Annotated in this window: 66 protein-coding genes and 1 tRNA gene (2 of these 67 running past the window's edge); 45 read left to right on the top strand and 22 right to left on the bottom strand. The window is 61.7% G+C overall.

The features are described 5' to 3' along the window. The 25 genes from rplD to rplQ form a co-directional block, all read left to right on the top strand. Positions 1 to 605: the 3' portion of a 50S ribosomal protein L4 gene (gene rplD, locus ACXYMS_RS13215; protein WP_458906946.1), read on the top strand. 16 nt of this gene lie to the left of the window's left edge; the window shows 605 of its 621 coding nt (coding positions 17-621); its start codon lies beyond the left edge, outside the window; it ends in the stop codon at positions 603 to 605. Further along, on the top strand, positions 602 to 895 hold the full coding sequence (locus tag ACXYMS_RS13210) for a 50S ribosomal protein L23 (RefSeq protein WP_458906944.1): 294 nt from the start codon (positions 602 to 604) through the stop codon (positions 893 to 895). The genes rplD and ACXYMS_RS13210 overlap by 4 nt, the downstream gene beginning before the upstream one ends. An 18-nt stretch (positions 896 to 913) precedes the next feature. Continuing rightward, on the top strand, positions 914 to 1753 hold the full coding sequence (gene rplB, locus ACXYMS_RS13205) for a 50S ribosomal protein L2 (protein ID WP_458906942.1): 840 nt from the start codon (positions 914 to 916) through the stop codon (positions 1751 to 1753). Between the two features lie 3 nt (positions 1754 to 1756). Beyond that, on the top strand, positions 1757 to 2035 hold the full coding sequence (rpsS, locus tag ACXYMS_RS13200; protein WP_458906941.1) for a 30S ribosomal protein S19: 279 nt from the start codon (positions 1757 to 1759) through the stop codon (positions 2033 to 2035). A gap of 1 nt (position 2036) precedes the next feature. Beyond that, on the top strand, positions 2037 to 2417 hold the full coding sequence (rplV, locus tag ACXYMS_RS13195) for a 50S ribosomal protein L22 (RefSeq protein ID WP_035102626.1): 381 nt from the start codon (positions 2037 to 2039) through the stop codon (positions 2415 to 2417). Then, complete coding sequence (rpsC, locus tag ACXYMS_RS13190) at positions 2417 to 3154, top strand: 30S ribosomal protein S3 (protein ID WP_458906940.1); 738 nt, start codon at positions 2417 to 2419, stop codon at positions 3152 to 3154. The genes rplV and rpsC overlap by 1 nt, the downstream gene beginning before the upstream one ends. Positions 3155 to 3168: 14 nt before the next feature. Next, positions 3169 to 3582 carry a 50S ribosomal protein L16 gene (rplP, locus tag ACXYMS_RS13185; RefSeq protein ID WP_046104453.1) on the top strand — a complete coding sequence of 138 codons (414 nt, stop codon included), beginning with the start codon at positions 3169 to 3171 and terminating at the stop codon, positions 3580 to 3582. Positions 3583 to 3593: 11 nt separating this feature from the next. Then, entirely contained in the window at positions 3594 to 3788 is a 195-nt protein-coding gene (gene rpmC / locus ACXYMS_RS13180; RefSeq protein ID WP_104894180.1) for a 50S ribosomal protein L29, read from the top strand. 12 nt (positions 3789 to 3800) lie between these two features. Continuing rightward, positions 3801 to 4046 carry a 30S ribosomal protein S17 gene (rpsQ, locus tag ACXYMS_RS13175; protein ID WP_458906938.1) on the top strand — a complete coding sequence of 82 codons (246 nt, stop codon included), beginning with the start codon at positions 3801 to 3803 and terminating at the stop codon, positions 4044 to 4046. A 63-nt stretch (positions 4047 to 4109) separates the two neighbouring features. Then, positions 4110 to 4478, top strand: a complete 369-nt coding sequence (gene rplN, locus ACXYMS_RS13170) for a 50S ribosomal protein L14 (RefSeq protein WP_086469610.1) — start codon at positions 4110 to 4112, stop codon at positions 4476 to 4478. Next, positions 4478 to 4789 carry a 50S ribosomal protein L24 gene (gene rplX / locus ACXYMS_RS13165; protein WP_458906935.1) on the top strand — a complete coding sequence of 104 codons (312 nt, stop codon included), beginning with the start codon at positions 4478 to 4480 and terminating at the stop codon, positions 4787 to 4789. Before rplN ends, rplX begins: the two co-directional genes overlap by 1 nt. After that, positions 4782 to 5339 carry a 50S ribosomal protein L5 gene (gene rplE, locus ACXYMS_RS13160; protein WP_458906934.1) on the top strand — a complete coding sequence of 186 codons (558 nt, stop codon included), beginning with the start codon at positions 4782 to 4784 and terminating at the stop codon, positions 5337 to 5339. Before rplX ends, rplE begins: the two co-directional genes overlap by 8 nt. Positions 5340 to 5371: 32 nt before the next feature. After that, positions 5372 to 5677, top strand: coding sequence for a 30S ribosomal protein S14 (rpsN, locus tag ACXYMS_RS13155; RefSeq protein ID WP_458906932.1), 306 nt, complete (start codon positions 5372 to 5374; stop codon positions 5675 to 5677). A gap of 13 nt (positions 5678 to 5690) precedes the next feature. After that, the gene (rpsH, locus tag ACXYMS_RS13150; RefSeq protein ID WP_056308241.1) at positions 5691 to 6089 is read left to right on the top strand and encodes a 30S ribosomal protein S8; all 399 of its coding nucleotides are present in this window, start codon (positions 5691 to 5693) and stop codon (positions 6087 to 6089) included. A gap of 47 nt (positions 6090 to 6136) precedes the next feature. Further along, on the top strand, positions 6137 to 6670 hold the full coding sequence (gene rplF / locus ACXYMS_RS13145) for a 50S ribosomal protein L6 (protein WP_458906929.1): 534 nt from the start codon (positions 6137 to 6139) through the stop codon (positions 6668 to 6670). A gap of 12 nt (positions 6671 to 6682) precedes the next feature. Then, positions 6683 to 7045, top strand: a complete 363-nt coding sequence (gene rplR, locus ACXYMS_RS13140) for a 50S ribosomal protein L18 (RefSeq protein ID WP_254672694.1) — start codon at positions 6683 to 6685, stop codon at positions 7043 to 7045. Between the two features lie 20 nt (positions 7046 to 7065). Continuing rightward, positions 7066 to 7599, top strand: coding sequence for a 30S ribosomal protein S5 (rpsE, locus tag ACXYMS_RS13135; RefSeq protein ID WP_254672695.1), 534 nt, complete (start codon positions 7066 to 7068; stop codon positions 7597 to 7599). Positions 7600 to 7619: 20 nt separating this feature from the next. Beyond that, complete coding sequence (gene rpmD, locus ACXYMS_RS13130) at positions 7620 to 7808, top strand: 50S ribosomal protein L30 (RefSeq protein WP_458906927.1); 189 nt, start codon at positions 7620 to 7622, stop codon at positions 7806 to 7808. Between the two features lie 15 nt (positions 7809 to 7823). Further along, complete coding sequence (gene rplO, locus ACXYMS_RS13125) at positions 7824 to 8324, top strand: 50S ribosomal protein L15 (RefSeq protein WP_458906926.1); 501 nt, start codon at positions 7824 to 7826, stop codon at positions 8322 to 8324. 134 nt (positions 8325 to 8458) lie between these two features. Further along, on the top strand, positions 8459 to 9799 hold the full coding sequence (gene secY / locus ACXYMS_RS13120; RefSeq protein ID WP_458906925.1) for a preprotein translocase subunit SecY: 1341 nt from the start codon (positions 8459 to 8461) through the stop codon (positions 9797 to 9799). After that, the gene (locus tag ACXYMS_RS13115) at positions 9796 to 10359 is read left to right on the top strand and encodes an adenylate kinase (RefSeq protein ID WP_458906923.1); all 564 of its coding nucleotides are present in this window, start codon (positions 9796 to 9798) and stop codon (positions 10357 to 10359) included. The genes secY and ACXYMS_RS13115 overlap by 4 nt, the downstream gene beginning before the upstream one ends. Before the next feature lie 173 nt (positions 10360 to 10532). Beyond that, positions 10533 to 10901, top strand: a complete 369-nt coding sequence (rpsM, locus tag ACXYMS_RS13110) for a 30S ribosomal protein S13 (protein ID WP_061906820.1) — start codon at positions 10533 to 10535, stop codon at positions 10899 to 10901. A gap of 153 nt (positions 10902 to 11054) precedes the next feature. Beyond that, complete coding sequence (rpsK, locus tag ACXYMS_RS13105; protein WP_046104437.1) at positions 11055 to 11447, top strand: 30S ribosomal protein S11; 393 nt, start codon at positions 11055 to 11057, stop codon at positions 11445 to 11447. Positions 11448 to 11542: 95 nt separating this feature from the next. Continuing rightward, on the top strand, positions 11543 to 12568 hold the full coding sequence (locus tag ACXYMS_RS13100) for a DNA-directed RNA polymerase subunit alpha (RefSeq protein ID WP_458907021.1): 1026 nt from the start codon (positions 11543 to 11545) through the stop codon (positions 12566 to 12568). A 32-nt stretch (positions 12569 to 12600) separates the two neighbouring features. After that, entirely contained in the window at positions 12601 to 13029 is a 429-nt protein-coding gene (rplQ, locus tag ACXYMS_RS13095) for a 50S ribosomal protein L17 (protein WP_458906920.1), read from the top strand. Positions 13030 to 13129: 100 nt separating this feature from the next. Here the strand turns inward: rplQ and ACXYMS_RS13090 are convergent, their stop codons facing one another. Both ACXYMS_RS13090 and ACXYMS_RS13085 read right to left on the bottom strand, forming a co-directional pair. Then, positions 13130 to 13429 (bottom strand): hypothetical protein, encoded by a 300-nt coding sequence (locus tag ACXYMS_RS13090; protein WP_458906919.1) that lies wholly within the window; start codon positions 13427 to 13429, stop codon positions 13130 to 13132. 298 nt (positions 13430 to 13727) lie between these two features. Then, complete coding sequence (locus tag ACXYMS_RS13085) at positions 13728 to 14909, bottom strand: type III PLP-dependent enzyme domain-containing protein (RefSeq protein ID WP_458906917.1); 1182 nt, start codon at positions 14907 to 14909, stop codon at positions 13728 to 13730. Between the two features lie 201 nt (positions 14910 to 15110). Between ACXYMS_RS13085 and ACXYMS_RS13080 the strand changes: the two genes are divergently transcribed. The 6 genes from ACXYMS_RS13080 to ACXYMS_RS13055 all read left to right on the top strand — a co-directional run bounded on the left by ACXYMS_RS13080 (position 15111) and on the right by ACXYMS_RS13055 (position 20823). Next, complete coding sequence (locus tag ACXYMS_RS13080) at positions 15111 to 16580, top strand: Do family serine endopeptidase (protein ID WP_458906915.1); 1470 nt, start codon at positions 15111 to 15113, stop codon at positions 16578 to 16580. Between the two features lie 106 nt (positions 16581 to 16686). Then, positions 16687 to 18009 (top strand): replication-associated recombination protein A, encoded by a 1323-nt coding sequence (locus ACXYMS_RS13075; RefSeq protein ID WP_458906914.1) that lies wholly within the window; start codon positions 16687 to 16689, stop codon positions 18007 to 18009. A gap of 4 nt (positions 18010 to 18013) precedes the next feature. Further along, a complete protein-coding gene (gene crcB / locus ACXYMS_RS13070; protein ID WP_458906912.1) occupies positions 18014 to 18397 on the top strand; it encodes a fluoride efflux transporter CrcB in 384 nt (127 codons plus the stop codon). Next, entirely contained in the window at positions 18394 to 19383 is a 990-nt protein-coding gene (locus ACXYMS_RS13065) for an RluA family pseudouridine synthase (RefSeq protein WP_458906911.1), read from the top strand. The genes crcB and ACXYMS_RS13065 overlap by 4 nt, the downstream gene beginning before the upstream one ends. An 8-nt stretch (positions 19384 to 19391) precedes the next feature. Beyond that, the gene (locus ACXYMS_RS13060) at positions 19392 to 20045 is read left to right on the top strand and encodes an HAD-IA family hydrolase (protein ID WP_458906909.1); all 654 of its coding nucleotides are present in this window, start codon (positions 19392 to 19394) and stop codon (positions 20043 to 20045) included. 1 nt (position 20046) lies between these two features. Beyond that, the gene (locus ACXYMS_RS13055; protein WP_458906908.1) at positions 20047 to 20823 is read left to right on the top strand and encodes an ATP12 family chaperone protein; all 777 of its coding nucleotides are present in this window, start codon (positions 20047 to 20049) and stop codon (positions 20821 to 20823) included. A gap of 28 nt (positions 20824 to 20851) precedes the next feature. Here the strand turns inward: ACXYMS_RS13055 and folK are convergent, their stop codons facing one another. Genes folK through folP form a run of 3 tightly spaced genes read right to left on the bottom strand, consistent with a single transcriptional unit; the run spans position 20852 to position 22531 of the window. Next, on the bottom strand, positions 20852 to 21286 hold the full coding sequence (gene folK / locus ACXYMS_RS13050) for a 2-amino-4-hydroxy-6-hydroxymethyldihydropteridine diphosphokinase (protein ID WP_458906907.1): 435 nt from the start codon (positions 21284 to 21286) through the stop codon (positions 20852 to 20854). Next, a complete protein-coding gene (gene folB / locus ACXYMS_RS13045; protein WP_458906905.1) occupies positions 21286 to 21669 on the bottom strand; it encodes a dihydroneopterin aldolase in 384 nt (127 codons plus the stop codon). The genes folK and folB overlap by 1 nt, the downstream gene beginning before the upstream one ends. Positions 21670 to 21679: 10 nt before the next feature. Further along, positions 21680 to 22531 carry a dihydropteroate synthase gene (gene folP, locus ACXYMS_RS13040; protein ID WP_458906903.1) on the bottom strand — a complete coding sequence of 284 codons (852 nt, stop codon included), beginning with the start codon at positions 22529 to 22531 and terminating at the stop codon, positions 21680 to 21682. Between the two features lie 124 nt (positions 22532 to 22655). Between folP and ACXYMS_RS13035 the strand changes: the two genes are divergently transcribed. Next, entirely contained in the window at positions 22656 to 23093 is a 438-nt protein-coding gene (locus ACXYMS_RS13035) for a DUF1801 domain-containing protein (RefSeq protein WP_458907020.1), read from the top strand. Here the strand turns inward: ACXYMS_RS13035 and cysW are convergent. The 5 genes from cysW to ACXYMS_RS13010 form a co-directional block, all read right to left on the bottom strand. Further along, complete coding sequence (gene cysW / locus ACXYMS_RS13030; RefSeq protein WP_458906901.1) at positions 23059 to 23880, bottom strand: sulfate ABC transporter permease subunit CysW; 822 nt, start codon at positions 23878 to 23880, stop codon at positions 23059 to 23061. The two genes, ACXYMS_RS13035 and cysW, sit on opposite strands and share 35 nt — an antisense overlap. Positions 23881 to 23935: 55 nt before the next feature. Next, complete coding sequence (cysT, locus tag ACXYMS_RS13025) at positions 23936 to 24772, bottom strand: sulfate ABC transporter permease subunit CysT (RefSeq protein WP_458906899.1); 837 nt, start codon at positions 24770 to 24772, stop codon at positions 23936 to 23938. Between the two features lie 71 nt (positions 24773 to 24843). After that, on the bottom strand, positions 24844 to 25842 hold the full coding sequence (gene cysP, locus ACXYMS_RS13020; RefSeq protein WP_458906897.1) for a thiosulfate ABC transporter substrate-binding protein CysP: 999 nt from the start codon (positions 25840 to 25842) through the stop codon (positions 24844 to 24846). Positions 25843 to 26043: 201 nt separating this feature from the next. After that, positions 26044 to 26295, bottom strand: coding sequence for a GlsB/YeaQ/YmgE family stress response membrane protein (locus ACXYMS_RS13015; protein ID WP_458906895.1), 252 nt, complete (start codon positions 26293 to 26295; stop codon positions 26044 to 26046). Between the two features lie 82 nt (positions 26296 to 26377). Then, the gene (locus tag ACXYMS_RS13010; protein WP_458906893.1) at positions 26378 to 28147 is read right to left on the bottom strand and encodes an SLC13 family permease; all 1770 of its coding nucleotides are present in this window, start codon (positions 28145 to 28147) and stop codon (positions 26378 to 26380) included. A 131-nt stretch (positions 28148 to 28278) separates the two neighbouring features. Between ACXYMS_RS13010 and ACXYMS_RS13005 the strand changes: the two genes are divergently transcribed. Then, positions 28279 to 29193, top strand: coding sequence for a phosphotriesterase family protein (locus ACXYMS_RS13005; RefSeq protein WP_458906891.1), 915 nt, complete (start codon positions 28279 to 28281; stop codon positions 29191 to 29193). Positions 29194 to 29197: 4 nt separating this feature from the next. Here ACXYMS_RS13005 and ACXYMS_RS13000 read toward each other — a convergent pair whose 3' ends face one another. The 4 genes from ACXYMS_RS13000 to lipB all read right to left on the bottom strand — a co-directional run bounded on the left by ACXYMS_RS13000 (position 29198) and on the right by lipB (position 32341). Next, positions 29198 to 29431, bottom strand: a complete 234-nt coding sequence (locus ACXYMS_RS13000; RefSeq protein ID WP_458906890.1) for a DUF6894 family protein — start codon at positions 29429 to 29431, stop codon at positions 29198 to 29200. An 85-nt stretch (positions 29432 to 29516) separates the two neighbouring features. Beyond that, positions 29517 to 30842, bottom strand: a complete 1326-nt coding sequence (gene rimO, locus ACXYMS_RS12995; RefSeq protein ID WP_458906888.1) for a 30S ribosomal protein S12 methylthiotransferase RimO — start codon at positions 30840 to 30842, stop codon at positions 29517 to 29519. 176 nt (positions 30843 to 31018) lie between these two features. Then, entirely contained in the window at positions 31019 to 31573 is a 555-nt protein-coding gene (locus ACXYMS_RS12990) for a DUF4282 domain-containing protein (RefSeq protein WP_458906886.1), read from the bottom strand. Between the two features lie 24 nt (positions 31574 to 31597). Beyond that, positions 31598 to 32341: a lipoyl(octanoyl) transferase LipB gene (gene lipB, locus ACXYMS_RS12985; protein ID WP_458906885.1), complete on the bottom strand. Its 744-nt coding sequence runs from the start codon at positions 32339 to 32341 to the stop codon at positions 31598 to 31600. 73 nt (positions 32342 to 32414) lie between these two features. On the opposite strand from lipB, the gene ACXYMS_RS12980 reads away from it, so the two are divergent. The 3 genes from ACXYMS_RS12980 (at position 32415) to ACXYMS_RS12970 (ending at position 33326) form a co-directional block, all read left to right on the top strand. Further along, the gene (locus tag ACXYMS_RS12980; protein WP_458906883.1) at positions 32415 to 32648 is read left to right on the top strand and encodes a FliM/FliN family flagellar motor switch protein; all 234 of its coding nucleotides are present in this window, start codon (positions 32415 to 32417) and stop codon (positions 32646 to 32648) included. Positions 32649 to 32793: 145 nt separating this feature from the next. Beyond that, positions 32794 to 32878 (top strand) — tRNA-Leu (locus ACXYMS_RS12975). A 130-nt stretch (positions 32879 to 33008) separates the two neighbouring features. Further along, entirely contained in the window at positions 33009 to 33326 is a 318-nt protein-coding gene (locus ACXYMS_RS12970) for a hypothetical protein (RefSeq protein WP_458906882.1), read from the top strand. Between the two features lie 12 nt (positions 33327 to 33338). On the opposite strand, the gene ACXYMS_RS12965 is transcribed toward ACXYMS_RS12970, so the two are convergent. Then, positions 33339 to 33875: a GFA family protein gene (locus ACXYMS_RS12965; RefSeq protein WP_458906881.1), complete on the bottom strand. Its 537-nt coding sequence runs from the start codon at positions 33873 to 33875 to the stop codon at positions 33339 to 33341. Positions 33876 to 34020: 145 nt separating this feature from the next. Further along, positions 34021 to 34377 (bottom strand): MmcQ/YjbR family DNA-binding protein, encoded by a 357-nt coding sequence (locus ACXYMS_RS12960; RefSeq protein WP_458906879.1) that lies wholly within the window; start codon positions 34375 to 34377, stop codon positions 34021 to 34023. A 117-nt stretch (positions 34378 to 34494) separates the two neighbouring features. Here ACXYMS_RS12960 and mgtE point away from each other — a divergent pair, with 117 nt between their 5' ends. The 3 genes from mgtE (at position 34495) to ACXYMS_RS12945 (ending at position 37395) form a co-directional block, all read left to right on the top strand. After that, positions 34495 to 35910 (top strand): magnesium transporter, encoded by a 1416-nt coding sequence (mgtE, locus tag ACXYMS_RS12955; RefSeq protein WP_458906878.1) that lies wholly within the window; start codon positions 34495 to 34497, stop codon positions 35908 to 35910. Between the two features lie 385 nt (positions 35911 to 36295). Continuing rightward, positions 36296 to 36973: a glutathione S-transferase N-terminal domain-containing protein gene (locus tag ACXYMS_RS12950; protein ID WP_458906876.1), complete on the top strand. Its 678-nt coding sequence runs from the start codon at positions 36296 to 36298 to the stop codon at positions 36971 to 36973. After that, the gene (locus ACXYMS_RS12945; protein WP_458906875.1) at positions 36970 to 37395 is read left to right on the top strand and encodes a DUF1489 family protein; all 426 of its coding nucleotides are present in this window, start codon (positions 36970 to 36972) and stop codon (positions 37393 to 37395) included. The genes ACXYMS_RS12950 and ACXYMS_RS12945 overlap by 4 nt, the downstream gene beginning before the upstream one ends. 147 nt (positions 37396 to 37542) lie before the next feature. On the opposite strand, the gene uvrA is transcribed toward ACXYMS_RS12945, so the two are convergent. Continuing rightward, positions 37543 to 40446, bottom strand: a complete 2904-nt coding sequence (uvrA, locus tag ACXYMS_RS12940) for an excinuclease ABC subunit UvrA (protein ID WP_458906874.1) — start codon at positions 40444 to 40446, stop codon at positions 37543 to 37545. 471 nt (positions 40447 to 40917) lie between these two features. Between uvrA and ssb the strand changes: the two genes are divergently transcribed. Next, on the top strand, positions 40918 to 41424 hold the full coding sequence (gene ssb, locus ACXYMS_RS12935) for a single-stranded DNA-binding protein (protein WP_458906872.1): 507 nt from the start codon (positions 40918 to 40920) through the stop codon (positions 41422 to 41424). A 62-nt stretch (positions 41425 to 41486) separates the two neighbouring features. On the opposite strand, the gene ACXYMS_RS12930 is transcribed toward ssb, so the two are convergent. The 4 genes from ACXYMS_RS12930 to ACXYMS_RS12915 form a co-directional block, all read right to left on the bottom strand. Then, positions 41487 to 42767: a diguanylate cyclase domain-containing protein gene (locus tag ACXYMS_RS12930; RefSeq protein WP_458906870.1), complete on the bottom strand. Its 1281-nt coding sequence runs from the start codon at positions 42765 to 42767 to the stop codon at positions 41487 to 41489. A 112-nt stretch (positions 42768 to 42879) separates the two neighbouring features. Next, complete coding sequence (locus tag ACXYMS_RS12925; protein WP_458906869.1) at positions 42880 to 43407, bottom strand: hypothetical protein; 528 nt, start codon at positions 43405 to 43407, stop codon at positions 42880 to 42882. 178 nt (positions 43408 to 43585) lie between these two features. Further along, a complete protein-coding gene (locus ACXYMS_RS12920) occupies positions 43586 to 45964 on the bottom strand; it encodes an efflux RND transporter permease subunit (RefSeq protein WP_458906867.1) in 2379 nt (792 codons plus the stop codon). Between the two features lie 136 nt (positions 45965 to 46100). After that, positions 46101 to 46982, bottom strand: a complete 882-nt coding sequence (locus ACXYMS_RS12915) for an SDR family oxidoreductase (RefSeq protein WP_458906865.1) — start codon at positions 46980 to 46982, stop codon at positions 46101 to 46103. A gap of 154 nt (positions 46983 to 47136) precedes the next feature. Between ACXYMS_RS12915 and ACXYMS_RS12910 the strand changes: the two genes are divergently transcribed. Beyond that, entirely contained in the window at positions 47137 to 47547 is a 411-nt protein-coding gene (locus ACXYMS_RS12910) for a winged helix-turn-helix transcriptional regulator (RefSeq protein WP_458906864.1), read from the top strand. Between the two features lie 20 nt (positions 47548 to 47567). On the opposite strand, the gene ACXYMS_RS12905 is transcribed toward ACXYMS_RS12910, so the two are convergent. After that, positions 47568 to 47858 carry a hypothetical protein gene (locus ACXYMS_RS12905; protein ID WP_458906862.1) on the bottom strand — a complete coding sequence of 97 codons (291 nt, stop codon included), beginning with the start codon at positions 47856 to 47858 and terminating at the stop codon, positions 47568 to 47570. Positions 47859 to 47975: 117 nt separating this feature from the next. Between ACXYMS_RS12905 and ACXYMS_RS12900 the strand changes: the two genes are divergently transcribed. The 4 genes from ACXYMS_RS12900 to ACXYMS_RS12885 form a co-directional block, all read left to right on the top strand. Further along, positions 47976 to 48572, top strand: a complete 597-nt coding sequence (locus ACXYMS_RS12900; RefSeq protein ID WP_458906860.1) for a winged helix-turn-helix domain-containing protein — start codon at positions 47976 to 47978, stop codon at positions 48570 to 48572. Continuing rightward, positions 48569 to 49843: an MFS transporter gene (locus ACXYMS_RS12895; protein ID WP_458906858.1), complete on the top strand. Its 1275-nt coding sequence runs from the start codon at positions 48569 to 48571 to the stop codon at positions 49841 to 49843. Before ACXYMS_RS12900 ends, ACXYMS_RS12895 begins: the two co-directional genes overlap by 4 nt. A 114-nt stretch (positions 49844 to 49957) precedes the next feature. Further along, positions 49958 to 52765, top strand: coding sequence for a DNA gyrase subunit A (gene gyrA, locus ACXYMS_RS12890; protein ID WP_458906856.1), 2808 nt, complete (start codon positions 49958 to 49960; stop codon positions 52763 to 52765). A gap of 81 nt (positions 52766 to 52846) precedes the next feature. Continuing rightward, a protein-coding gene (locus ACXYMS_RS12885) for a LysE family translocator (protein ID WP_458906855.1) crosses the window boundary here: on the top strand, positions 52847 to 53050 show its beginning. It continues 417 nt past the right edge of the window; the window shows 204 of its 621 coding nt (coding positions 1-204); it begins with the start codon at positions 52847 to 52849; the stop codon falls past the right edge of the window.

The raw sequence follows: 53050 nt of genomic DNA, 5'->3' as shown, positions 1-53050 counted from the left end.
CCACTCTCGAAGGCAAGTCGGCCGGCAAGGTCGAGGTCACGGACGCACTGTTCGGCCTCGAAGTTCGCCCCGACATCCTGCACCGCATGGTTCGCTACCAGCAGCTCAAGGCCATGGCCGGCACGCATGACGTGAAGAACCGGTCGGAAGGCGTGCGCACGGGCAAGAAGTTCGTGAAGCAGAAGGGTTCTGGCGGCGCCCGTCACGGCGATCGCAAGGCTCCGCAGTTCCGTGGCGGTGGTCGTGCATTCGGCCCGACTCCGCGCAGCCACGCCATCGACCTTCCCAAGAAGGTTCGTGCGCTGGCGCTCAAGCATGCCCTGAGCGCCAAGGCCAAGGCGGGTTCGCTGATCGTCATCGACTCCATCTCGCAGAAGGAAGCCAAGACGGCTGCCCTGCGGACGACGTTCGGCAAGCTGGCCTGGGCGAATGCCCTGATCATCGATGGCGCGAATGTGGACCAGAACTTCGCTCTGGCCGCTCGCAACATCCCGAATATCGACGTGCTGCCGATCCAGGGGATCAACGTTGTTTCGATCCTGAAGCGCGACAAGCTCGTCCTGACCAAGGCAGCGCTGGAAGCGCTCGAAGCGAGGTTCGCATGAACAAGCTTGCCGCATACGATATCATCCGCAACCCCGTCGTGACGGAAAAGTCGACCATGGCTTCTGAAGCCAACCAGGTCGTCTTCGATGTCGCCATCGACGCAAACAAGACCGACATCAAGGCCGCCGTAGAGCAGCTATTTTCGGTCAAGGTCAAGGCAGTGAACACCCTGGTCCGCAAGGGCAAGGTGAAGCGCTTCCGTGGCAAGGTCGGTGTGCGCAACGATGTCAAAAAGGCCATCGTGACTCTCGTCGACGGCCAGTCGATCGACATTTCGACCGGCCTCTAAGGGATAAGAGACAGACAAATGGCTCTAAAGACTTACAACCCCACCTCCGAAGGCCGCCGCACCCTGGTGACGACCGACCGTTCAGAGCTCTGGAAGGGCGCCCCGGTCAAGGCTCTGACCGAAGGCCTCAGCAAATCCGGTGGTCGTAACAACCGTGGTCGCATCACTGCGTTCCATCGTGGTGGCGGTCACAAGCGCAGCTATCGCATGGTGGATTTCAAGCGTGTCAAGTTCGACATGGTCGGGACCGTAGAACGTCTCGAATATGATCCGAACCGCACCGCCTGGATCGCGCTGATCAAGTACGAAGACGGCGAGCTGGCCTATATCGTGGCTCCGCAGCGTCTGGGCGCCGGTGACAAGGTCATTTCCTCGCTCAACGGCGCGGACGTGAAGCCGGGCAACACGATGCCGCTGGAACGCATGCCGGTCGGCACGATCGTGCACAATATCGAGCTGAAGCCCCGCAAGGGTGGCCAGGTCGCCCGTTCTGCCGGTGCCTATGCCCAGTATGTGGGCCGCGATGCCGGTTGGGCGATCCTTCGCCTCAATTCGGGTGAGCAGCGCCGCGTGCACGGCTCGTGCCTGGCGACCGTTGGTGCCGTGTCCAACCAGGACCACTCCAACACCTCGCTCGGCAAGGCCGGTCGCAATCGCTGGCTCGGCCGCAAGCCGGTCAACCGCGGTGTGACCATGAACCCGGTCGATCACCCGCATGGTGGTGGTGAAGGCCGTACCTCGGGTGGCCGTCACCCGGTTTCCCCGTGGGGCAAGCCGACCAAGGGCAAGCGTACGCGCAGCAACAAGGCTACGGACAAGTTCATCGTTCGCAGCCGTCACGTGAAGAAGGGCAGGTAAGTCATGACCCGTTCGATTTGGAAGGGGCCGTTTGTTGACGGCTATCTGCTCAAGAAGGCCGAAAAGGCCCAGACCTCCGGCCGCAGCGATGTGGTCAAAATCTGGAGCCGCCGCTCGACCATTCTTCCGCAGTTCGTTGGCATCACCTTTGGTGTCCACAACGGTCAGAAGCATGTTCCGGTAAACGTCACCGAAGACATGATCGGCCACAAGTTCGGTGAGTTCGCGCCGACCCGTACCTATTACGGTCACGCGGCCGACAAGAAGGCCAAGAGGAAGTAAGATGAGCAAGCCGAAGACTGAGCGCGCTCTCAAGGATAACGAGGCAAAGGCTGTGCTGCGCATGCTGCGCATCAGCCCTCAGAAGCTGAACCTCGTCGCGCAGTTGATCCGTGGCAAGAAGGTCGAGAAGGCTCTGGCCGATCTCGAATTCAGCCACAAGCGCATCTCCGGCCAGGTGAAGAAGGTGCTGGAAAGCGCCATCGCCAACGCCGAAAACAATCATGGCCTGGACACCGACGCCCTCGTCGTTGCCGAAGCCTTTGTGGGCAATTCGCTGGTGATGAAGCGCTTTACCGCTCGCGGTCGTGGCAAGTCGTCGCGCATCGAGAAGCCGTTCTCGCACCTGACGATTGTTGTCCGGCAAGTTGAGGAGGCCGCATAATGGGCCAGAAAATCAATCCAATCGGCTTCCGCCTGGGCATCAATCGCACCTGGGACAGCCGTTGGTTCGCCAATAAGGGCGAATATGGTTCGCTGCTTCAGGAAGACCTGAAGATCCGTACCATGCTGATGGAAGATCTGAAGGCCGCCGCGGTCTCCAAGATCGTCATCGAGCGTCCGCACCGCAAGTGCCGCGTGTCGATCCACACTGCCCGTCCGGGCATCGTGATCGGCAAGAAGGGCGCCGACATCGACAAGATCCGCGCCAAGGTGAAGAAGTTCACCGACAGCGAAGTGCACATCAACATCGTTGAAGTGCGCAAGCCGGAAACCGATGCGACGCTGGTTGCCCAGGGCATTGCCCAGCAGCTGGAACGCCGCGTGGCCTTCCGTCGCGCCATGAAGCGCGCCGTGCAGACCGCGATCCGCATGGGCGCCGGTGGTATCCGCGTTAATGTTGGCGGCCGTCTCGGCGGTGCCGACATCGCCCGTACCGAATGGTATCGCGAAGGTCGCGTGCCCCTGCACACCCTGCGTGCCGACATCGACTACGGTACCGCTGAAGCCAAGACCACTTACGGCATCATCGGTATCAAGGTCTGGATCTTCAAGGGCGAAGTCCTTGAGCATGATCCGTCGGCTCATGAGCGTCGCGCCACCGAAGGTAGCGAAGGCGGTCAGCGTAGCGAACGCGAACCGCGTCGTGAACGCGGCGACCGCGATCGCGAACGCGCATAAGAAGGTAGTTCATTATGCTGCAACCGAAGAGAACCAAGTTCCGCAAGGCTCACAAGGGCCGCATCCATGGCCTGGCCAAGGGTGGTACCGATCTGGCCTTTGGCCAGTACGCTCTCAAGGCCACCGAGCCGGAGCGCGTTACCGCCCGCCAGATCGAGGCTGCCCGCCGTGCGATCACTCGCGAAATGAAGCGCCAGGGCCGCGTTTGGATCCGGATTTTCCCGGATCTGCCGGTTTCCAAGAAGCCTACCGAAGTCCGCATGGGTAAGGGTAAGGGCTCCGTGGAGTACTGGGCCGCACGCGTAAAACCGGGTCGTATCGTTTTTGAGATTGACGGCGTACCCGAAGACGTTGCAAAGGAGGCCCTTCGCCTCGGAGCAATGAAGTTGCCGATCACCACGCGTATTGTCACGCGTATTGCCGACTAAGGAACACGAGCATGAAAGCCAGTGATGTGCGGGCCAAGACCGCAGACGAACTGAAAGATCAGCTCGTCGACCTGAAGAAAGAACAGTTCAACCTGCGTTTCCAGCGCGCTACCCAGCAGTTGGAAAAGCCGGCCAGGGTTCGGGAAGTCCGTCGCGATATCGCGCGGATCAAGACCGTCCTCGGCCAAAAGAACGCAGCTAAGTAAGGATTTACACCCATGCCAAAGCGCGTTTTGCAGGGAACCGTCGTCTCAGACGCTAATGACAAGACCATCGTGGTTCGCGTCGAGCGCCGTTTCACCCATCCGCTTCTGAAGAAGACCGTGCGTCGTTCCAAGAAGTACCACGCCCACGACGAGAACAACGTGGCCAAGATCGGTCAGATCGTGTGGATCGAGGAAACTGCGCCGGTTTCGAAGAACAAGCGTTGGGCACTTGTCCCCGCTTCTTCGCCGTCTGCGTAAGAGAAACAATTCAGGTCGGCGCCCGGATGACGGTGCAGCCGATAAACTAGAAGGCATCCAGTCATGATCCAGATGCAGTCCAATCTCGACGTCGCCGATAATTCCGGCGCCAAGCGAGTCATGTGCATCAAGGTGCTGGGCGGTTCGCACAGGAAATACGCCTCGGTCGGCGACATCATTGTCGTTTCGGTCAAGGACGCCATTCCGCGCGGTCGCGTTAAAAAGGGCCAGGTGATGAAGGCCGTGGTGGTTCGCACCGCAACCGACATCCGCCGTCCCGATGGCACCGTCATCCGTTTCGACAAGAACGCCGCCGTTCTTCTGAACAATCAGAAAGAACCGATCGGCACCCGTATCTTCGGACCGGTTCCGCGCGAGCTCCGCGCCAAGAACCACATGAAGATCATCTCGCTTGCCCCAGAGGTGCTGTAATGGCCGCCAAGATCAAGAAGGGCGACAAAGTGGTCGTCCTGGCCGGCAAGGACAAGGGCAAGACCGGTCAGGTCCTGTCCGTCATTCCGACCGAAACCAAGGCTCTCGTCCAGGGCATCAACCTGGTCAAGCGCCACACCAAGCAGACCGCCTCGAGCGATGCCGGCATCTTCACCAAGGAAGCGCCGATCCATCTGTCCAACCTGGCTGTCGCCGACAAGGATGGCAAGCCGTCCCGCGTCGGTTTCCAGATCAAGGATGGCGTGAAGACCCGCGTCGCCAAGACCACCGGAGATCAGATCGATGGCTGAGACCGCTTACATTCCGCGTCTCCGGACCGAGTATGACACGAATATCAAGGCCGCCCTGCGTGAGCAGTTCGGCTACAAGAATGTCATGGAGCTTCCGCGCCTCGACAAGATCGTGCTGAACATGGGCGTCGGCGAGGCTGTCAACGACACCAAGAAGGTGAAGTCGGCCGCTGACGAGCTGCAGAAGATTTCCGGCCAGAAGCCGATCATCACCCATGCCCGCAAGTCGATCGCCGGCTTCAAGGTCCGCGAGCACATGCCGCTGGGCGTGAAGGTCACGCTGCGCAAGACCCGCATGTACGAGTTCCTGGATCGCCTGGTGAACATCGCACTGCCGCGCGTCCGTGACTTCCGTGGCCTCAACCCGAATGCGTTTGATGGTCGTGGCAATTATGCCATGGGCCTGAAGGAACACATCGTTTTCCCCGAGATCAACTATGATCAGATCGATCAGGTCTGGGGTATGGACATCGTGATCTGCACGACTGCCCAGAGCGACGACGAGGCCCGCGCGCTTCTCAAGGCTTTCAACTTCCCGTTCCGCCAGTAAGCGGCTTCGAGGAAGGGATAAAGGATCAGGACATGGCAAAGACCAGCTCCATCGAAAAGAACAAGAAGCGCGTTGCCCTCAACAAGCAGCTTGGTGACAAGCGCGCTGCCCTCAAGGCAACCATCAAGAACCAGGACACGCCGATTGAAGAGCGTTTCAAGGCCAGCCTCAAGCTGGCCGAGATGCCCCGCAATTCGGCGAAGGTCCGCATTCGCAACCGTTGCGAAGTGTCGGGCCGTCCGCGTGGCTATTATCGCAAGCTCAAGATGAGCCGTATCGCCCTGCGTCAGCTGGGCAACCTGGGTCAGATCCCGGGTCTGGTGAAGTCGAGCTGGTAAGGAGAAACATCAAATGAGCTTTTCCGATCCCATCGGCGATATGCTGACCCGCATCCGCAACGCTCAGGAGCGTCGCAAGAATTCCGTTTCGACTCCGGCCTCGACCCTTCGCGGTCGCGTGCTGGATGTTCTCCAGTCCGAGGGTTTTATCCGCGGCTACTCGGAGACCAAGTTCGAGAATGGCGCTGCCGAGTACGAGATTGAACTCAAGTATTCGGATAATGAAGGCGTTATCCGTACGATCGAGCGCGTTTCGCGTCCCGGCCGTCGGGTGTACGCATCCGTCAAGAATATCCCGCAGGTTGCCAATGGCCTGGGTGTCTCGATCCTCTCCACCCCCAAGGGTGTGATGGCCGACCACGAAGCCAAGGCTGCCAATGTGGGTGGCGAGGTACTCTGCCGCGTCTTCTAAGCCAATTGGCTTAGGGGATCGGCAAGACGATTACTCAAGGAAGCATTATGTCACGTACTGGCAAGAAACCGGTGCCCCCGGTGAGCGGCGTCACGGTAGCGATCGATGGTCGCGCCCTGTCTGCAAAGGGCCCCAAGGGCGAATTGAGCATGCAGCTCATGGATATCGTCAATGTCGAGCAGGGTTCGGACGGCGTTGTCGTCACCCCGGCAAATGATACCCGTGAGGCACGCGCCGCCTGGGGCACGACCCGCGCGCTGATCCAGAACATGGTCACCGGGGTGAGCGCCGGCTTCGAGAAGAAGCTCGCGATCCAGGGCGTGGGTTACCGCGCTGCCATGCAGGGCAAGGATGTGAAGCTCTCGCTGGGCTTCAGCCACGAAGTGATCTATGAGGCTCCCCAGGGCATCACCCTTGCCGTTCCGGCGCCGACGGAAATCGTCGTAACCGGCATCGACAAGCAGCAGGTTGGTCAAGTTGCGGCCGAGATCCGCGGCTGGCGTCCCCCCGAGCCCTACAAGGGCAAGGGCGTGCGTTACGCCGGCGAGCAGGTCTTCCGCAAAGAAGGCAAGAAGAAGTAAGGAGCGCCACCGATGGCAATTTCTGCAAAAGGTGCGGAACGCCGCAAGGCCCGTGTCCGCAAGGCGCTCAAGGCTCGTGCCTTTGGTCGTCCGCGTCTCAGCGTGTTCCGCTCGGACAAGAATATCTACGCCCAGATCATCGACGACACCACCGGTCGTACGCTGGCTGCCGCCTCGACCCTCGAAAAGGACCTGCGCGGTTCGGTCAAGAACGGTGGCAATGCCGATGCAGCAGTGGCTGTCGGCAAGCTGATCGCCGAGCGTGGCGTGAAAGCTGGTGTGGCCGAGGTCGTGTTCGACCGTGGCGCCTATATCTATCATGGCCGTGTTAAGGCCCTTGCAGACGCTGCCCGTGAGGGCGGTCTGCAGTTCTAACAACGGCGAGGAAAAGAAATATGAGCAGAGACGTTCAGGAACGCGAAAGCGAGTTCGTCGATCGCCTGGTCCACATCAATCGTGTGGCCAAGGTTGTGAAGGGCGGCCGTCGCTTCGGTTTTGCCGCCCTCGTCGTTGTCGGTGACCAGAAGGGTCGCGTCGGGTTCGGCCACGGCAAGGCCCGTGAAGTGCCCGAGGCCATCCGCAAGGCAACCGAGCAGGCCAAGCGCCAGATGATCCGCGTGCCGCTGCGCGACGCCCGTACGCTTCACCACGATGTCACCGGCCGCCACGGCGCCGGCAAGGTCATCCTGCGTGCAGCCGTCGCCGGTACCGGTATCATCGCCGGCGGCCCGATGCGCGCCGTCTTCGAGACGCTGGGCATCAACGACATCGTCGCCAAGTCGCAGGGTACTGCGAATCCCTACAACATGGTTCGCGCCACTTTCGACGCCCTCAAGCGCGTTGACAGCCCCCGTTCGGTGGCTTCTCGTCGCGGCATCAAGGTTTCCGAACTCCAGGCTCGCCGCGGCGAGACTGCAGTCGAAGCCTGATAGGGCCCTGGAGAAGTACAATGGCTAAAGACAAGACAATCGTTGTCCAGCAGGTCGGTTCGCCGATCCGCCGTGAAAAGAGCCAGCGCGCGACCCTGATCGGTCTCGGGCTCAACAAGATGAACAAGCAGCGTGAGCTTATTGATACGCCCGAAGTTCGGGGCATGATCAAGAAGATCCCGCATCTCGTCCGCGTTGTCGGCGAGTAAAGGAAGGTCGGATCAATGACTCGTTTGAACGAACTTCGCGATAATCCGGGCGCTAACAAGGTCCGCGTTCGCGTGGGCCGTGGTATTGGCTCGGGCGTCGGCAAGACCGGTGGTCGCGGTGGCAAGGGCCAGACGGCTCGCGCCGGTGTGGCGATCAACGGTTTCGAAGGCGGCCAGATGCCCCTTCACATGCGTATGCCAAAGCGCGGCTTCAACGCCTGGAACCCTTCGGACTTCAATGAAGTCCGTCTGGACCGTATTCAGGCCTATATCGACGCCGGCAAGCTCGACGCCAAGGGCGTGATCGATGCTGCTGCCCTGATCGCAGCGCGCGTCATTCGTCGCCCCAAGGACGGCGTGCGGCTGATCGGCTCGGAAGGCTTTTCGGCCAAGAAGGTCACCTTCAAGGTCGACTACGCTACCAAGGGCGCTACCGCTGCCATCGAGGCTGCCGGCGGCAAGCTCGATCTCATCCCGGTCAAAGAGACCTGGAAGAAGACCCCGTACGCCAAGTAATTCATTTGGCAGGGCGCACCCGGGCAACAGGCTGGGTGCGCTCTTTTGGTTTGTTGCGTCTGGCCGGCACATATTCCATATATGCGTCTCCAGCGCTCCGAGCGCACCTGGCATCTAAGCCATAGGAGCGGTATATGGCGTCCGCAGCCGAACAGCTGGCACGTAATCTCAGTTTCTCGACCTTTTCGAAGGCCAAGGCCCTTCAGCAGCGCATCTGGTTCACTCTCGGAGCGCTGCTTGTTTATCGTCTGGGCACCTTCATTCCGGTTCCCGGCATTGATCCCGACGCCTTTCGCGCGACGTTCGAACAGTCGCAGCAGGGCATTATCGGCATGTTCAACATGTTCGCCGGTGGTGCTGTCGAGCGTATGGCGATCTTTGCACTGAACCTGATCCCCTACATCACGGCATCGATCGTGGTGCAGGTGGTTTCGACCGCGTCGCCGCGGCTCGAAGCCCTCAAGAAAGAGGGTGGAGAAGCGGGCCGTCGCAAGATCAACCAATATACGCGCTATCTCGCCGTCGTGTTCTGCGCCGTGCAGGCCTATGGCATTGCCGTGGGCCTCGAAGGCAGCCAGGGCGTGGTGCTCAATCCGGGCTGGTTCTTCCGCATTTCCACCGTGATTACCTTGGTGGGCGGCACGATGTTCCTGATGTGGCTGGGCGAGCAGATTACCGCGCGCGGCGTCGGCAACGGCATTTCGCTGATCATCTTTGCCGGTATAGTGGCGAACCTGCCTGCGACCGTTGCACAGACACTGGAACTGGCCCGCACGGGCGCCATTCCGGCCTTTGCAGGCCTGGGCATGCTGGTGCTGGCGCTGGTCGTGATCGCGGTGATCGTATTCTTCGAACGCGCTCAGCGACGCTTGCTGATCCAGTATCCGAAGCGCCAGGTGGGCAATAAGCTGTTCCAGGGCGACACGTCGCACCTGCCGCTCAAGCTCAACACCTCGGGCGTGATCCCGGTGATCTTCGGTTCGTCGCTGCTCTTGCTGCCAGCCACGATTGCCTCGTTCGCCGCCCAGGGCAATGCGCCGGGCTGGCTGACGACGGTGACGGCGCTGTTGGGGCGCGGGCAGCCGCTCTATCTGGCCCTGTTCGCCTTCTTCATCATATTCTTCGCCTTCTTCTATACGGCGATCGTGTTCAATCCGTCCGATACCGCTGACAATCTCAAGCGGTCCGGCGGGTTCATTCCCGGCATCCGTCCTGGTGAGCGGACGGCCCAGCACATTGACTATGTGCTGACCCGCATCACGGTGGTCGGCGCGCTCTATCTGACGATCGTGGCATTGATCCCGGAAGTGCTGTTCAGCCAGCTGGCGGTCAGCCAGTTCATCGGGGGCACATCGCTGCTGATCATGGTGACGGTGACACTCGATACGATCACCCAGATCCAGAGCCATCTGGTGGCCCAGCAATATGAGGGGCTGTTGAAGAAATCCCGTCTTGGAGGAGGCAAGCGTCGATGAGGTTGATCCTGTTGGGCCCGCCGGGAGCGGGGAAGGGGACGCAGGCCAAGATCCTGGTGGAGGCCTATGGCATTCCCCAGCTTTCGACCGGTGATATCCTTCGTTCCGCCATTGCCGACAAGACTCCTCTGGGGCTAGAGGCCAAGGCGATCATGGACCGTGGCGATCTGGTGTCCGATTCGGTCGTCAACGGCATTGTTTCCGAGCGACTCGATGCCGAGGATTGCAAGCCCGGCTTCATTCTCGACGGCTTCCCGCGCACCATTGCGCAGGCTGAGGCCCTCGACCGGATGATGGCCGACAAAGGCGTCCGACTCGATGCGGTCATTGAGCTCAAGGCTGACGCTGATGAACTGGTGCGCCGGGTGATCCAGCGCTCTAAGGACAGCGGTCGGGCAGATGATAATCCCGATGTCATCCGCAAGCGCCTGGAAGTCTATGAAAGCAGCACGGCGCCATTGGTCGATTATTACGGCCGGCAGGGCCTGGTGAAAACGGTCGACGGCATGTCGCAGGTCGATCAAGTCACTTCGGATATCAAGTCGGCGCTTGGTACCTAAATTGATCCGGGCAGGGGCTGTTGACTCCGCCCGGTTCTATCCTTAAAGAACCGCACCAGTCTCATGGATCATTGGGCTGGATTCGGTTCTCCCTTAGTTGGGGGTCGAAATCCGGTCCCTTGTTGTTTAAAGGCACCCGCCGCGATGGCGCGTGTGAATGAAGGAGAGCAGACGTGGCTCGTATTGCTGGCGTCAATATCCCGACGAACAAGCGCGTGGTTATCGCGCTGCAGTATATTCACGGGATCGGCGAGAAGTTCGCCAATGATATCACCACCAAGGTCGGAATCCCGGCCGAGCGCCGCGTCAATGAACTGACCGACGCCGAAGTGATCCAGATCCGTGAAGCCATCGACCGCGATTATGTCGTGGAAGGTGACCTGCGCCGCAACGTGGCGATGAATATCAAGCGCCTGATGGATCTGGGCAACTACCGTGGCCTGCGTCACCGTCGTGGCCTGCCGGTCCGCGGTCAGCGTACCCATACCAATGCGCGTACCCGCAAGGGTCCGGCAAAGCCGATCGCCGGCAAGAAGAAGTAATCTGGTCCCGCAATCGCGGGGCGGAAGGTTGAACTGGAATTGGCGGGGCAAGCCTTCGGATGGCTCGAGAAGAGTTGGCCGGATGTCTTGAACCGCTTCTTCCGTGGTGGAGCTGCTGGTATTACGGCAGCGCCGATACCCTAGAGGATAGTAATGGCTAAGACTGAAGTTGCGCGCGTCCGTCGCAAGGAGCGCAAGAACATCACCTCCGGCGTCGCCCATGTGAACGCCTCCTTCAACAATACGATGATCACCATCGCCGACATGCAGGGCAACACGATTTCGTGGTCCTCCTCGGGCGTGATGGGCTTCAAGGGTTCGCGCAAGTCGACCCCCTATGCTGCCCAGGTTGCTGCTGAAGATGCGGCAAAGAAGGCTCAGGAACACGGCATGAAGACCCTTGAGGTGGAAGTTCGTGGTCCGGGTTCAGGCCGTGAATCGGCTCTGCGCGCTCTGCAGGCCGCCGGCTTCAATGTCACCTCGATCCGTGACGTTACGTCGATCCCACACAATGGCTGCCGCCCGCGCAAGCGGCGCCGCGTCTAACAAGACGATTGGTGGGCTCCCGGCCGATTGAATGGGCCGGGAGTCCTATTGTGTTTGCGGCGGAGCGGCCGAAATGGCCGCTAAATTGAAAGGACATAACCGTGACGATCCAGAGGAACTGGCAGGAACTGATCAAGCCGACCAAGCTGGACATTGTTTCGGGCAGCGACAACGCGCGCGTGGCTTCGGTTGTTGCCGAGCCGCTTGAGCGCGGTTACGGGCTTACCCTGGGCAATGCCCTTCGTCGCGTGCTGCTGTCGTCGCTTCAGGGCGCGGCAGTGACCGCGATCCAGATTGACGGCATTCTGCACGAATTCTCCTCGCTGCCCGGTGTACGCGAGGACATCACCGATCTCGTTCTCAACGTCAAGGAAATCGCCCTGAAGATGGGTGGCGAAGGCCCCAAGCGCCTGACCCTCTCCAAGCAGGGTCCCGCTGCCGTCACTGCTGGCGACATCAAGGTTTCCGGTGACATCGAGGTGCTCAACCCCGAGCTGGTGATCTGCCATCTCGACGACGGCGCCGAGATCAATATCGAGTTCACCGTCGACACCGGCAAGGGCTATGTCCCGGCCGACAAGAACCGTCCCGAGGACGCCCCGATCGGTTACATTCCGGTCGATGCGCTGTTCTCGCCGGTTCGTCGTGTCAGCTACAAGGTCGATGCGACCCGTGCCGGGGAAAGCCTCGACAAGGACAAGCTGACCCTGAGCGTCGAGACCAATGGTGCCATCTCGCCGGAAGATGCCGTGGCCTATGCTGCGCGTATCCTGCAGGACCAGCTTTCGGTCTTCGTCAACTTCGAAGAGCCCACCAAGGAGAAGGCCCAGGACGCTGTCCCGGAACTCGCCTTCAACCCGGCGCTGCTCAAGAAGGTCGACGAACTCGAGCTGTCGGTGCGTTCGGCAAACTGCCTCAAGAACGACAACATCGTCTATATCGGCGACCTGATCCAGAAGACGGAAGCCGAGATGCTGCGGACTCCGAATTTCGGCCGCAAGTCGCTCAACGAAATCAAGGAAGTCCTGGCACAGATGGGGCTTCATCTCGGAATGGACGTCAACAACTGGCCGCCCGAGAATATCGATGACCTCGCCAAGCGCTACGAAGATCATTATTGATCCGGCGCTGCCCAGACTTTAGGAGATAACCCATGCGCCACGCTTCCCGAGGCCGCAAGTTCAGCCGGACCGCATCGCACCGCAAGGCGATGTTTGCCAACATGTCCGCCGCGCTGATCAAGCACGAACAGATCGTCACCACGCTTCCCAAGGCGAAGGACCTGCGTCCCATCGTCGAGAAGCTTATTACCCTTGGCAAGCGCGGCGACCTGCATGCCCGCCGCCAGGCCATTGCACAGATCCGCGACGAAGCCATGGTTGCAAAGCTCTTTGCCGTACTTGGCCCGCGTTATGCCGAACGTCAGGGCGGCTATATCCGCATCCTCAAGGCCGGTTTCCGCTATGGCGACAACGCCCCGCTGGCCGTGATCGAGTTCGTCGACCGCGATGTCGATGCCAAGGGCCAGGATTCTGGTCCGGTCTTCACGCGCGACGATGAAGACGAGTCGGTAGCCGCGTAAGGCTGACGCTTCAGTACTGAATTTGAAAGGGCGGCCCATGGGGCCGTCCTTTTTTGTTTTTGCAGTTGGTCCGTAAGCCAGATCAAGGCTTGCCGAGGTTTCACATGCGATGCAGCGCCTTGATCTCGTCCATTGAGCGGCAGAACACGTGGGGGAGCGAAGTGGCTTCGATCAGCTTGCGGTAGCGCTCGCCATTCTTGCGCGATGCGATGAAGACCCAGTGGAACATCGACCATTTCAGGCTATCTCTGTTGCCTTCCAGGTTCCCGACGCGCGACTTCTCGAACAGCGTACGGCGGATATAGCGGCCAGTGCGTTGCCAATGGCCTTCGTCAAGCACGATGGCAGCAGTCGCCCGTGCCAGGCGCTCCTCTATCAGCGCGCTGTAATTCCGATCCATACCCAGGCGTCGGCCTGCATGACAGCACGTTACAACTGGTGGAATTCGTCACGTAGCCTTGGCACCCAACTGGTATTAGGTTGGTGATGAAGTTGATCCAGATGAACCAGGGCGACTTCCAACATCCTGGCGATAGCGGCGGCGAGTGTCGACTTGCCGGCATTGACGGCCCCATGATGACGACACGGCCGCCCATGGCTTCAGTGGCGGTGTACGTCCTATTGGGGTTCCCCAATCCAGAGACCAAAAGACCGCCCCGGCTGCTGCCGGGGCGGTCAGTACGTACATTGCTCTGACGCTATTCTGCCGGAGCCACGTCCTTGCCGGTATAGACGTCCTCAACCCAGTACTGGTCGCGGCGGTCGAAGCCGTTGAAGGGGGTGAGCGAAGCCTGAGTATAGGCGCCCATGAGGCCGAACTCGATCCAGTCGTCTTCGTCGATATCGGCGGGAAGGGTGAACACCTGGGGCAACACGTCGTAGCTGTCGCAGGTTGGGCCCCACATGGTGAATTCGCTGAACTCGCCATTGTTGTCGTGCAGGCGAGGCCCGCGCCAGACCCGCACCGGCGGCGTGAAGTGCATGAATTTCACTTCCATCAGCGCACCATAGGCACCGTCATTGACATACACTGCCTGGCCGCCGCGCTGATGCTTCACGCGCAGCAGCAGTGAGGTGGAGGACGTCACCAGCGCGCGGCCGGGCTCGATGATTAGTTCCGGTTTCTTTTTGCCGAAATGCTCTTCGACGGCGGCGCCGATCGTATCGAAATAGTGACCCATGGGCGGCGCTTCGCTCGTCGGGTAGGGGGCCGGATAACCACCGCCGATATTGAGGCGCTTGAGTTCGATCCCGGCTTCCTCGACGATGCGGGCGGCGGCGGCAATGTGGCGCTCATAGGCGTAGGCGTCTTCGCACTGGCTGCCGACATGGAAGCAGAGGCTGGGCGTGTAACCCATTTTCTCGACGGCAGTGACGATCTCGGCTGCGGCCTGCTCCATGACGCCGAACTTGATGCCGAAATCGTAAGATTTCAGCGCCTTGCCGGCCTTGAAGCGAGTGGTGACCTCGACATCCTTGCTGGGCGACACGACCGAGGCGAGCTGGTCGAGCTGCTGGGGGTGGTCGATGGTGAAGCTGCGGACCCCAAATTCATCATAGGCGCGTTCGATCTCGCGCTTGTTCTTGATGGGGTTGTTGTAGTGCATCACCGCGCCCGGGGCATTGTCACGCACCAGCTCCATTTCGGTGTTTGAGGCCACGTCGAAGGCCTTCAATCCCTCGGCATGCAATTGGGCAATGATGTGCGGGGAGGGATTGCACTTGACCGCATAGGTCAAAAGCCCGTCAAAACCCTTCTTGAACACCTTTACGGCCCGGTGAAGTTCTTTCTCCGAAAACAGGAAGGACGGAAAATCCGGGGCTTCGGCCGCGATCAGAGCGGAGGTGTTGGCATAGATGGTCTTCGGCTCGTCGGTCATTGGACAACAGGCCTTTCGAGGGCTCGAGGAATGGCGGAAGTGAGCGCTGCATATAGGGCCGCGTGCCCCCTGGCGCAAACGATTATTTGAGGTGTCAAGGAACAGAGCCGAGGCGTCATTTTCATGACAGATTCCGGGTGTTCTGGTCGGAGCGGCAAATGCCGGATTTCCCGCTCGCAAACTGATTCCGAAGGGTAGGCCATGTCTTTGAGAACACTGGTGATTTCGTCTCTTCTGCTGGCTGTTCTGGCCTTGGGTGGCACTGTTGCGCTGGCGCCATGGAACGGGACCGCGCCGGCATTGGCTCAGGGAGCAATCTCGACGCCCGCAGAAGAGCAACGCGCCATTCCCCAGAGCGATGCACAGGTCAGGCTCAGTTTCGCGCCAATCGTGCAGGCAGTGTCGCCATCGGTCGTCAATGTCTATGCTACGCGCATCGAGCAGCAGGCGGTGTCCCCGTTTGCCAGCGATCCGTTCTTTTCACGCTTCTTCGGTGAGCAATATTTCCAGACGCGGCCACGCGAATCCCGTTCGCTAGGATCTGGTGTGATCGTCGATGCGAGCGGGGTAATCCTCACCAATAGGCATGTGATCGAGGGGGCGACCGATGTGCGGATCGCCCTCAGCGACGGGCGCGAATTTGCGGTCGACATCGTCATCGAGGACGAGCAGACCGATTTGGCTGTGCTGCGGGTGCGTGAGGCAGGCGGAGTAAATTTTTCCTCGATCAGCTTTGCCGATAGCGATGACCTGCTGGTCGGCGATCTTGTACTGGCTATCGGCAACCCGTTCGGGGTGGGCCAGACCGTCACGAGCGGCATCGTCTCGGCGTTGGCGCGCACGGGCGTCGAGGCCAGCGACTATGAGTTCTTCATCCAGACCGATGCGGCGATCAATCCGGGCAATTCCGGCGGGGCCCTGGTCGATATGGCTGGGCAACTGGTGGGCATCAATACGGCCATCTATTCCCAGTCCGGCGGCTCCGTCGGCATCGGCTTTGCCATTCCCGCCGATATGGCGCGGCTGGTGGCCGAAGCCGGGGTTAGCGGCGGCGCGATCGTGCGGCCGTGGTTTGGCGCCAAGATGCAGGCAATGAGCGCCGATATTGCCGCGAGCCTTGGGATGCTGGCGCCGCATGGGGCCATGATCACCGAGGTGGCGCCGGGCGGACCGGCCGCGCGCGCGGGGTTCCAGTCTGGCGACGTGATCCTCTCGGTCGACGGACAGCTTGTGGATGATCCGAGTGCCTTCAATTTTCGCTTTGCGACCCGGGCCATCGGGGCGGATACGGAACTGGAGCGCTTGCGGGCGGGCGCGACCGAGGTTGTCCGGCTTGCCGTGGAAGCTGCGCCAGAACCGGGAGCAGAGGCCACCGCCAGCATCTCCGCCAATTCCCGTTTCTCGGGCGTCACGGTCCGGGAACTTGATCCCGCGCTCTCCGAGGCGAAGAAACTGCCCTACGATGCGCAGGGGGTGCTGGTGACCGACATCGAGGCGGGATCGGCCGCCGAGGGCATGGGATTGCAGGTTGATGATGTGATCCTGGCGCTCAACGATGTGCAGATGACCAGTGCCAGCCTCTTCCGCGACATTGCCTCGCAAAGGGTCCGCACCTGGCAGATCATTCTGCAGCGCGATGGGCGGGTCAGTCGGGCAATTGTCTCTGGCTGAGTCAGGAATCACGCCAGTGACGTGAATTCAGGCGAGCAGACCTCGAGCCCTATGCTCGAATGGCGGGGAGAGTGACGTTTCCTCATTCTCACGATAGAACCACCCCATGTCCGATCTCTTCGCCGCCGACAGTACCGAAACCGACAAGGCCCGGCCGCTGGCCGACCAGTTGCGCCCGCGCAGCCTCGATGAGGTCATCGGTCAGCAGCATCTGCTGGGCGAAGGCGGGACGCTGCGGCGGATGCTGGCTTCGGGCAGGTTGGGGTCGTTGATCCTGTGGGGGCCGCCGGGGACGGGCAAGACCACTGTGGCACGGCTGCTCGCCGACCAGATCGGCTATCGGTTCGAGCAGATCTCGGCAATCTTCTCGGGCGTCGCTGACCTCAAAAAAGTCTTTGAAAAGGCGCGGTTCGAGCGCCTGTCGGGGCACCGGACGCTGCTGTTCGTGGACGAGATACACCGCTTTAACCGGGCACAGCAGGATAGTTTCCTGCCGGTCATGGAAGACGGGACAGTGGTGCTGGTCGGCGCCACGACGGAAAACCCGTCCTTTGAACTTAATGCAGCGCTGCTGTCCCGCAGCCAGGTGTTGCGGTTTGAATCCCTTGGACTCGATGACCTGGAGAGCCTTTTGCAACGCGCGGAGAGTCTGTTAGAGGCAGCGCTTCCATTAACGGACGAAGCGCGGGTGACGCTGCCCGGCCTGGCTGATGGCGATGGGCGGGTTTTGCTGGGGCTGGTCGAGGAGATATTGGCCTCAGTGGCCAGCGATGAGGTTCTCGACCCCACGAGCCTGCTCTCCGTGGTGCAGCGGCGAGCGCCGATCTATGACAAGGCGCAGGATGGGCACTACAACCTGATCTCGGCGCTGCACAAGACTATTCGCGGGTCCGATCCGGATGCGGCGCTCTACTATTTCGCCCGCATGCTGGACGCCGGCGAGGATCCACTGTTCCTGGCACGACGGCTGATCCGCATGGCCTCCGAGGATATTGGCCTGGCGGACCCGCAGGCGCTCACCCTGGCCGTGGCGGCGCGGGACGCCTACCAGATGCTGGGTTCCCCCGAGGGAGAGCTGTCGCTCGCCCAGGTGGTGGTCTATCTGGCGCTGGCGCCGAAATCGAACGCTGTCTACACCGCCTACAAGGCCGCGGTGTCGGTTGCCAAGGCCACCGGTTCGCCGATGCCGCCCAAGGTCATTCTCAATGCCCCCACCAAGATGATGAAGGGGCAGGGCTATGGCGATGGCTATATCTACGACCATGACACGCCCGAGGCGTTTTCCGGCCAGGAATATTTTCCCGAGAAGATCGGGCGACAGGCGTTCTACCAACCGGTGGAACGGGGCTTTGAGCGGGACTTGCGCAAGCGCATGGACTATTTCTCGCGCCTGAGGGCGGCCAAGGCGTCAGCGGACGACAAGGAATAAGGGCATGCAGGCAATATTGTTGGTTGGGGCCGGCGGAGGCATCGGGGCCATGGCGCGCTATGGCGTATCGGTTGCAGTGGGCCGCCTTCTGCCCATGAGCTTTCCCCTGGCGACGCTGGCCGTCAATGTGCTCGGCTCGCTGCTGATGGGAGTGCTTATTGGCGTGCTGGCGCGAACCTTGCCACCCATGGCGCCGGAAATCCGGCTCTTCGCGGCGGTCGGTATTCTGGGCGGGTTCACCACTTTTTCCTCGTTTTCACTCGATACGATCACCCTGATCGAGCGCGGCGCACTGGCGCATGCCTTGCTCTATGTCGGCTTGTCGGTTGTGGTTTGTCTCGCCGGCCTATATCTCGGGCTCCTGATCAGTAGAGGCGGTGCGGCATGAGCGGCGTACAACATCGAGAAGTGGGTGCGGACGACGACGGCATGCGGCTGGACCGCTGGTTCGCCAAGCACTTTCCGCAACTGGGATTTGCGCGGCTGCAAAAGCTGATCCGCAATGGCGAAGTGCGCGTCGACAAGGCCAAGGCGCAGACCAGCACGCGTCTTGTCGAAGGACAGACCGTGCGTATCCCACCTATCGATGACCCCGATACCGTCCGGCCGTTCAAAGTCGACGAGGAAGAGGTGCGGTTCCTCAAGGATCTGATCCTTTACGAGGACGATGACCTCTACGTCTTCAACAAGCCTCATGGCCTGGCCGTGCAGGGCGGCAGCGGCCAACTCCGGCATCTGGACGGCATGCTCAAGAACCTGCCCAACAAGCAGGGTGAGGCGCCGCGGCTGGTGCATCGGCTGGACCGGGACACGTCCGGCTGCCTGGTCGTCGCCAAGACCGCCGCTGCGGCCAAGCATTTCGGTTCGGTGTTCCGCTCGCGCTCGGCCCGCAAGATCTATTGGGCCATCGTTGCAGGCAATCCGACGCCGCGACAGGGCGAGATTTCCTGTTTCCTGGCAAAACAGGTAACGAGCGACGGCGAGCAGATGGTCGTGGTGCGCAATGGTGCACGGGGCGCCGTGCATTCGTTCAGCTATTATTCCACCACCGATACCGCGAGCCGGCGCTTTGCCTGGGTGACGCTGAAGCCGGTGACGGGACGGACACATCAGCTGCGCGTGCATATGGCGCAGTTGGGCACGCCGATCATCGACGATCCACGCTATTTCAATATCGAGAACTGGCAGGCAGCGCCGGGTCTCGGAGAAGGTCTGCACCTGCATGCGCGGCGGATCGCCCTGCCGTTGCGCAATGGCAAGAAGATCGATATTTCCGCGCCGCTGCCGCCGCATATGCTGCAGAGCTTCGACGCCCTCGGCTTTGATCCCAACCGCTACGATGCGCAGAATGTGGATCCGGAGGACGGGGCTTGAAGCTGGTCATGTTTGACATGGACGGCACGCTGATCGACACACAGGCGCTGATTGCCGAGCATATGGCGACCACCTTCGCCGAGGCCGGGCTTGCGGTGCCGACGCCGGCGCAGGTGCGGCGGATCATCGGCCTGTCGCTACCCCAGGCCATGCTGCGACTGCTCGGGTCGCAGGACATGGACCAGGCCAACCGGCTGGCAGAGGGCTATCGAGCGCATTACCGGGCCTCGCTGGTGGCGGCAGAGGGGCGGGAGGGGCTATTCCCCGGCGCGCGCGAGGCGCTGGATGCGCTCAAGGCGCAGCCAGATACGCTCATGGGCATTGCGACGGGCAAGGGGCTGGCGGGCGTGCACCGCCTGACGGAACTGCACGGAATAGCCGGGCATTTTTCGACATTGCAGACGCCGGACCACAATCCCTCGAAGCCGCATCCGGGCATGATGCTGCGCGCCATGGAGGAAACGGGGGCTGAACGGCACCGGACAGTCATCATCGGTGATACCACTTTCGACATGGAAATGGGCAGGGCGGCCGGAACTAAAACCATCGGTGTTACATGGGGATACCACCATGTGGACGAATTGCGGGGGGCCGGCGCCGATATCCTGATCGAGAGCTATTCCGAGCTTGCTTCTGCCATCGATAGCCTTGTGGAGAACTGACATGCGGGACCAGCTTGAAGAAGCGCACAAGCACGGGGATGACGGTTATGGGCGGGCGCAGCACTTGAACCGGGTCGAACTGCCAAAGCGGTTCTACAAGAATGTTGACGTTGCGCGGGGCGAAGACGGCTATTCGGTTACGCTCGATGGTCGCGCAGTGCGGACGCCCGGAAAGAAAATTCCTGTTATAGTTCCCATGCTTAGCATTGCTCAAGCGATGGCTTCAGAATGGGTGGCGCAGGGGGAGTTCATCGATCCGGGCAGCATGCCGCATGTGCGACTGATCAATTCGGCGCTGGAGAGCGGCGATGAGATGGTGCCGGCGTTCCGGGCTGAGATCGGCAAGTTCGCAGCGGGTGACCTCTTGCTCTATCGTGCTGATTCTCCACTAGAATTGGTCGCCGACCAGGAGGCGATCTGGGATGCGGCGCTGGTAAAACTGGCGCGCAGGTTCGAAGTGACCTTCCAGCCGACGATTGGAATTATTCATCAGCCACAACCGGTTAGTACGCTTGAGAAGCTGGATGCGGCACTGGAGGGGCAGGGGCTGTTGAGCCTGACCGCACTGGTGTCGATCACGGGCATTACCGGCTCGGGACTGCTGGCGATTGCGTTGCTTTATCAGTTGCTTACGCCTGACGAAGCGTGGACTGCGGCGCATGTGGACGAGGATTTTCAGATCCGGCAGTGGGGCGCCGACGAGGAAGCCTCAGAGCGCCGGGCCAGGCGCCGGGTTGAGTTCGATGTGGCCGTGTCGGTGATCGAAGCGCTGCGCTGAGGGGTCCCGGAGTCCCTTCATGAACACCTTATGAATGGCGGCCGACGATCCAGGCTGCGGTTTCCGGCGATATCTCGCGCAAAGGGTCGAGAACGAAGTCGCGCTCATGGGCGAAGCGGTGCGGCAAGATGAGCTTGGTCGAGTCCATTTCGACCCGCTCATAGGCGATCAGATCAATGTCGATCAGGCGCGGCCCCCAGACCTCGTGACGAACGCGGCCCATGTCGCGCTCGATATCGAGGCAGGCGTGCAGCAGATCGATGGGCAGGAGACCGGTTTCGATCGTCGCGGCCATATTGGCGAAATCAGGCTGGTCGGTGTTGCCCCAGGCCTTGGTGCGGATGATTGATGATTGAGCGACGACCCTGATCGCCTCATGGGCATCAAGTCGGGCAATGGCATCGGTCAGTTGCGCGGCGGGGGCGCCGATATTGGCACCGAGGGAGAGCCAAGCGGTGGACATCAGGCGGGCCGCACCCGGTGGAGTTCGATGGCCGCCTCGCCGCGCACCATGGCGATGGGTGCCTCGGGCTTGCGCACCCGGACAACCACCCAGTCGATATCGCTGAAAGCGTCGAACAGGGCGGTACAGATATTCTGCGCGAGGGCTTCGATGAGCTTTGTGCGCCTGGTTTCGAAGGTCGATTTTACCACGTCATAGATCTCGGCATAGGAGACGGTATGCCCGATCTCGTCGGTATTGCCCGGCGCAGAGAGATCGACGCCGCATTGCAGGTCGACGAAGAAGCGCTGGCCGAGCTTGGCTTCCTCGTTGAAGAGGCCGTGATAGCCGTAAAACCCGAGGTCATTGAGGATGATACGGTCGCCGGTGAACGGTGTGGTCATAAAAAGGGCCTCAGTTCTGTGGCGGACTATAGAGCGTCGCTTCGGCCACGCGAAGGGCGTCGCGGTTGGAGGCGACATCGTGGACGCGGAAAATGTGGCCGCCGCGTTCGTACCCTTGAACATTGGTGGCAAGGGTGCCGGGCAGACGCTCGGTGGGCTGGTTATCGAGCAGCTTACCGATCATGGATTTTCGCGAGGTGCCGACGAGCAGGGCGTTGTTGGGAAATGCGCGAGTCAGATCAGCGAGTTGGCGCAGGATGCTGTAGTTTTGATTCAGAGTTTTGGTGAAACCGAAACCCGGATCGAGGATGACCTGCGCGGCGTCGATGCCGGCCTTCTTCGCGATATCGAGAGTGGTCCGGAAGTAGCGTTCCATGGCGGGGATTGGATCGGTTTCGGCGGTCCAGTCGCGGTCCCAGTGCATGGCGATCACCGGAGCCTGCATGACGGCGGCAATCTGGGCCATTTCGGGCGCGCCCTGCAGGCCGTTGACGTCGTTGATGATATCGGCGCCGGCTTCCAGCGCCTGATGGGCCACGAGCGGCTTCATGGTGTCGATGGAAATGGGCGTGGTGATGCCGGCGGCACGAATGGCGTCGATCACCGGAATAACGCGGTCGAGTTCTTCCTGCACGGGTACCGGTTCGGCGCCGGGACGGGTGCTTTCGCCGCCGATATCGATGATATCGGCGCCCTCATCGACCATCAGGCAGGCATGGGCGAGGGCAGCTTCGACGTGGTCATGCTGCCCCCCATCGGAAAAACTGTCGGGGGTGACGTTGAGGATGCCCATAACCAGTGCAGTTTGCCCGAGGACCAGCGGCGATCGATGGCGCAGGGGGATGGCATGGGTGGCGTGCATGGGTTGTTCCTGAAGACGCTGCGGATAAGAATGGCCGCAATGATCATCCACGATCGTCAATAGGGCGGGAGCTGATCTGGCTCAAGGGGTGTCTATGAGCGCAGGAGTTGTCAAATTGCCCCAAATGATCTCGCTGCCACCGGAAGTCGACGGCGCATTCGCACGCTTTTCTGAATCGCAGCGCGCCGAACTGCTATCGGTGCGTGACCTGATTTTTGTGGTGGCGACCGAAGAGGATGTTGGGCCGCTGACCGAGACCTTGAAATGGGGCGAACCAGCCTATCTAACCGAGGCCAGCAAGGCCGGCAGCACAATTCGGCTCGGTGTCACCAAAGGCGCGTCGGGCCGGTGCGCGGTGTTTTTCAACTGCAATACGACACTGGTTTCCGGGTTTCGTGCCCGGTTTTCCGACGATTTTTCGTTCGAGGGTGACCGAGCCCTGATTCTGCCCGGACAGGGGCAATGGTCCCGCAATGCCCTGGCCATGTGCCTCGCAGAAGCGCTAACCTATCACCGCGCGAAATCGACTAGCCGTGCTGGCGGGCTTCCAGAGCCGATTTGAGGATCAGCGTCGCGACGGCGATCAGCGTCAGGGTGGAGGCCGCGGCGAAGGCGCCGGTGACGTTGAAGTCGTTGAAGAGAAGGTTGATCTGGAGGGGCAGGGTGTTGGTCTGACCGCGAATGGCGCCGGAGACAACGGAGACGGCCCCGAACTCGCCCATGACCCGGGCATTGGTGAGCACCGCGCCATAGACCATGGCCCATGAGATATTGGGCAGGGTGACATACCAGAACATCTGCCAGCCATTGGCGCCAAGCGAGAGGGCGGCCTCCTCGTCCTCGGTGCCCTGCTGGCTCATCAGCGGAATGAGTTCGCGGGCGGCAAAGGGAGCGGTGACGAAGAGGCTGACCAGCACGATGGCGAGCGGGGTGAACATGACCTGCAGGCTATTGGCCTGAAGCACGGGGCCGAGCAGGCCCTGGCCGCCATAGAGGAAGAGATAGACCACGCCGGCGACGATGGGGCTCATCGAGGCGGGCAGCTCGATGATGGAAATCAGCAATTGGCGACCATGGAAGCGGAAGCGGGTGACGAGCCAGGCAATGGCGGCGCCCACCACGATATTGACCGGGACGACGATGAGCGCGGTCATCACCGTGAGCCAGATGGCGTGGAGAGTGTTGGGTTCGATGATATTGGCGAAATAGACGCCAATGCCTTCGCGCAGGGCGAAGGAGAAGATCAGCACCAGCGGTACCACCAGCACGAAGAGTGCCAGCGTGCCCGCGAGGGTGATAAGAGCGATTTCGCCGGGGGAGCGAGTTCTTTTGGTCATGGATGCATCCATCCGGCGTCCCCCTGATAGGGGGAGGATTTCGACTGGTGATTGTCGATGATGGACATCACGCAGCCCTTTCCACGTAGCGGGTTTGCCAGGCGGCGAGGGCGTTGGTGGCAATCAGAGTGAGGAAGGCGACGGCGAGCAACACGAAGGCCAGGGCGGCGGCGGCCTCGTAATTGTATTCGTCGAGGCGAATATAGATCAGCAGCGAGACGATTTCGGTAACGCCGGGGATATTGCCGGCAATGAAGACCACGGCGCCGAATTCGCCCAGCGAGCGCGCGAAGGACAGCACGCAGCCACCGATAAAGGCAGGCAGGATGGTGGGCCAGATGATGCGGGTGAAAATCTGCCAGCGATTGGCGCCAAGCGTTTCAGCGGCGGCTTCAAGACTTTCATCCACCTCTTCCAGGACGGGCTGCACCGCCCGGACGACGAAGGGAATGGAGGTGAAGGACATGGCCGCGACAATGCCGGCCTGGGTGTAGTTGATCTTGAGCCCGTGGGGTTCAAGGAATTGGCCATACCAGCCGGTATTGGCAAAGAGCGTCACTAAGACCAGCCCGGCGACCGCGGTCGGCAGCGCGAAGGGGAGATCGACCAACGCGTCGAGAATGCGGCGGCCGGGGAAGCGATAGCGGGTGAGAACCCAAGCGAGCAGCAGGCCGACGACGCCATTGATGAGCGTGGCGTAGAAGGCCGAGGAGAACGTGATCTGGTAGGCGGCAATGGCGCGGCGCGAGGAGATAATGCGCCAGAACTCGGGGAAGCCCATGCCGGCCAGCTTGAGCAGCATGGCCAGGATGGGCAGCAGGATCACCAGCGTGACGTAAAACAGCGAGACGCCCATGGTCAGTCCGAAACCGGGGAGCAGATGCTTGCTGCGGTGATTTGCCATGCGCGCCTTCCCAAACGACAGACGACGACGCAGCGGGGCTGCGTCGTCAGGGTGCAGGAGTTAGTTCAGGATCACTGGTTCACGAAAACCTGGTCGAGCAGGCCGCCTTCGGCGAAGTGCTCTTCGGAGACCTTTGCCCAGCCACCGAAAGCTTCATCGACATTGACCAGGCGGACATCGGGGAAGCGGTCGGCAAATTCAGCGGCGACGGTCTCGTTGTTGACGCGGTGATTGCGACCGGCGGCGACGCGCTGGCCTTCATCGGAATAGAGGAAGTCGAGATAGGCCTTGGCCAGATCGCGGCTGCCGCGGGCATCCACAACCTTGTCGACGATGGCTACCGGGAACTCGGCCAGGAGGCTGACCGAGGGGACGACGGCTTCGTATTTATCGGCGCCCAGCAGGGTGACAGCGCTCAGCACTTCGGCCTCGAAGGTGATCAGAACATCGCCCAGGCCACGCTCGGCAAAGGCGGTGGTGGCGCCACGACCGCCCGTTTCGAACACGGGCACGTTGAGGAAGACCTTGGTGAGGTATTCGGCGACCTTGTCCTGATCGCCGCCGAATTCCTCATTAGCCCAGGCACGGGCGGCCAGATAGGTGTAGCGGGCATTGCCCGAGGTCTTGGGGTTGGGGAAGATCACCTGGACATCGTCGCGGGCCAGATCGCTCCAGTCGGCGATGTTCTTCGGGTTGCCAGCGCGGACGAGGAAGGCGGGCAGCGAATAGAAGGGCGAGGCGGAGTTGGCGAACTCGTTCTGCCAGTCGGCAGAGACAAAGCCGCCTTCAACGAGTTTCTCGATGTCGGTCACCTGGTTGAAGGTCACGACGTCGGCCGGCAGGCCTTCGAGAATGGCGCGGGCCTGGGTGGAGGTGCCGGCGTGGGACTGGTTGATCGTCACCGTAACGCCATTAGCGGCTTCATAGGCGGGGATGAAGGCCGCATTCTCCTCATCGAACAGCTCACGGGCAATGTCATAGGAGGCGTTGAGGAGGTCGGTGGGCTGGGCCATAGCCGGCGTGGCGGCGAGGGCCAGGGCGGCAGCAGCGGAGACGAGCAGCTTGTTCATGATGACGCAAAATCCATCGGTCAGGTCGAGTTGACGATGGTGATGCGACGGCGAAGCCTGCGCCGTAAAGGGCTAAATGCCTGCTTGGGATGAGTAATTTACCGGCCGGGGTGCGGCGGCAATGACGTTTCGCCGGGAGCGCTTTCCGCGCCAATTCCTTTCGGCAGGATCGGCCGGGCACCAGAGCGCCCGGCCGGAAATCTATTTGCGCACGGCTCGCGCAATAACGATGATGATGCAGGCGCCGATGAATCCGGCGACCAGATAGCCGATCCAGCCTCCAAACGAAACGCCGAGCAGGCCCAGCAGGAAGCTGGCCAGTATGGCGCCGACGATACCCAAGATGACGTTCATCAGAACGCCGCCTCCTGAGTTCATGAAACGGCTGGCCAGCCATCCGGCCAGTCCGCCAATAATGATGGCTGCGAGCCACCCCACTCCGTCAAAACCCATTTGCATCCTCCTCGCTGAGTCTTTCGACAGGGTGAGGGTGGCACAGTGGACGGAAAAGGCAAGAAGCGTTCGAATTATGGGGTCAGAATGGCCATACCACCATCAAGGCGGGGACGCCGATGAGGACCACGAGGATGGAGAGCGGCAATCCGAGACGCCAGTAATCGCCGAAGCGATAGCCGCCCGGGGCCATGACGAGGGTGTTGCACTGGTGGCCGATGGGGGTGAGGAAATCGCAGCCGGCGCCGATGGCCACGGCCATGAGAAAGGCCTCGGGACTATAGCCCAGGCCCGTGGCGAAGGCGGCGGCAATGGGGGCCATAACCAGCACGGTGGCGGCATTGTTGAGGAAGGGGGTCACCGCCATGGCGGCGACCATGATCAGGGCCAGGGCGCCCCAGCCGGGCAGGGTTACGGCGGTGGCGGTGAGAAAAGTGGCGACCAGATCGGTGCCGCCTGTCGACTGCAGGCTCTCCGAGACCGGGATCAGGCAGGCGAGCATGACCAGGATTGGGCCATCGATTTGATTGTAGACGTCGCGCAGCGGCAGGGCGCCGGTGAGGATCATCAGTCCGGCAGCGGCAAAGAAGGCGGGTGCCACAGGCACGACGCCAAGGGCCGTGGCGGCCATGGCGGCGAGCAGAATGCCGAGCGGGAGCAGGCCTTTGCGCACGCTGCCGATCCTGAGGCCACGTTCGACCAGCGGGAGAATGTCCCACTCGCGCAACAGGTCGGGAATGCGCTTGAGGTGACCCTGGAGCAGAATCACATCGCCGTTCTGGAAGCGGATTTCGCCGAGGCGCTTGACGAAGCGCTGGTCGCGCCGGGAAATGGCGAGGAGGTTGAGGCCGGTGCGGTCGAACAGGGTCAGTTCCTGGGCGCTAGCGCCGATCAGGCCCGAACTTTCGCCGATAATGGCCTCGATGACGCCAACATTGCCGCTGTCGCGCGAGGCATTGCCGCGGCGTTCCTCGAAGGACAGGCCGGTCTGGCTGACCATCTTGTCGAGAGCCTCCGGATCGCCTTCGATGAGGAGGATGTCCCCGGCCTTCAGCGTGGCGTCGGGCAGCGGCGTGCGGCGGCGGCCCGAGGCGCTGACAATGCCGGTGACCATAGCGGCGCCATCGGCGGCTGATTGCAGTTCCCCCACGGTTTTGCCGATGGCAGTGCTATCGGCTGTGACATGGGCCTCGGTGGTGTAGTTCTTGATCTCGATGGCCTTTTCCATGCCGCTCTCCTCACGGCGGCGCTCGGGGAGGAGCCAGTAGAAGAGAGCCAGGAAAACGATGCCGACAGCCGCCAGGATGGCGCCCACGGCGGTAAAATCGAACATGGTGAAGGCGGTGCCGGTCAATTCCTGGCGCACGCCGGACACGATGATGTTTGGCGAGGTGCCGATCTGGGTCATCAGGCCGCCCAGGAGCGAACCGAAGGCCATGGGCATGAGGAACATGGAGGGCGATACATTGGAGCGGCGCGCCATCTGAAAGGCGATGGGCATCATGATCGCCAGCGCGCCGATATTCTTGACGAAGGCGGAAAGCACGGTGACGATGACGACCAGCACGATCAATTGCATGCGCGGCGCATTCATCCGCGGCAGATAGCGACGAATGGCCACTTCCATGATGCCGGAACGGGCCACAGCAGCGCTGACCACCAGGGCAGAGCCAACTATGATGACAATGTCGTTGGAAAAGCCGGTAAAGGCCTGTTCGGCAGGAACAACACCGACCACGAGGGCCGCCAGCAAGGCGCAAACGGCCACCAGATCGTAGCGCCAGCGGCCCATTATGAAGGCAATCATCATCCCCGCAATGATCAGGAAAGCGAGCACTTGCGGGGTCGTCATAGGCTGCTCCGTTACTGTGGACCTGCACAACGCGGCCGGGCCACAATAGTCGCACCTGGGGCAGAATAAAGCCCATGGCTAGTTCCGCCTGCGAGAGGGCTGTGCAAAAAGATCGGGACAGGGAGGAACGCATGAAGCGATTGATGACGACTTTGGGGCCGTTCGAGCGGCATCAGCTAGGGCTGATTCTTCCCCATGAGCATGTGTTTGTCGACCTGCGGACTCCCGACCAGCCCGGTTACGCGGAGGCGGACCCCGACGATGTGGTGCGACTGATGGCGCCCCAGATCGAGGCGATCAAGGCCCAGGGGGTGACGGCGCTGGTCGAATGCTCCACCGGTGGGGTGGGTCTCCGGGTCGATATCGACCTGGCCGTCTCGCAGGCGACGGGCTTTCCCATCGTCGTGCCCACGGGCAATTACCGTGAACCCTGGATTCCCGACTGGGTCGCGGAGGCGAGCGAAGCCGAGCTTGAACGCTGGATGCTGGGGCACCTGAGAGAGGGCGTGGACGACACCGGCGTCGTGGCAGCTTGGATCAAGGTGAGCGCCGGGGATGACGGCATCACCCCGATGGAGACGAAAATCCTGCGGGCGGCGGCACGGGCCTCAGCGCAGACAGGCGCGATTATCGGTTCGCACACGATTAAGGGCAGGGTGGTGATGGACCAGCTCGATATCATCGAAGCCGAGGGTGGATCAGCGGACCGCTTCATCTCGATCCATACCCAGGCCGAGCCGGATTTCGAGCTCAATCGCGCAGTGGCCGCGCGCGGTGCGTGGATCGAGTTTGACCATATCGGGCGCGATCCCGACGACGACGTGGTGGCGCTGGTCATGCGGGCGCTGGAGGCGGGCCTGGAACGGCAAATGCTGCTCAGCCATGACCTGGGCTGGTATGATCCGGCACAGCCTGGCGGGGGCACGCCGCGCCCATATACGCACCTGGTGGGACGCTTCCTGCCACAGTTGCGGGCGGAAGGGGTGAGCGAGGAGACCATTAGGCGGCTGACGCAGGACAACCCGTTCGAGGCGTTCTCGCGGTAGAGCTTCAGGCTGCCGCTTCGTCGCCGGTCGAGGCATAAGGCAGGCGAGCCTTCAGCTGACGACCCGAGTCCTCGATCTCAAAGCAACCCTGCGAAGGCTCATCGGCGAAGGCCAGGACTGCGCGGGCGGCGAAACTCGCCTCCTCAAGCGCCAGATTGAGAGAGGGCAGGATCAGCCCGTCGATATCCATTTGCAGTTCGCCCGAAGCGTCCCGATGATTGAAGAAAAACCGTTCCATGTCGCACCTCTATGTTGACCAGCCAACGAGAGACGGGTGCAGGCCGTTCCGCCTGCGCCGTTCACGACTTGGTAACAATTCGGATTCAGGTAGCCGCAGGCTCGGCGAAGAGGTCGTATTCGTCGTTGTCGGTGACCTTGACTGAAACAATGTCGCCGATCTTGATGCCGGTGGCATTGTTGACGATGACCTGGCCGTCGATTTCCGGGGCGTCCCATTTGGAGCGGGCGATTACGCGGTTTTCCTCGGGGCGCACGTCATCGACGATGACGTCGATGGTGCGGCCGACCTTCTTCTGCAACTGCTGGAAGGAGACGTTCTGGGCCACTTCCATCAATTGGGCAAAGCGTTCTTCCTTGACCTCGTCGGGGACGATGCCGTCGAGTTCGTTGGCAGTGGCGCCGGTGACGGGCTCATATTTGAAGCAGCCGGCGCGGTCGATCTCGGCTTCCTCGATGAAATCGAGCAGCATGTCGAAATCCTCGTCCGTCTCGCCAGGGAAGCCGACGATGAAATTGGAGCGCACGGTGAGGTCGGGGACCTGGCGCTTCCAGTCGAGAATGCGGTTGAGTGTCTTTTCCTGATGGGCAGGACGGCGCATGGCCTTGAGCACATTCGGGGACGCGTGCTGGAAGGGAATGTCGAGATAGGGCAGGACGAGGCCTTCAGCCATCAGTTCCATGACCGGATCGACATGGGGATAGGGATAGACATAGTGCAGGCGCACCCAGGCGCCCAGTTCACCCAGCTCCTTGGCCAGATCGTAGAACTTGGCCTTGACCTCGCGGCCACGGTACTTGCTGGTTGCGTATTTGATGTCGAGCCCGTAGGCGCTGGTATCCTGCGAGATGACCAGCAGTTCCTTGACGCCGGAGCGGATGAGGCCCTCGGCCTCTCCGAGGATGCCGGCTGCCGGACGCGACGCAAGGTCACCGCGGATCTGGGGGATGATGCAGAAGGAGCAGCGATTGTTGCAGCCTTCAGAAATCTTGAGATAGGCGTAGTGGCGCGGCGTAAGCTTGAGCCCGCTTTCAGGCACAAGATCGACAAAGCGGTTGGGCACGGGCGGCAGGTGCTGATGCACAGCCGAGACCACGCTTTCATATTGATGCGGGCCGGTGATGGCGAGAACGCTGGGATGAGTCTCGCGGATCAGGCCTTCCTCGATGCCGAGGCAACCGGTAACGATAACGCGACCGTTCTCATTGAGCGCTTCGCCAATGGCCTCAAGGCTTTCCTGCTTGGCGCTATCGAGAAATCCGCAGGTATTGACCAGAACGACATCGGCCCCGGCATAGTCGCGGCTAAACGAATAGCCCTGCGCGCGCAGGGTGGTCATGATGCGCTCGCTATCGACGAGGGCCTTGGGGCAGCCGAGGCTGACGAGGCCAATTTTTGGCGCTTGGCTCATGTGAGCGTGGGTTCCGATGTGGGAGTGATTGCGCGCGTCATACAGAAACTTGGTCGGTTACGCAATGTGACTGCCCTTCGGTAGGGGCGGGGCAGACCTGACCTGAGTGGGACGCCGGGGGCAGATTTTGTCGCCCGGGAACGGAAAGGCCGCCTCGTGGGCGGCCTTGGTTCGTTTCAGGTTACCGATTTGGGAGGCGTTCGCTTGGCGGTGCGCCTGGGCGGCTTGTGAGTGTCCCCCGGCTTGGTCGCCGGTTCGCGAGCAGCCACTGATGCTGGTGCAGCCGGTTCCGACTGCGCCGATGCTGCGTAGGGCACGGGCTCGGTGGCCGGGGTGATGTATTCGTCGGCCTCGGCGAAGTCGCGTTCTTCACCTTCCTCGGCCAGGTCGCGGATCGCGTCGCGAACTTCATCGAGGAGGGACGCCGAATAACGCGAGCGCTGCACGCTGTCGCCGGTGCTCTCATGGCTCCGGAACCAGACCAGCAGTGCCTCGCAGCCGATGCGCAGGCCGACAAAGGCGAGGAGGCCGAAAACCACGATTTCGAGCAGGCCCCAGAGACCGTCACCAAAGCCGGTGCCGAAGCGGAAGAAGAAGTGGCTGATGGCCCAGAGCAGGATCGCGGCCAGACCCAGAGCGTAGAAAATGGGGACCAGCTTCGGCGACAAGATGGAGTCGAGGCGAAACAGGGTCTGGCGGGTCAGCAGGCGCTTGAGATCGTCCAGGGTCATGGCGGGCTCCTCGAATCCGTTTGGCTAGGATGCAAATTGATCGGCTGAGGCCGGGATAGCAAGGTTGGTGGGGCCGAAAATAGCTTCGAAACGCCGGCGCAGCACCGAATCGACTTCCGGCAGGGTCAGCAGCAGGCCCAGATCTTCGAACGAGGTGACGCCCTGGTCGGTGATGCCGCAGGGGACGATGCCGTCATAGTGGCTGAGATCGGGGGCCACATTGAGCGAAATGCCGTGGAAGGTGATCCATTTGCGCACACGCACGCCAATGGCGGCGATCTTGTCCTCGCGGGCAATGCCCTTTTCAGGGCGCGGGACCCAGACGCCGACGCGGCCCTCGCGGCGTTCTCCGGTGATGTTGTGGGCGGCCAGGGTATCGATGACCCATTGTTCAAGACCCTGCACCAGGCAGCGGATATCGCGGCCGCGCCTTGTGAGGTCGAGCATGACATAGGCCACCCGCTGGCCGGGGCCATGATAGGTGAATTGGCCGCCGCGGCCGGCCGGATAGACCGGAAAACGCGGATTGAGCAGGTCTTCGGGGCGGGCGGACGTGCCGGAGGTGTAGAGCGGGGGGTGTTCGAGCAGCCAAACGGCTTCAGGCCTCTCGCCGGCGGCGATGGCGGCGACGCGCTGATCCATCACGGCCAGGGCAGCAGCATAGTCGAGCGGGGCGTCGAAAATGCGCCACTCGACGGCACGGTCGTCCGTCCGGTGTAATTTTGCACCGCTTTGGCACGTTTCGTTTTGGTTCGTTAACACTTCCATAACCGGCTCGGGTCGAGTTTGATGATCAGCGAATCCATGGCGCGCGACGCCGGACCCAGGACCTTTGTTATCTATGAACACGCTCGACAATATTGAAGTGGATATCACGGTTGAGTTGGGTGCGACCACTGTGCCGATTCATCACATGTTGCGCATGGGCCGCGGCGCGGTGATCGAACTGGACGCGAACGAGCACGACCCGCTGCGCATCTATGCCAATCGCACGCTGATCGCCAGGGGCGAGGTCAATGTCGAAGAAGGGCATTTGCGGGTGCTGGTGACCGAAAAGGTGCTGCGCTTCGGGTGAAACCGTGACGCCGGGGGCAGGGGATGAAGTCCTCTCTCCACAACCAATCTGAAATCTCCGATTATCCGCTTGAGGTTATGACGGAGCTTTGCTAAACCCCCACTCGCTTCGGGGCCTTTGGCGCCAAAGCTTCTACCACACTCGTGCGGTCGTGGCGGAATTGGTAGACGCGCAGCGTTGAGGTCGCTGTATCGCAAGATGTGGAAGTTCGAGTCTTCTCGACCGCACCAGTCACTTCGGTGAAAAACAAGAAGCTGCCGCAGGGCGGCTTTTTTGTTGTTTGGCGCAAGTGAATCAGGCCGGTTATCCGGCCGTTAAGCCGGACCGCTCCATATTTCCTTCCTCAAACGGGTGAAGGCAATGCAATCTTCAATATGGCGGTCGGCCGTACGTCGCGGACTGTTTGTGGTCTGGTTGCTATGGGGCCTCGGCACGTTGGCGTGGCAGATCTTTCCGATACCGACCAATCTTGCCTTATTGGTGCTTGTCGCGCTGGGTCTGGGCTACAGCTACTTGCTCATGCGCTGGAAGATGCCACAGGAGCCACTCAGCGACGACTTCAGGGACAAAACCAGCTCGGGCAATCAGATGCTCAAGGAGCACTTCATAACTCTAGCCATTGCCTTCCCATTTGGCCTGATCCTCACAGTGTTCGCACAGAGTAGATTGCCCGGGTGACAAAGCTCGCGGCTAGACGCGGAGCTTCTTGTTGACCTCCACCTTCGGCACCCTAAATCCCATGGCGATCCAGGCGCCGAGCAGTTTGGCATAAAAGCCAGCCGTGACCATGCCGCCGGCGGGGAGGCTGTCGTCGAGTGTCACGCCTTCTGGGACATCGCCGGTCTGGGTGCGAATCTGCATGGCGGGGCGCTGGTCTTCGGGCCAGAGGCCGGCGAAGAGGCTGAGCCAGTGGGCGGCTTCGAATTCCGTAAAGACCGGGGTGTGGCAGCAGGTGGTGAGGACGCGGCGGGTGGGCGCGGAACCGCTAAGGCGAAACTCGGCCAGGTTCGCCGTGCCATCGGGGAAGCGGACGCGGTCCTTGCGATAAAGAATGTAGGGTACGCCGCCGCTGGGGCCGGTCAGCGGTAAGGAAGGGGGCAGGGTGGCGAGGCGCTGGGAAGCGCTGCGGCAGGAATTGCAATGGCATTCGGCGGTGATGAACGGATCGCCGATCACTTCGAGATGAAACTGGCCGCAGGCGCAGGTGAGCGTCGTGGTCTTGGTCATGTCAGGCATTCCTTTTGGGATCATGTCGCCCTGGCGACGATCCGACCGCAGGCCCTTCGACACGATGGCGGCAGATTTCGCATGCGGCAAGCCTTCGCGATGGCGGCGCGGAGCGTGTGGGGCAAGTCGCAAATGTGACGTGCTTCTAATCCACGTATTGGCGCAGCTTGTCGGGCGCCAGATATTCCCACGCATCGTGGAGGCGTAGGGACAGTTCGTCGTCTTTGATGCGGTCGAGGCGAACGAGGACATCATTCTTGCCCACGAAAGGCTCGGTCTCGAAATAGAGATCGGGCGAAATGTCCATCAACAGCACTTTCTGATCGCTGGGGCAGGCCAGGATCACCGTGTTGGGTTCGAGCATGGTGGCAAGGGCGCGATCGGCCACCAGAAGCGCCGGCGCGCCGTCGCGCGAACCGCGCGTAATGCCGGGCAGGCGTCGATCCGACAGCAGGCGGACAATCCGGGCGAAGCCGGGTTCGAGGTCCTTGGCATCAGACATTTGCGTGCGACCTCCTGTATTGACGAAAAAGCGTCTCCACCACTCTGGCGCAAGGTGGAGTGATTGGCTATGGCTTGTGATGCCCCTGAAACCCCCGGGACACGCAAAGGGCTCCCAATGAGCGACGATTTTGACATGGCGCCTGGCCTCGAGACCGGGAATGACATTGATGTGTTCCGCGACGCGGACGGCCGGATCAGTGCGCTCTGGCTGGAGCGGCTGCGCGCCTTTCTCGATGCTTCGCGGGTGGAAGACATCGCCCTGGTCATGGAGCCATTGCACATTTCCGATGTGGGCGACGTCCTCGAGCAGTTGGTGCACGAGGATCGCGTGGCGCTGGTGCGCATGCTGGGGCACCGGTTCGACTTTTCCGCCCTCACCGAGGTGGATGAAAGCATCCGCCTCGACATCATGGATGCCCTGCCCAATGCGGAAATCGCCCGGGGCGTGGCCGAGCTGGACAATGACGACGCGGTCTATCTGCTCGAGCACCTGGAGCAGGAGGATCGCGACGAAATCCTCTCGGCGCTGCCGACTTTCGAGCGGCTGGCGCTGAAGCGGAGTCTCGATTTCCCCGACGAGTCCGCCGGACGGCGGATGCAGACCGATTTCATTGCCATTCCCCCGTTCTGGACGGTGGGGCAGGTGATCGACTATCTACGTACCGAGAAGGACCTACCCGACGAGTTCTACCAGCTCTATGTGGTAGATGCCGGCTATACGGTGCTGGGTACGCTGCCGCTGGACAAGTTCCTGCGCAGCCAGCGCGCGGTCAAGATCGACGCAATCATGAACACCAATTTCGTGCTGGTGAAAGCCGAGGACGACCAGGAAGAAGCCGCGCGTTTTTTCGAGCGCTATGACCTGGTCGAGGTCGGCGTGGTGGATGAAAGCGGGCGGCTGGTCGGTGTGCTGACCATCGACGATATCGTGGACGTGATCCACGAGGAAGCCGATGAGGACATCAAGCTGCTGGCCGGCGTGGGCGACGAAGATGTGTCCGACAGCACGCTGGATACGGTCAAAAGCCGCGTGCCCTGGCTGGTGATCAACCTGTTCACCGCTGTCATGGTCAGTTTCGTCATCGGCCTGTTCAACGGGACAATCGAGCAGATGGTGGCGCTGGCGGTGCTGATGCCGATCGTTGCCTCCATGGGCGGCAATGCAGGGGCGCAGACCATGACGGTTACCGTGCGGGCGCTGTCGATGCGCGAGCTGGATGGTGGGCGTGTGCGCCGGCTGATCCGCCGCGAGATGGTGGTGGGCGTGGTCAATGGCGTGATTTTCGCCATCCTGATCGGCATTGTGACGGCGGTGCGCTATGGCGATGTGCAGCTCGGGATCGTCATCGGGCTCGCCATGGTCATCAACATGATCGTGGCCGGAACATTCGGAATTCTTATTCCCCTGACGCTCGAACGGCTCAAGGCGGATCCGGCGATTGCCTCTGCGGTGTTCGTGACCACGGTGACCGATGTGATTGGCTTCTTTGCCTTTTTGGGTATTGCCGGGCTGTGGTTCGGGCTGTTCTGAGGCGTTCTTCCGCAAAATTGTGGCTGTGGAGTGTTGCAGTTTGGTCGCTTGCTTCCCACCTGCGAGGCGGCTAACGATTCATTACCGGCCGCAGGGTGTCTTCTGGACGCGCTGCCGCCAGGGAATTGGGGGACACCTTCTTTTCCCGGGCAGCAGACCCCTGGGGTCGGCGTGGACGACTGACAAGGAGCGATCTATGCGCAGTCAAACCAAGGCTAATGTCTGGCAGACGATGAGCTGGGCGCTGGTATGCCTCGTATCGATGGGGCTGGTTTTCTCCGTAGTTGCTAGCGTCTAGAAAGGCGCTGGAGTTATTCACTACAGAATGGTTCAAGCGGAGGGCGCCCGGCCACTGGGCGCCCTCCATTTTTGATGAGGAAAGTCCATGAAGCTCCTGATCGGGAATCGCAATTATTCGACGTGGTCGCTGCGGCCCTGGCTGGTGCTGCGGCATTTCGATATCCCTTTCGAGGATGAAGTGCTGCAGCTCTCGGGAACCGGATGGCGTGAGAGGCTGGCGGCGCGCTCGCCCACCGGCAAGGTGCCGGTGCTGATCCACGGGGACCTGGTGGTTCCCGAGACCATCGCCATCATCGAATATGTTGCTGACTGCTTTCCGGACAAGCCGATCTGGCCCGTGGACCGCAGCGAACGGGCACTGGCGCGCGCCGCTGCCGCCGAAATGCATGCCGGGTTTTCCGGCCTGCGTAATCATGCGCCGATGAACCTGCGGGCGAGCCATCCCAATAAGGTCGATCTCGATGCGGTGCGCAAGGACCTGCACCGGGTGGAGACGCTTTGGGGCGACCTGCTGGCGCGCTCGGGCGGACCGTATCTGTTCGGAGCGTTCACAGCGGCCGATGCGATGTTTGCGCCGCTGGCGACGCGGCTGCGGACTTATGAGCTGCCGGTGTCGGACGTGGCGCAGCGCTATGTCGAGGCGATCTATGCGCTGCCGGCCTTCCAGGACTGGCTGGGTATGGCTCTGCAGGAGCCGTGGATCGTGGACGATGACGAGATCGATGTCATTCAGGGGCGGGTGGCGCCGGGGATGCTGGCATGATTCATATGGTCAAGCTCTGCGTTGGCGTCGCCAGCGTGGAGGAACTGGAAAGCTATCGGGACGAACGCGCCCATTGGTGGGGCGCCGATTATGGCGAGGACGTGCATGTGCACCGCACCCGCATGATGCCCAGGCGCGGCGACGAGATGGAGGGGCAGGGGTCGATCTACTGGGTCATGTCGGGCACGATCTGCTGCCGGCAGCGCATTCTGCGGCTGGCGCAATATACCGATCCCGAGGGCAAGGATTATTGCGACATCATCATGGCGCCGGAAATTGTGCGCACCGTGCCCTATCCCAAACGACCCTTCCAGGGCTGGCGGTATTTACGACCCGAGGATGCACCGCCGGACATGGAGGCCGGTGGCAATGACAATTCGGCAGAGATTGCGGCGGAACTGGCGCGGATGGGGTTGATCTAGGGAGCGGGTTGCGCTTTGCCGCCATATGGAACCGCGCGTCACCCTCGGGCTTGACCCGAGGGCACTACACTTTCCGGAGCTATGTCGAAGTATAGACCCCTCGGGTCAAGCCCGAGGGTGACGATCGGGTAGGTGACGGGAGCGGACCTACTCCGCCGCCTTGGTCACGAAATGCGGCCTGCGGTCCATGACTTCCTTGAGATAGACGCCGGTATGGGAGCGCGTGTTCTCCGCGACCTCTTCGGGCGTGCCGACGGCCACGATCTCGCCGCCGCCATCGCCGCCCTCGGGGCCCAGATCGATGATCCAGTCGGCGGTCTTGATGACCTCGAGATTGTGCTCGATGACCACGACCGTATTGCCGCCCTCGACCAGTTCGTGCAGCACTTCGAGCAGCTTGGCGACGTCGTGGAAGTGCAGGCCCGTGGTGGGCTCGTCGAGCATGTAGAGTGTGCGGCCGGTGGCGCGCTTGGAGAGTTCCTTCGAAAGCTTGACGCGCTGCGCCTCGCCGCCGGAGAGGGTGGTCGCCGGCTGGCCGATTTTCACATAGCCGAGGCCGACTCGCTGGAGCGTGGCAAACTTGTCGCGGATGACCGGGACGGCGGAGAAGAACTCGACGCCCTCATCGATGGTCATGTCGAGAATGTCGGAGATCGACTTGCCCTTGAACTGGACTTCCAGCGTCTCGCGATTATAGCGCTTGCCCTTGCAGACATCGCAGGTGACGTAGACGTCGGGCAGGAAGTGCATCTCGATCTTTAGGACGCCGTCGCCCTCGCATTTCTCGCAGCGGCCACCCTTGACGTTGAAGCTGAAGCGGCCCGGGCCATAGCCGCGGGTCTTGGCCTCGGGAAGGCCTGCAAACCATTCGCGCAGCGGCGTGAAGGCGCCGGTATAAGTGGCAGGATTGGAGCGCGGGGTGCGGCCGATCGGCGACTGGTCGATGTCGATGACCTTGTCGAGGAATTCGAGGCCGGTGAGGCTTTCATGCGGGGCAGGGACCACGCGGGCGCCGTTCAGCCGCCGGGCGATGGCCTGGTACATGGTGTCGATCATCAGGGTCGACTTGCCGCCGCCGGAGACGCCGGTGATGGCGACGAACATGCCGAGCGGCACATCGACCGAGACGTTCTTCAAATTGTTGCCGGTGGCGCCCCTGATCGAGAGAGCCTTGCCCTTCTTGCCTTCGCGGCGTTCGGTGGGCACCGGAATGCCCATGCGGCCGGAGAGATATTTGCCGGTGAGGCTGTCGGGGTGGTTGAGAATGTCCTGGGGCGAGCCTTCGGCGACGATATTGCCGCCATTGACGCCGGCGCCGGGGCCGATATCCAGGACGTAGTCGGCGGTGAGGATGGCATCCTCGTCATGCTCGACGACGATCACGGTATTACCGAGGTCGCGCAGGCGCTGCAGGGTTTCAAGCAAGCGCGCATTGTCACGCTGGTGCAGGCCGATTGAGGGCTCGTCGAGCACGTAAAGCACGCCGGTGAGGCCCGAGCCGATCTGGCTGGCCAGACGGATGCGCTGACTTTCGCCACCCGACAGGGTGCCGGAATTGCGCGACATGGACAGATATTCAAGACCCACATCGAGCAGGAATTTCAGGCGCTCGCGGATTTCCTTGAGGATGCGCTCGCCGATCTGGCTCTGGGTGGGGGTGAGCTTGTCGGAGAGGTCGATGAACCACTGGCTGGCATTGCGGATGGACATCTCGCTGACCTTGCCCACATGCAGGCCGTCGATCTTGACGGCCAGGGCTTCGGGCTTGAGGCGATAACCGCCGCAAGCCACGCAGGGCTTGGCCGACATGTATTTCTCGATTTCCTCGCGCATGCCGGCGCTTTCGGTTTCCCGGTAGCGGCGCTCGAGATTGCCGATGACGCCCTCGAAGACTTTCGAGGTCTTGTACTGGCGCAGGCCATCGTCATAGACGAAGTCGATCTTGGTCTTGTCGGTGCCGTAGAGCACCGCATGCTGCACGTCGAAGGGCAGTTCGTTCCAGGCGGTACCGGTGGAGGCGCCGAAATACTTCACCACGGCCTGCAAGGTCTGTTGATAATAGGGCGCGCTGGTCTTGGACCAGGGCAGGATAGCGCCATCGCGCAGCGACAGGGTCTGGTCGGGCACGATCTGGTCGGGATCGATCTTCTGTTCGGTGCCCAGGCCATCGCAGACCGGGCAGGCGCCGAAGGGATTGTTGAACGAGAACAGGCGCGGCTCAATCTCGGCAATGGTAAAGCCGGACACCGGGCAGGCGAATTTTTCCGAAAAGGTGACCTGACGCGGGCTGCCATCCTCGTTTTTCTCGTCGGCAAATTCGATCAGGGCGATGCCCTCTGCCAGCTTCAGTGCCGTCTCGAAACTTTCGGCCAGACGTCCGGAAATATCCTTAGAAACGACAAGGCGATCGACCACGACCTCAATGTCGTGCTTGAACTTCTTGTCAAGTGCCGGAGCATCCTCGATCTCATGATATTCGCCATCGATCTTGACGCGCTGGAAGCCCTTGCGCATCAGGTCCGCCAGTTCCTTCTTGAACTCGCCCTTGCGGCCGCGCGCGATGGGGGCGAGGAGGTAGAGGCGGGTGCCTTCTGGCAGTTCCAGGGTGCGGTCGACCATCTGGGACACGGTCTGGCTCTCGATGGGCAGGCCCGTTGTGGGTGAATAGGGGACGCCGACGCGGGCATAGAGCAGGCGCAGATAGTCGTAGATCTCGGTGACGGTGCCGACGGTGGAACGCGGATTGCGGCTGGTGGTCTTCTGCTCGATGGAAATGGCGGGCGAGAGGCCTTCGATGTGCTCGACATCGGGCTTCTGCATCATTTCCAGGAACTGGCGCGCATAAGCGGAAAGGGACTCCACATAGCGCCGCTGCCCCTCGGCATAGATGGTGTCGAAGGCCAGAGATGATTTTCCCGAGCCGGAAAGACCGGTCATGACGATCAGGCTGTCGCGCGGCAGCCTGACGTCGATGCCCTTGAGATTGTGCTCGCGGGCGCCACGGACAACGATTTCGCGATTAAGGCTGGGGTGGCTCATGTGGTCGTCCATGCTGCGAGTGGCGCTGTGGGTACAGCGCCCGAAATGACGTCAAGGTTGCGGCGAGAGCCCAGAAATAGGGCGGCGCGCGCTGCGGCGCAAGCGGCCTTGCCGCATGATGCCAATTCCAAATACGTGATCGGGTCTAGAACATAGACCTTTGCTGGCTGCGAACATAATGGGAACGCAGGGAGTCGATCAAGTCTCGCGCGAGCAGTCGGGGAAGGCTCCTGACAGGCTATGTCAGGAGGGCATTGACTCTGCGAAGAAAAATAGAACATATGCAGAACATACATAGCGGGGGCGGAGCGGACAGTGCGTGCGGCAGTTGTGTAGAACCGCAATTGTGACGTGTATGGACTGCGGAAAAGTCTATTGTGCGGCAACAGGGTCCAAGGCTGCGTGCCGGGCGGCAGACATGACCCAAGAGAGAAAGCGTCCCGTGACCGGACAGACCGGGACTGAATTGGAAGGATATGCGCCATGGCTGGCAGCGTGAACAAGGTTATTCTGGTCGGCAATCTGGGCAATGACCCGGAAGTGCGGAATCTGCCCAGCGGCGGCAAGGTGGTCAATCTGAGCGTGGCGACATCGGAGCGCTGGAAAGACCGCAATAGCGGCGAGCAGCGCGAAAAGACCGAATGGCACCGCGTGGTGATTTTTTCGGAAGGCCTGGCGCGCGTGGCCGAGCAATATCTGCGGAAGGGCTCCAAGGTCTATCTCGAGGGCCAGTTGCAGACCCGCAAATGGCAGGACCAGAGTGGCGCCGACAAATATTCCACCGAGGTGGTGCTGCAGAACTTCAACTCGTCCATGGTGCTGCTTGACGGCCGTGGCGAGGGCGCCGGCGACAGCGGCGGTTACGGCGGCGGCGATAATGGCGGCTTCCGTGGCGTGCGCGACAATTCGGGTGGCGGCGGCGGTCGGCGTCCCTCGGCCAATGCCCCGGCCTTCGAGCCGGGCGGCATGGATGACGATATCCCGTTCTGATCAGGGTGGTGCAAGGGCGGCTTAGGGCCGTCCTTGCTGTTTGTGAGCGGAACTATAAGAGATCAGGCGGCGTATTGGCGCCAGGTGCCGCGTCCGTCGGACTTGGCCTGGTAGAGCGCCGTGTCGGCGTTGCGATAGAGGGTGTCGGCATTGTGTTCGCCACGTCGGGCCATGCCAATGGATGCACCGATCGTTCGGGTCTGACCGGCGAGCGTGAAGGGCATTTCGAGGGCCTGGATGACATGAGCGCAGAGTGCCGCGTCATCGATGCCCGCGCTCTGGTCGGTGAGAATGGCGAATTCATCGCCGCCGATGCGGGCGACCAGAGTTCCGGCCGGACAGCATTCGGACAGACGCCGGCCCGCTTCGATCAGGCAGTCATCACCCGAGACGTGCCCCAGTTCGTCATTGATGGCCTTGAAGCGATCAAGGTCGACAAGGATCAGGGTACCCACAGGATTGGCATTGATGGCCCCATGCAGGTCATCAAGGCGGGCCTGGAACAGGCTGCGATTGGCGAGGCCGGTCAGTGAATCGGTCTCAGCGAGGCGTCGCGTACGCTCGGCAAGCAGCTTTTCCTCGGTAATATTCTGCTTCATGCCGAAAATGCGGCGGGCGCGGCCATCCACGCCGTCCACGGTCGCAGTGATGCGCATCCAGCGCCGCTTGCCGGTGGTGGTGGTGATCTCCGCGTCGAAATTGAAATCCCCCAGCGTGGCGATGGCCTCGGACCGCAGCGCGTTCATCTTCGCGGCCGATTCAGGGGTGTACATGGCCAGGGTCCTGGCGCGATCGATGGGTGAACCACGCGGCAATTCGAACAGGTCGTAGATACCATCGCTCCAGGTCAGCGTCTCGTCGGGCAGGGAGCACGACCAGATGCCGATCCGCGCCGTGGCCGAAGCGCGCTCGACCAGATGCCGGCGATGGATTTCCGCTGCGCGCCTACGCTCCATGGCGGCATGGGCGACCAGTTCGGTGACCTGAGCCAAAAGCAGGTTTGCGGTGCCGGCAGGCCGCGCGGTGTGATCCCACAGCAGCAGCCAGTGTGGATTGCCTGGATTGATGGAGGGAATCGGCACGACCATGAGGAAGCTCGCCCCCGAATCGTCTCCGGTGGCGATCGTGCCCGAGCGTCCGAAGAGTTCGGGCGCAACACCCGTTGGCGGCGCTTCGCCGGCAATGTCGATCCAGCGCACACCGGCCCCGATCAGCCCGGCGCCGGCCATGCCGGTGCAGCGGCGCAGGCGATCGAGGAAGGCACGACCAGACGCCAAGCCACCGGCCCGTTCAGGGGCGGTTTTCGGCGGCGTGCGGCTGGTCAGCAGGGAGGGCGCAAACATGCGCGGAGCGTAGCAGTGGCTCCTTAAGACATTGTTTTCTCACGATGGTTTGGCCAAACAAAAAAAAGGGCGGCACAGATGTGTGCCGCCCTCCAATACAAGCAGCGCCGCCTCAGCGCGCAAACGGGATTTCGGCGCGCAGGCTGTCGCCTGATTCAATATAAACGAGTTCGAACTGGACCTGGATGGCGCCCTGATTGAGCTGGATCTGAGCCGAGATGCTCAGTTCCTTGCCCTCCTCGTCCTGGTCGCGTTCACGCAGGTTGAAGACAAGTCCCGAGCCGCGCTTCTGGCCGACGGCAACTCCGGAGAAAGAATTGAACTCCATGACTGCCTCAAAGCGCTTGCTGGCTTCGACATGCGCCATGGTGCCAGACACCGAAAGCGGAGGGCTGCCGGCAAAGGCGCAGCGGCCATTGTAGTTCACCTTGTCTTGATTGCCCTGGGTGAGCGACAGGCGACAGCGTACGGTTTCTGTATCTGCGCCGATCAGGACGCCGTTACCGACCCAATCGCCGATATAGGACTTGAGCAGCGCAACATCTGCCGGCGCGGCCGCGACGGGAGCGGCGCCCAGTGCGGCAGTAAACAGGAGACCTGCCAGTGCCGCAGCACGGGTCAGGGGTCCGAAAATGATCATGGCGCTATGCCCTCCAAACAAGCAATACAAGCCCCCCGGCATGTTCTTGCCGGCCAAGAATAGCTGTTATCGGCCGATAGCTTGGCCGGTTCTCGCGAAAGTGATCATGCACCAGCGGTCCGGCCGGAATCACCGCACGACATTAGCTTTTGCCAGCCAGGCGCGGCAAGCGGGACAACTAGTCCGCCCGGGACGCGCCGATGCGCGTATCGGTGATGCCGGTCGGATCGTCCGGCGTGGCGACATGGTCCGCCGTCTGCACCCTTATCGCGGTCAGATTTTCGAGGAATCGGGAAGCGGCGACCAGGAGCGAGGGCAGCATGAACAGGTCGCCCACCAGCGCCAGCGACAGCGACAGCACGAAGAGCGACCCGAACAGGGCGACCTGGGGCAGTTCGGAGAAGGCGACGATAATGGTGCCGGCGCAAAGGATGACCGTAGTGGCGACAATGGCGCCGCCGATGCGATGGAGGGTGTGGCGCACCGAATCGAGGTGGCTGCGCTGCTCCTCCCGTCGGCCATGCATGTAGTGGGACAGCATGTGGATAGTGTCGTTGACGGCAATGCCGAAGGCGATGGTGAGAGCCATGACCGTGGTCAATTGGAGGCCCGCGCCGGTGGCCCAGAGCCAGGCCTGGGTGCCCAGGATCGGGAACATGTTTGGCACGGCCGAAATCAGCGCCATTCGGACCGATCCGAAGGCAAGGCCGATCAGGAACAGGTTGAGCACCACGCTGGCGGCCAGGGAAATCTGGAGGGAGCGCACGATGTCGTCGGTGGCGAAGGTGGTGAGGACGCGGAAGCCACCCACCTCAGCCCCGGCAATGCCTTCCTCGGCAATGCGCGCTTCAATGCGCGCGACCATGTCCTTGAGCGCCTGGCTCTCGAGAATGGTGGGCATGAAGCCGGTCACCAAAGCCTGGCCACCATCATCGGTGATGAAGCGCTTGCGCATGAATGGGCCGACGGCGTTGAACACCTCTTCGCGGGTGAAGCCGGTCTCGGTGTAATTGGTCAGACTGGCCGCCGAGATGACCTTGTTCTGCCCCAGCTCGGCCTCGACGATCTCGTGCACCTTGCGGATGGTCTCGAAATCCTCGGCGCCGACATTGGGGTCCATCTGCTGGAGCGGGACCTGCACGTAGAGTGGCGCCACGCCACCAACGCCTTCGTCGATGCTCTCGGCGGCCGTCAGCGCGGTGGAATCCTTGGCCATATAGTCTTCGAAGGAAAAGCGCGGCTGGATAAGGAAGAAGGGGATGATCAGCACGATGGTGAGCAGCACGGCCAGCACACTGACCGGGCGGCCGAAGCGCATGGCGAGGCCAAGAGCCGCGGGCAGGGGCGCGTTAAGCGCGAAATTGGGTGCCTTGGGCAGCTTGAAGCCGAGGCGCACGGCCAGCTTGAGCAGCAGCGGCATCACGGTCATCAGGCAGACGAACATGATGACGCAGCCTGCCGCTCCAGCCAGTGCGAATTCCTGAACGCCCTGGCCGGGGGAGACATAGAGTGAGGCAAAGGCGACCAGTGTGGTCAAGGTGGTTAGCGCCGTGGCCGGGCCGACAAGCTTGAGCGTGGTATCGACGGCCTTGTTGGGCTCCATGCCGTCGCGCCAATAGGCCAGCCAATTGAAGATGAAGAACATCGACTCGGCAAAGGCCATGACCAGCACCAGCGTGGTGACGATGATGGTGAGGAAGGAGAACGACCCGAACAGCAGCAATACCGTGCCGATGGACCAGGCAACGGCTACGAAGGGCGTGGCTGCGACGAGGATCGCGCCCCAGAAGGAACGAAGGGCAAAGAGCGCAATGAAAGCGCCGAGACCGAAGCCATAGACGGTGAACTTGATCTGGTCATCGACCGCGGCATTGAGCATTTCAGAGGTCCAGACCGGGGGGCCTGTCAACTCGATGTTGAGGCTCCCGCCCTCGTACCAGGACAAGGTTTCGCGCAGACTGGCGATCATCGCCTTGGCGCCATTGCGGTTTACCAGCTCCTGGTTGGGGAACATGATGAGCACGACGCCGGTCAAGTCCGGAGTAATCAGGTTGCGCATCATGGGGTCGTTCTGCTGCAGGTCCGAGAGGGCCATGGCGACGTCGTCGGCAGTCAGCATGTCCTCGGGCACGGCCGGCACCGAACCGCCGCTGCCATTGGGCTTGCGCAAAGTAAAGGGCGACATGGTGCCCACGGCGTATTCGTTGAGTTCCAAGTCAAAGGCGAGGTTGCGGATGTCCTCGAGCACGTCGGGGTCGACCAGGTTGGGCGAATTGACCAGCACATAGATGTCGTTTTCGAAGGTGCCGAAGGTCTTCGAGAGATTGTCATAGGTGTCGTAATAGTGCCCGGAATGGGCATAGACCCGCAGCAGGTCGCCATCCACATTGGCGCGCGGGACCTGCCAGAAACAGACAATGGTGAAGAGCAGGACCACAATCGACAGGCTGCGCGGATGGCGCAGGGTCAGCAGGCCAAGATACTCAAGACCGAACCCGATTGACCGCCGCGTGGTGAACCAGTCGACAAATCGCGAAGCAACAGAACCCCAAGACACCAGAACCCGACTCCCCCGTTGGGCGGCAATTGTGCGGATTTTTCTACGGGTTTGTGTCGAATGCGTCCAGCTTTGCAAGGATTGGTCGTCGGGAAGGTGTATGCGGGCCCGCAAGGCGGCACGGACCCGCTTATCGTCAGCCGACTAGCACGGCGCGATTGGCGGCGAGAAAATCGGCCACGGCCTGGGGTTTGCGGCCGGAATAGCGCTCCACGGTGTCGGTGACGACGCCATGATACCCGCTGACGGCATCGCGCTGGAACGCCAGGAGGGCCTCGGCAAAGCCCTCGGGAATGCCGGCCGCGACCATGCCGGCCTTCAGAGCCGCAGGGGGAAGAGCGTTGAGGGTCACGGGCTTGCCGGTGATATCGGCGGCAAGGCGCGCGCGCTCCTCATTGGTGACGGGGGCAGGACCGGTGACGTCCTCGATGGAGTTTCCGCTGGCGGTGAGCAGGGCGCCGGCGGCGGCACGAGCGGCGTCGGTGCGGGTAACATAGCTGGTGCCGCGATCCCCGATCAGGCCATAGAGCTGGCCGCTGGCGACGGCCTGGGGCAGGTCCATCAGGTTGTTCTCGGCATACATGTGATTGCGCAGGATGGTGAAGTCGAGGCCCGAGGCGGCAAGAGCGGCTTCGGTCCAGAAGTGTTCTGGATTGAGGCCGGCATCGGCATTGGGGCGGGCGGCGGGTGCCGAGGTATAGACGACGTGGCCGACGCCGGCGGATTTGGCAGCGTTGATTGCGGCGGTCTGCTGGGCGACGCGGCTGCCGATGCCGTCCGTGGAGATGATCAGCAGGCGCTCCACACCGGCAAAGGCAGTCGGCAGGCTGGCGGGGTCGTTGAAGTCGACCTTGCGCACTTCGACGCCCTTTGCGGCGAGATCGGAGAGTTTGGCAGGGTCGCGGGTGCCTGCGATCACCCTTGTGGCGCCGCGGGCCAGCAGGTCTTCGACTGCGATGCGGCCGAGATGGCCAGAGGCGCCGGTGACGAGCAGGGTGGAATTGGTGAAGTCAGTCATGATGCACTCCCAGGTGTCTGGTCAGTCGGTACAGACCTTGCGCCGCATGCGGTTGGGGACTAAGTATCGAAAAGAGAGCTTCTAACTAGTGTGCTTGTGACGCGCTGAAAAGGAGGCACTTTTTCGGCATTAGATTACCTGGAGGTAAGCGCACATGGATGCGGAACGGGATCTGGCTTCGATCTACGTGGAGCGCTGGAACGCGGCCAGCGCCGCCGAGCAGACCGGCATCTGCCCGGTGCGCAATGTGCTCGACAAGATCGGCGACAAATGGAGCATGCTGCTGGTGATGACCCTGGCCTCGGGGCCGAAGCGCTTCAACCAGCTGCACCGGGAGGTTCCGGACATTTCGCAGAAGATGCTGACCCAGACGTTGCGCGACTTGCAACGCGACGGGCTGGTGGCGCGACAGGTGTTCGACACCAAGCCGCCATCGGTGGAATATCGGCTTACCGGGCTGGGCCATTCGCTGATCGTGCCGTTCGGGCACCTGATCGAATGGGCCAATGAGAGCATTCCAAGCATCAGGCGGGCACGGGAGAGTTTTGACGCGCCCGCAATATGACTTGATGTCTGTTCGCGCGGTCAGATCAGGCGGCGCGGCGGACGCACCCTGAGCGAGGGCGTTTCAGGCTTTCGGCGCCGTTCATCAGCCTTGCACTTGCGGATGATGCCGCGTGCCCGACGCAGCACCCCGATGCCGATACCCTCCAGCTTAAGGAGGTCAGGGCCTTCCATCTTGTCGATCTCGCCATGCGTGGTGAGGCCGGCCTGCTGCAACAGCTTGCCGATGCCGTCGAGCGAACGCAGGTCGATGACCGCGATGTTCTGCCATTTGGTGGCGCCACGGAGCCAGGCGCGATAGGTGTCTGCCATCTGCTCCTCTTATTGCAGACATGGCTGGCTGACCATGTTGGAAATGCGCAATTCGCAAACAGATGTTTGCAAAGAAATGTTTGCAATGATAGCCCCCTCCTTATTGGAGGCGCGAAGATGGCCGAACAGCGAAATGTCAGTCGCATAGAACCAGACGCGATGGCGCTGCGGGCGCTGGCACACCCGCTGCGGATGCGGATGCTGGGGATGTTGAGGGTGGATGGCCCGGCAACGGCGACGAGCCTTGCGGCAAGGCTGGGGCTCAATTCGGGGGCGACGAGCTATCACCTCAGACAATTGTCGCGGCATGGCTTTATCGAAGAGGACGAGGCGCGAGGCAATGCGCGGGATCGCTGGTGGCGCGCCATTCATGAGGCGACGACTTTTCACTCCGACCACGGGGATGAAGAGGTACTCGATGCCGCCATCGCTTTTGCTGAGGCCGCTCTGCACGGGCAGATCAGGCAGATGCGCAAGGCATTGGCGCGCCATGGTGGGCTTTCAGCGGAGTGGCGGAAGGCGTCTACCTTGAGCGACATCATCATCCCGCTCACCGCAAGCGATGCCGAGATGCTGATTGAACGGCTCAACCAGGTGATTTCGGACGCCATGGAACATGCGCCCAAGCTCGGTGGCCCGCACGATCCCGGCGTTGAGCCCTTTACCGTTATGCTGCATGCCTTTCCGCATCCACCTGATGGGGACGAGCCATGAGTCGGCATGGGCCGCTCGTGGCCGTGGCCAGCGCTGTTGTGTTCTCGGTGGGCGGCACGCGTCTTTCGGCCATTGCCATTCCCTGGCTGGTGCTGACACTAACCGGCAGCCCGGTGTTGACTGGGTTGGTGGGGTTTGCCGAACTCCTGCCCTATGTACTGGCCAAGGCGCTTGCTGGGCCGCTGATTGACCGGATCGGTGCCAAGCGGATCGCCGTATGGTGTGATGTCCTGTCGACTTTTGCAGTGCTACTTGTGCCGCTGCTGTTCTGGCTCGGCTGGCTCTCGGTTTGGGCTCTGCTGCCCGCCGTGGTATTGATCGGTATCCTGCGTGGCCCATCTGACGTGGCCAAGCAGGCGCTGGTGCCGAATATTGCAACGCTGTCTGAAGCGCCGCTCGAGCGGGTGACCGGCATCATGGGGGCCAGCGACCGACTGGCGGGCACGCTGGGTGCGGCAGCAGGCGCTGCGCTGATCGGCGTAATCGGACCGGGTCCTGCACTGATCGTCAATGCCGTGGCATTTGCGCTTTCAGGGATCATCCTGGCCTTGGGCATGCCGGTCGTCTCGCGCGCTACGGAGACCACATTCGCCGAGAGCGGCGGCTATTTTAGGTCTTTTGGAGCAGGGTGGGGTGTGTTGCGCCGCGATCCCGTTCTGATGAGTCTGGTGATCATGATCGCCTGCACCAATCTCTTCGACCAGGCCTATGCGATCGTGTTGCTGCCTGTGTGGGTCAAGACATCCGGGCTGGATGTGACCTGGGTCGGCATCCTCCTCGCGACCTTCTCCGGCGGCGCCATTGCCGGGGCCGCAATTGCCGCCGCGTTCGGAAGCCGATTGCCACGGCTGACCGTTTACACGGTGGGATTCATATGCGCAGGACCAGTCCCTTACATCCTCCTGGCACTGAGCGCGCCGCTGCCCGTGGTCGTCTGCGTCTTCGTCGTGAGCGGTTTTGCGGCCGGATTTCTCAACCCGATCATCGGCGCCATACTGTTCGAGCGCATACCCGGCCCCATGGTTGGGCGGGTCATCGCTCTGGTGGGCGCGCTGGCATGGACGCTGATGCCGTTTGGCGGGCTGTATGCTGGCGTACTGGTGGAGAACACCAATGTACAGGTCGGCTTGCTTGTGTCGGCGGCGCTCTATTTCATCGCCACGCTGGCGCCGGTCTTCGTGCCAAGCTTCCGGCAGATGAACCGAAAGCCCATTGGTGCCACTGAGGTAACTCATGCCAGATCGGGCAAATCCGAACCTGCCGCCTCGTAGCGCCTCAGCTGAGCCAGCAGCCGAACTCTCCACAGGGCAAAGCCCGCAAAAATTGGCATTCTCGGCTGGAATCGCCTATCTAGGGAGCAACAAGAACCAACGTAGAATCACCCCGTGACAGATACGACCGACAACGGAGCCGGCGCGCTTCCGCCCTCCGACATCGCCCCGATCTATATCACCGACGAGATGCGCAACAGCTATCTCGATTACGCGATGAGCGTGATCGTCAGCCGCGCGCTGCCGGATGTTCGAGACGGGCTGAAGCCTGTACATCGGCGCATCCTGTTCTCGATGAGCGAGAATGGCTACGAATACAACAAGCCGTTTCGCAAGTCGGCGCGTGTCGTCGGCGACGTTATCGGTAAATACCATCCGCATGGCGACAGCGCCGTCTATATGGCGCTGGTGCGAATGGCCCAGACTTTCTCCATGGGCCAGATGCTGGTGGAGGGACAGGGCAATTTCGGCTCGGTCGACGGCGATATGCCGGCCGCCATGCGATATACCGAAGTGCGCATGCAGCGGATCACCAATTCGCTGCTGGACGATCTCGACAAGGACACGGTCGATTTCCGGGACAATTATGACGGCTCCGAGCATGAACCGACGGTTCTTCCGGCGCGATTCCCAAACATGCTGGTCAATGGCGGCGGCGGCATTGCCGTGGGCATGGCCACCAATATTCCGACCCATAACCTCGCCGAGACCATCAATGCAGCGCTGGCCGTGCTGGATAATCCGTCGGTCACCACCGAGGAACTGATCGAGCACCTGCCGGGCCCGGATTTCCCGACGGGCGGCATTATCCTGGGGCGTGCGGGCATCCGCCAGGCCTATGAGACCGGGCGCGGCTCGATCATCGTGCGCGGGCGCTCGACCATCGAGGAAGTGCGCAAGGAACGCGAAGCCATTGTCATCACCGAGATTCCGTATCAGGTGAACAAGGCGTCCATGGTCGAAAAGATTGCCGAACTGGTGCGCGACAAGCGTATCGAGGGCATTGCCGACCTGCGCGACGAATCCAGCCGCGAAGGCATGCGCGTGGTCATCGAGGTTAAGCGCGATGCACTCCCCGATGTGGTGCTGAACCAGCTCTATCGCTTCACGCCGCTGCAATCCTCGTTCGGCTGCAATTTCGTGGCGCTCAATGGCGGCAAGCCGGAGCTGATGAACCTCAAGCAGATCCTGGATTGCTTCATCGCCTTCCGCGAGGAGGTGGTGACGCGGCGTGCCCGGTTCCTGCTCAACAAGGCCCGCGACCGCGCCCATGTGCTGGTCGGCCTGGCCGTGGCCGTGGCCAATATCGATGAAGTCATTGCGCTGATCCGCACCGCGCCCGATCCGGCGACGGCGCGCGAGCAGCTGATGACCCGCCGCTGGCCGGCGGCCGATGTGGCGCCCCTGATCAAGCTGATCGACGATCCGCGCCACAAGATCAATGAGGACGGCACGTTCAACCTCTCCGAAGAACAGGCCCGTGCCATCCTCGAACTGCGCCTGGCGCGCCTGACGGCGCTTGGCCGCGATGAAATCGGCGATGAACTCAACGGGCTGGGCGCCGAGATCGAAGACTATCTCGATATTCTGCGCTCGCGCGATCGCGTGCGGACCATCATCCGCGAGGAACTGGAGGCCGTGCGCGAGCAGTTCGGTTCGCCGCGCCGCACCGAGATCAGCGATCACGCTGCCGATTTCGACGACGAGGATTTGATCGCCCGCGAGGACATGGTCGTGACCGTGAGCCATGCCGGCTATATCAAGCGGGTGCCGCTTTCGACCTATCGGGCGCAGAACCGTGGCGGCAAGGGCCGCTCGGGCATGTCGACGCGCGAGGAAGATTTCGTGGCGCGGCTGTTCGTGGCCAATACGCATACGCCGGTGCTGTTCTTCACCAGCCGCGGCATTGCCTACAAGCTCAAGGTGTGGCGCCTGCCACTGTCGGCGGCCAATGCCAAGGGCAAGGCGCTGATCAATATCCTGCCGCTCGAACAGGGCGAACGGATCACCTCGATCATGCCGCTGCCGGAGGACGAGACCTCCTGGGGTAATCTCGACATCATGTTCGCCACGACGCGGGGCACCGTGCGCCGCAACTCGCTGGCCGACTTTGTCGAAGTGCGCCAGAACGGCAAGATCGCCATGAAGCTCGACGAGGGTGACGAAATCGTCGGGGTGGACACCTGCACGGTCAACAATGACGTGCTGATGACCACGGCACTGGGGCAGGCGATCCGCTTCCGGGCCGACGATGTGCGCCTGTTCAAGGGCCGCGATTCCATGGGCGTGCGCGGCATCCAGCTGGCGAACGGTGACACGGTCATTTCCATGGCCATCATCAACCATTCCGATGCCAATGCTGAGCAGCGTGCGGCTTATCTCAAGATGAGCCGTGCCGTGCGGGGTGAGGCTGAGAACGAGGAGGCCGGGTCCGATGAGGCAGATGTGGTTGCCGGCGAACTGAGCCCGGAATTGTATGCTTCGATGAGCGCGACCGAGCAGTTCATCCTGACCATTTCCGAGAATGGTTATGGCAAGCGGACCTCCAGCCACGAATACCGGATCACCGGGCGTGGCGGCAAAGGCATCGTCGCCATGGCGGTCAACAAGCGCAATGGCAATTTGGTCGCTTCCTTCCCAGTGGAGGACGATGATCAGATCATGCTGATCAGCGATGGTGGCCAGACCATCCGCCTGCCGGTGGGTGGCGACAAGCCGATCCGCATCGTCGGGCGATCCAGCCAGGGCGTTATCGTCTTTGATACCGCGGAGGACGAGAAGGTCGTTTCGGTGGAACACATCAGCGAGCCGGAAGCCGAAGAGGGCGAGTTGCCACCCGAAGCGTCTGCCGACGGCGCGCCGGACACACCGCCCGATGTGGATGGCGAGGGCGGCAGCCCAAGCGAGCCAAGCGGCGAATAGTCAAGAACAGAAGGGGGCGCTTCGGCGCCCCTTGTCATTTCCGGCGGAAGGTGGCTTGCTCCAGCATCAGGAGTCTCCGCCATGTTCGATCCCGGCCTGCTCATTCCCTATCTCGGCGCCTGTTTCCTTCTGGCTATCGTGCCTGGTCCGACAGTGACGGTGATCGTCGCCAATTCGTTGTCGCGCGGCACAGGCGCGGGCCTCGCCATCGTGGCCGGGACGCAGGCAGGGTTTTTGGTGATGACGCTGGTGGTGGCGCTGGGCATGCAGGCGCTGGTGGCCTTC

It is taken from the genome of Devosia sp. CAU 1758, assembly GCF_054482695.1.
This window is presented reverse-complemented; position numbering and strand designations above follow the sequence as displayed.

Excerpts from the sequence above, each read along its gene's own strand:
- ACXYMS_RS13060 (WP_458906909.1), top strand. The coding sequence starts at position 19,392 with ATGTTTGACATGGACGGCACGCTGATCGACACACAGGCGCTGATTGCC.
- rpsC (WP_458906940.1), top strand. The coding sequence starts at position 2,417 with ATGGGCCAGAAAATCAATCCAATCGGCTTCCGCCTGGGCATCAATCGC.
- ACXYMS_RS12945 (WP_458906875.1), top strand. The coding sequence starts at position 36,970 with ATGATTCATATGGTCAAGCTCTGCGTTGGCGTCGCCAGCGTGGAGGAA.
- rplB (WP_458906942.1), top strand. The coding sequence starts at position 914 with ATGGCTCTAAAGACTTACAACCCCACCTCCGAAGGCCGCCGCACCCTG.
- lipB (WP_458906885.1), bottom strand. The coding sequence starts at position 32,341 with ATGGAAGTGTTAACGAACCAAAACGAAACGTGCCAAAGCGGTGCAAAA.
- rplX (WP_458906935.1), top strand. The coding sequence starts at position 4,478 with ATGGCCGCCAAGATCAAGAAGGGCGACAAAGTGGTCGTCCTGGCCGGC.
- ACXYMS_RS12910 (WP_458906864.1), top strand. The coding sequence starts at position 47,137 with ATGGATGCGGAACGGGATCTGGCTTCGATCTACGTGGAGCGCTGGAAC.
- cysP (WP_458906897.1), bottom strand. The coding sequence starts at position 25,842 with ATGAACAAGCTGCTCGTCTCCGCTGCTGCCGCCCTGGCCCTCGCCGCC.
- ACXYMS_RS12915 (WP_458906865.1), bottom strand. The coding sequence starts at position 46,982 with ATGACTGACTTCACCAATTCCACCCTGCTCGTCACCGGCGCCTCTGGC.
- crcB (WP_458906912.1), top strand. The coding sequence starts at position 18,014 with ATGCAGGCAATATTGTTGGTTGGGGCCGGCGGAGGCATCGGGGCCATG.
- uvrA (WP_458906874.1), bottom strand. The coding sequence starts at position 40,446 with ATGGACGACCACATGAGCCACCCCAGCCTTAATCGCGAAATCGTTGTC.
- ACXYMS_RS13065 (WP_458906911.1), top strand. The coding sequence starts at position 18,394 with ATGAGCGGCGTACAACATCGAGAAGTGGGTGCGGACGACGACGGCATG.
- rpsH (WP_056308241.1), top strand. The coding sequence starts at position 5,691 with ATGAGCTTTTCCGATCCCATCGGCGATATGCTGACCCGCATCCGCAAC.
- ACXYMS_RS13015 (WP_458906895.1), bottom strand. The coding sequence starts at position 26,295 with ATGGGTTTTGACGGAGTGGGGTGGCTCGCAGCCATCATTATTGGCGGA.
- ACXYMS_RS13085 (WP_458906917.1), bottom strand. The coding sequence starts at position 14,909 with ATGACCGACGAGCCGAAGACCATCTATGCCAACACCTCCGCTCTGATC.
- rplF (WP_458906929.1), top strand. The coding sequence starts at position 6,137 with ATGTCACGTACTGGCAAGAAACCGGTGCCCCCGGTGAGCGGCGTCACG.
- ACXYMS_RS12900 (WP_458906860.1), top strand. The coding sequence starts at position 47,976 with ATGGCCGAACAGCGAAATGTCAGTCGCATAGAACCAGACGCGATGGCG.
- rplE (WP_458906934.1), top strand. The coding sequence starts at position 4,782 with ATGGCTGAGACCGCTTACATTCCGCGTCTCCGGACCGAGTATGACACG.
- rplO (WP_458906926.1), top strand. The coding sequence starts at position 7,824 with ATGACTCGTTTGAACGAACTTCGCGATAATCCGGGCGCTAACAAGGTC.
- folK (WP_458906907.1), bottom strand. The coding sequence starts at position 21,286 with ATGTCCACCGCTTGGCTCTCCCTCGGTGCCAATATCGGCGCCCCCGCC.
- ACXYMS_RS13075 (WP_458906914.1), top strand. The coding sequence starts at position 16,687 with ATGTCCGATCTCTTCGCCGCCGACAGTACCGAAACCGACAAGGCCCGG.
- rplQ (WP_458906920.1), top strand. The coding sequence starts at position 12,601 with ATGCGCCACGCTTCCCGAGGCCGCAAGTTCAGCCGGACCGCATCGCAC.
- cysW (WP_458906901.1), bottom strand. The coding sequence starts at position 23,880 with ATGGATGCATCCATGACCAAAAGAACTCGCTCCCCCGGCGAAATCGCT.
- ACXYMS_RS12960 (WP_458906879.1), bottom strand. The coding sequence starts at position 34,377 with ATGTCTGATGCCAAGGACCTCGAACCCGGCTTCGCCCGGATTGTCCGC.
- ACXYMS_RS13210 (WP_458906944.1), top strand. The coding sequence starts at position 602 with ATGAACAAGCTTGCCGCATACGATATCATCCGCAACCCCGTCGTGACG.
- ACXYMS_RS12990 (WP_458906886.1), bottom strand. The coding sequence starts at position 31,573 with ATGACCCTGGACGATCTCAAGCGCCTGCTGACCCGCCAGACCCTGTTT.
- ssb (WP_458906872.1), top strand. The coding sequence starts at position 40,918 with ATGGCTGGCAGCGTGAACAAGGTTATTCTGGTCGGCAATCTGGGCAAT.
- rplN (WP_086469610.1), top strand. The coding sequence starts at position 4,110 with ATGATCCAGATGCAGTCCAATCTCGACGTCGCCGATAATTCCGGCGCC.
- rplR (WP_254672694.1), top strand. The coding sequence starts at position 6,683 with ATGGCAATTTCTGCAAAAGGTGCGGAACGCCGCAAGGCCCGTGTCCGC.
- ACXYMS_RS13090 (WP_458906919.1), bottom strand. The coding sequence starts at position 13,429 with ATGGATCGGAATTACAGCGCGCTGATAGAGGAGCGCCTGGCACGGGCG.
- rimO (WP_458906888.1), bottom strand. The coding sequence starts at position 30,842 with ATGAGCCAAGCGCCAAAAATTGGCCTCGTCAGCCTCGGCTGCCCCAAG.
- ACXYMS_RS13000 (WP_458906890.1), bottom strand. The coding sequence starts at position 29,431 with ATGGAACGGTTTTTCTTCAATCATCGGGACGCTTCGGGCGAACTGCAA.
- ACXYMS_RS12925 (WP_458906869.1), bottom strand. The coding sequence starts at position 43,407 with ATGATCATTTTCGGACCCCTGACCCGTGCTGCGGCACTGGCAGGTCTC.
- ACXYMS_RS13010 (WP_458906893.1), bottom strand. The coding sequence starts at position 28,147 with ATGACGACCCCGCAAGTGCTCGCTTTCCTGATCATTGCGGGGATGATG.
- cysT (WP_458906899.1), bottom strand. The coding sequence starts at position 24,772 with ATGGCAAATCACCGCAGCAAGCATCTGCTCCCCGGTTTCGGACTGACC.
- mgtE (WP_458906878.1), top strand. The coding sequence starts at position 34,495 with ATGAGCGACGATTTTGACATGGCGCCTGGCCTCGAGACCGGGAATGAC.
- rpmC (WP_104894180.1), top strand. The coding sequence starts at position 3,594 with ATGAAAGCCAGTGATGTGCGGGCCAAGACCGCAGACGAACTGAAAGAT.
- rpsN (WP_458906932.1), top strand. The coding sequence starts at position 5,372 with ATGGCAAAGACCAGCTCCATCGAAAAGAACAAGAAGCGCGTTGCCCTC.
- rpsQ (WP_458906938.1), top strand. The coding sequence starts at position 3,801 with ATGCCAAAGCGCGTTTTGCAGGGAACCGTCGTCTCAGACGCTAATGAC.
- ACXYMS_RS12970 (WP_458906882.1), top strand. The coding sequence starts at position 33,009 with ATGCAATCTTCAATATGGCGGTCGGCCGTACGTCGCGGACTGTTTGTG.
- rpsS (WP_458906941.1), top strand. The coding sequence starts at position 1,757 with ATGACCCGTTCGATTTGGAAGGGGCCGTTTGTTGACGGCTATCTGCTC.
- folP (WP_458906903.1), bottom strand. The coding sequence starts at position 22,531 with ATGCACGCCACCCATGCCATCCCCCTGCGCCATCGATCGCCGCTGGTC.
- ACXYMS_RS13115 (WP_458906923.1), top strand. The coding sequence starts at position 9,796 with ATGAGGTTGATCCTGTTGGGCCCGCCGGGAGCGGGGAAGGGGACGCAG.
- ACXYMS_RS13055 (WP_458906908.1), top strand. The coding sequence starts at position 20,047 with ATGCGGGACCAGCTTGAAGAAGCGCACAAGCACGGGGATGACGGTTAT.
- ACXYMS_RS12930 (WP_458906870.1), bottom strand. The coding sequence starts at position 42,767 with ATGTTTGCGCCCTCCCTGCTGACCAGCCGCACGCCGCCGAAAACCGCC.
- ACXYMS_RS12980 (WP_458906883.1), top strand. The coding sequence starts at position 32,415 with ATGAACACGCTCGACAATATTGAAGTGGATATCACGGTTGAGTTGGGT.
- ACXYMS_RS12905 (WP_458906862.1), bottom strand. The coding sequence starts at position 47,858 with ATGGCAGACACCTATCGCGCCTGGCTCCGTGGCGCCACCAAATGGCAG.
- ACXYMS_RS13005 (WP_458906891.1), top strand. The coding sequence starts at position 28,279 with ATGAAGCGATTGATGACGACTTTGGGGCCGTTCGAGCGGCATCAGCTA.
- rpmD (WP_458906927.1), top strand. The coding sequence starts at position 7,620 with ATGGCTAAAGACAAGACAATCGTTGTCCAGCAGGTCGGTTCGCCGATC.
- rplP (WP_046104453.1), top strand. The coding sequence starts at position 3,169 with ATGCTGCAACCGAAGAGAACCAAGTTCCGCAAGGCTCACAAGGGCCGC.
- rpsE (WP_254672695.1), top strand. The coding sequence starts at position 7,066 with ATGAGCAGAGACGTTCAGGAACGCGAAAGCGAGTTCGTCGATCGCCTG.
- ACXYMS_RS13080 (WP_458906915.1), top strand. The coding sequence starts at position 15,111 with ATGTCTTTGAGAACACTGGTGATTTCGTCTCTTCTGCTGGCTGTTCTG.
- folB (WP_458906905.1), bottom strand. The coding sequence starts at position 21,669 with ATGACCACACCGTTCACCGGCGACCGTATCATCCTCAATGACCTCGGG.
- rpsK (WP_046104437.1), top strand. The coding sequence starts at position 11,055 with ATGGCTAAGACTGAAGTTGCGCGCGTCCGTCGCAAGGAGCGCAAGAAC.
- ACXYMS_RS13035 (WP_458907020.1), top strand. The coding sequence starts at position 22,656 with ATGATCTCGCTGCCACCGGAAGTCGACGGCGCATTCGCACGCTTTTCT.
- secY (WP_458906925.1), top strand. The coding sequence starts at position 8,459 with ATGGCGTCCGCAGCCGAACAGCTGGCACGTAATCTCAGTTTCTCGACC.
- ACXYMS_RS12895 (WP_458906858.1), top strand. The coding sequence starts at position 48,569 with ATGAGTCGGCATGGGCCGCTCGTGGCCGTGGCCAGCGCTGTTGTGTTC.
- ACXYMS_RS12950 (WP_458906876.1), top strand. The coding sequence starts at position 36,296 with ATGAAGCTCCTGATCGGGAATCGCAATTATTCGACGTGGTCGCTGCGG.
- rplV (WP_035102626.1), top strand. The coding sequence starts at position 2,037 with ATGAGCAAGCCGAAGACTGAGCGCGCTCTCAAGGATAACGAGGCAAAG.
- ACXYMS_RS12965 (WP_458906881.1), bottom strand. The coding sequence starts at position 33,875 with ATGACCAAGACCACGACGCTCACCTGCGCCTGCGGCCAGTTTCATCTC.